48 protein-coding genes and 1 other RNA gene (2 of these 49 running past the window's edge) are annotated in these 56,245 nt (G+C 71.0%); 13 read left to right on the top strand and 36 right to left on the bottom strand.

Annotated elements, in window-relative coordinates; genetic code table 11:
- On the top strand, positions 1-109 hold the end of the coding sequence (locus AC06E6_RS01030) for a GNAT family N-acetyltransferase (protein ID WP_313230562.1). 356 nt of this gene lie to the left of the window's left edge; the window shows 109 of its 465 coding nt (coding positions 357-465); the start codon falls outside the window, past its left edge; it ends in the stop codon at positions 107-109.
- 6 nt (positions 110-115) lie between these two features.
- Here AC06E6_RS01030 and AC06E6_RS01025 read toward each other — a convergent pair whose 3' ends face one another.
- Entirely contained in the window at positions 116-670 is a 555-nt protein-coding gene (locus AC06E6_RS01025; RefSeq protein ID WP_161613808.1) for a DUF3228 family protein, read from the bottom strand.
- Positions 671-1,212: 542 nt separating this feature from the next.
- Here AC06E6_RS01025 and AC06E6_RS01020 point away from each other — a divergent pair.
- The 3 genes from AC06E6_RS01020 (at position 1,213) to AC06E6_RS01010 (ending at position 3,524) form a co-directional block, all read left to right on the top strand.
- Complete coding sequence (locus AC06E6_RS01020; protein ID WP_478059974.1) at positions 1,213-1,971, top strand: COG4705 family protein; 759 nt, start codon at positions 1,213-1,215, stop codon at positions 1,969-1,971.
- A 95-nt stretch (positions 1,972-2,066) separates the two neighbouring features.
- Entirely contained in the window at positions 2,067-2,897 is an 831-nt protein-coding gene (gene metF / locus AC06E6_RS01015) for a methylenetetrahydrofolate reductase [NAD(P)H] (protein WP_104939590.1), read from the top strand.
- 51 nt (positions 2,898-2,948) lie between these two features.
- Complete coding sequence (locus AC06E6_RS01010; RefSeq protein WP_478059972.1) at positions 2,949-3,524, top strand: DUF4124 domain-containing protein; 576 nt, start codon at positions 2,949-2,951, stop codon at positions 3,522-3,524.
- Here AC06E6_RS01010 and AC06E6_RS01005 read toward each other — a convergent pair.
- The 3 genes from AC06E6_RS01005 to AC06E6_RS00995 all read right to left on the bottom strand — a co-directional run bounded on the left by AC06E6_RS01005 (position 3,514) and on the right by AC06E6_RS00995 (position 8,862).
- Positions 3,514-4,467 carry a Nudix family hydrolase gene (locus AC06E6_RS01005; RefSeq protein WP_293765217.1) on the bottom strand — a complete coding sequence of 318 codons (954 nt, stop codon included), beginning with the start codon at positions 4,465-4,467 and terminating at the stop codon, positions 3,514-3,516. The genes AC06E6_RS01010 and AC06E6_RS01005 overlap by 11 nt on opposite strands.
- A 575-nt stretch (positions 4,468-5,042) precedes the next feature.
- The gene (gene secA, locus AC06E6_RS01000; RefSeq protein ID WP_312345543.1) at positions 5,043-7,754 is read right to left on the bottom strand and encodes a preprotein translocase subunit SecA; all 2,712 of its coding nucleotides are present in this window, start codon (positions 7,752-7,754) and stop codon (positions 5,043-5,045) included.
- Between the two features lie 157 nt (positions 7,755-7,911).
- A complete protein-coding gene (locus AC06E6_RS00995) occupies positions 7,912-8,862 on the bottom strand; it encodes a M23 family metallopeptidase (protein WP_104939593.1) in 951 nt (316 codons plus the stop codon).
- A gap of 12 nt (positions 8,863-8,874) precedes the next feature.
- On the opposite strand from AC06E6_RS00995, the gene AC06E6_RS00990 reads away from it, so the two are divergent.
- Entirely contained in the window at positions 8,875-9,312 is a 438-nt protein-coding gene (locus tag AC06E6_RS00990; RefSeq protein ID WP_104939594.1) for a DciA family protein, read from the top strand.
- Positions 9,313-9,492: 180 nt separating this feature from the next.
- Here AC06E6_RS00990 and lpxC read toward each other — a convergent pair whose 3' ends face one another.
- From lpxC to mraZ, 14 genes are all read right to left on the bottom strand, one after another.
- Positions 9,493-10,404: a UDP-3-O-acyl-N-acetylglucosamine deacetylase gene (lpxC, locus tag AC06E6_RS00985; RefSeq protein WP_161613802.1), complete on the bottom strand. Its 912-nt coding sequence runs from the start codon at positions 10,402-10,404 to the stop codon at positions 9,493-9,495.
- A 266-nt stretch (positions 10,405-10,670) separates the two neighbouring features.
- Positions 10,671-11,900, bottom strand: coding sequence for a cell division protein FtsZ (ftsZ, locus tag AC06E6_RS00980; protein WP_104939595.1), 1,230 nt, complete (start codon positions 11,898-11,900; stop codon positions 10,671-10,673).
- 175 nt (positions 11,901-12,075) lie between these two features.
- Positions 12,076-13,311 (bottom strand): cell division protein FtsA, encoded by a 1,236-nt coding sequence (ftsA, locus tag AC06E6_RS00975; protein WP_054667596.1) that lies wholly within the window; start codon positions 13,309-13,311, stop codon positions 12,076-12,078.
- Complete coding sequence (locus AC06E6_RS00970) at positions 13,308-14,036, bottom strand: cell division protein FtsQ/DivIB (RefSeq protein ID WP_104939596.1); 729 nt, start codon at positions 14,034-14,036, stop codon at positions 13,308-13,310. Before AC06E6_RS00970 ends, ftsA begins: the two co-directional genes overlap by 4 nt.
- Positions 14,037-14,136: 100 nt before the next feature.
- Entirely contained in the window at positions 14,137-15,573 is a 1,437-nt protein-coding gene (gene murC, locus AC06E6_RS00965; RefSeq protein ID WP_104939597.1) for a UDP-N-acetylmuramate--L-alanine ligase, read from the bottom strand.
- A 43-nt stretch (positions 15,574-15,616) separates the two neighbouring features.
- The gene (murG, locus tag AC06E6_RS00960) at positions 15,617-16,744 is read right to left on the bottom strand and encodes an undecaprenyldiphospho-muramoylpentapeptide beta-N-acetylglucosaminyltransferase (protein WP_478059967.1); all 1,128 of its coding nucleotides are present in this window, start codon (positions 16,742-16,744) and stop codon (positions 15,617-15,619) included.
- Positions 16,744-18,051, bottom strand: coding sequence for a putative lipid II flippase FtsW (gene ftsW, locus AC06E6_RS00955; RefSeq protein ID WP_104939599.1), 1,308 nt, complete (start codon positions 18,049-18,051; stop codon positions 16,744-16,746). The genes murG and ftsW overlap by 1 nt, the downstream gene beginning before the upstream one ends.
- The gene (gene mraY, locus AC06E6_RS00950; protein WP_104939600.1) at positions 18,051-19,136 is read right to left on the bottom strand and encodes a phospho-N-acetylmuramoyl-pentapeptide-transferase; all 1,086 of its coding nucleotides are present in this window, start codon (positions 19,134-19,136) and stop codon (positions 18,051-18,053) included. Before mraY ends, ftsW begins: the two co-directional genes overlap by 1 nt.
- Positions 19,126-20,508 carry a UDP-N-acetylmuramoyl-tripeptide--D-alanyl-D-alanine ligase gene (locus AC06E6_RS00945; protein ID WP_478059964.1) on the bottom strand — a complete coding sequence of 461 codons (1,383 nt, stop codon included), beginning with the start codon at positions 20,506-20,508 and terminating at the stop codon, positions 19,126-19,128. Before AC06E6_RS00945 ends, mraY begins: the two co-directional genes overlap by 11 nt.
- Positions 20,505-22,049, bottom strand: coding sequence for a UDP-N-acetylmuramoyl-L-alanyl-D-glutamate--2,6-diaminopimelate ligase (locus AC06E6_RS00940; protein ID WP_478059962.1), 1,545 nt, complete (start codon positions 22,047-22,049; stop codon positions 20,505-20,507). Before AC06E6_RS00940 ends, AC06E6_RS00945 begins: the two co-directional genes overlap by 4 nt.
- On the bottom strand, positions 22,046-23,905 hold the full coding sequence (locus AC06E6_RS00935; protein ID WP_313248133.1) for a peptidoglycan D,D-transpeptidase FtsI family protein: 1,860 nt from the start codon (positions 23,903-23,905) through the stop codon (positions 22,046-22,048). The genes AC06E6_RS00940 and AC06E6_RS00935 overlap by 4 nt, the downstream gene beginning before the upstream one ends.
- Before the next feature lie 115 nt (positions 23,906-24,020).
- Positions 24,021-24,284: a cell division protein FtsL gene (gene ftsL / locus AC06E6_RS00930; RefSeq protein ID WP_054667605.1), complete on the bottom strand. Its 264-nt coding sequence runs from the start codon at positions 24,282-24,284 to the stop codon at positions 24,021-24,023.
- Entirely contained in the window at positions 24,281-25,267 is a 987-nt protein-coding gene (gene rsmH, locus AC06E6_RS00925; protein ID WP_104939604.1) for a 16S rRNA (cytosine(1402)-N(4))-methyltransferase RsmH, read from the bottom strand. The genes ftsL and rsmH overlap by 4 nt, the downstream gene beginning before the upstream one ends.
- Before the next feature lie 14 nt (positions 25,268-25,281).
- Positions 25,282-25,770: a division/cell wall cluster transcriptional repressor MraZ gene (gene mraZ, locus AC06E6_RS00920; RefSeq protein WP_104939605.1), complete on the bottom strand. Its 489-nt coding sequence runs from the start codon at positions 25,768-25,770 to the stop codon at positions 25,282-25,284.
- A 288-nt stretch (positions 25,771-26,058) separates the two neighbouring features.
- Between mraZ and AC06E6_RS00915 the strand changes: the two genes are divergently transcribed.
- On the top strand, positions 26,059-26,823 hold the full coding sequence (locus AC06E6_RS00915; protein ID WP_478059959.1) for an NRDE family protein: 765 nt from the start codon (positions 26,059-26,061) through the stop codon (positions 26,821-26,823).
- 660 nt (positions 26,824-27,483) lie between these two features.
- Here the strand turns inward: AC06E6_RS00915 and rnpB are convergent.
- Positions 27,484-27,835, bottom strand: an RNA gene (gene rnpB / locus AC06E6_RS00910) — RNase P RNA component class A.
- Positions 27,836-27,996: 161 nt separating this feature from the next.
- On the bottom strand, positions 27,997-28,821 hold the full coding sequence (rsmI, locus tag AC06E6_RS00905; RefSeq protein WP_478059957.1) for a 16S rRNA (cytidine(1402)-2'-O)-methyltransferase: 825 nt from the start codon (positions 28,819-28,821) through the stop codon (positions 27,997-27,999).
- Positions 28,822-28,902: 81 nt separating this feature from the next.
- Here rsmI and AC06E6_RS00900 point away from each other — a divergent pair, with 81 nt between their 5' ends.
- The 5 genes from AC06E6_RS00900 to AC06E6_RS00880 are packed head-to-tail and all read left to right on the top strand — an operon-like array spanning position 28,903 to position 33,232.
- Positions 28,903-30,630, top strand: a complete 1,728-nt coding sequence (locus AC06E6_RS00900; protein WP_240213255.1) for a penicillin-binding protein activator — start codon at positions 28,903-28,905, stop codon at positions 30,628-30,630.
- The gene (locus AC06E6_RS00895) at positions 30,620-30,994 is read left to right on the top strand and encodes a YraN family protein (protein ID WP_104939608.1); all 375 of its coding nucleotides are present in this window, start codon (positions 30,620-30,622) and stop codon (positions 30,992-30,994) included. The genes AC06E6_RS00900 and AC06E6_RS00895 overlap by 11 nt, the downstream gene beginning before the upstream one ends.
- Positions 30,994-31,536: a metal-dependent hydrolase gene (locus AC06E6_RS00890; protein WP_478059955.1), complete on the top strand. Its 543-nt coding sequence runs from the start codon at positions 30,994-30,996 to the stop codon at positions 31,534-31,536. Before AC06E6_RS00895 ends, AC06E6_RS00890 begins: the two co-directional genes overlap by 1 nt.
- A complete protein-coding gene (locus tag AC06E6_RS00885; protein ID WP_478059953.1) occupies positions 31,533-32,912 on the top strand; it encodes an FAD-binding oxidoreductase in 1,380 nt (459 codons plus the stop codon). The genes AC06E6_RS00890 and AC06E6_RS00885 overlap by 4 nt, the downstream gene beginning before the upstream one ends.
- A 26-nt stretch (positions 32,913-32,938) precedes the next feature.
- A complete protein-coding gene (locus AC06E6_RS00880) occupies positions 32,939-33,232 on the top strand; it encodes a nuclear transport factor 2 family protein (protein WP_478059952.1) in 294 nt (97 codons plus the stop codon).
- Positions 33,233-33,350: 118 nt separating this feature from the next.
- On the opposite strand, the gene thiL is transcribed toward AC06E6_RS00880, so the two are convergent.
- The 11 genes from thiL to AC06E6_RS00825 all read right to left on the bottom strand — a co-directional run bounded on the left by thiL (position 33,351) and on the right by AC06E6_RS00825 (position 42,994).
- Positions 33,351-34,325, bottom strand: a complete 975-nt coding sequence (gene thiL / locus AC06E6_RS00875; RefSeq protein WP_478059951.1) for a thiamine-phosphate kinase — start codon at positions 34,323-34,325, stop codon at positions 33,351-33,353.
- Between the two features lie 96 nt (positions 34,326-34,421).
- Entirely contained in the window at positions 34,422-34,901 is a 480-nt protein-coding gene (gene nusB, locus AC06E6_RS00870; protein ID WP_104939612.1) for a transcription antitermination factor NusB, read from the bottom strand.
- Positions 34,898-35,365, bottom strand: a complete 468-nt coding sequence (ribH, locus tag AC06E6_RS00865) for a 6,7-dimethyl-8-ribityllumazine synthase (protein ID WP_054667615.1) — start codon at positions 35,363-35,365, stop codon at positions 34,898-34,900. Before ribH ends, nusB begins: the two co-directional genes overlap by 4 nt.
- Before the next feature lie 100 nt (positions 35,366-35,465).
- Complete coding sequence (ribB, locus tag AC06E6_RS00860; protein WP_293765246.1) at positions 35,466-36,566, bottom strand: 3,4-dihydroxy-2-butanone-4-phosphate synthase; 1,101 nt, start codon at positions 36,564-36,566, stop codon at positions 35,466-35,468.
- Positions 36,563-37,195, bottom strand: coding sequence for a riboflavin synthase (locus AC06E6_RS00855; protein ID WP_478059949.1), 633 nt, complete (start codon positions 37,193-37,195; stop codon positions 36,563-36,565). The genes ribB and AC06E6_RS00855 overlap by 4 nt, the downstream gene beginning before the upstream one ends.
- A 1,135-nt stretch (positions 37,196-38,330) precedes the next feature.
- Positions 38,331-39,425, bottom strand: a complete 1,095-nt coding sequence (gene ribD / locus AC06E6_RS00850) for a bifunctional diaminohydroxyphosphoribosylaminopyrimidine deaminase/5-amino-6-(5-phosphoribosylamino)uracil reductase RibD (RefSeq protein WP_478059947.1) — start codon at positions 39,423-39,425, stop codon at positions 38,331-38,333.
- The gene (locus AC06E6_RS00845) at positions 39,418-39,936 is read right to left on the bottom strand and encodes a GNAT family N-acetyltransferase (RefSeq protein WP_104939616.1); all 519 of its coding nucleotides are present in this window, start codon (positions 39,934-39,936) and stop codon (positions 39,418-39,420) included. The genes ribD and AC06E6_RS00845 overlap by 8 nt, the downstream gene beginning before the upstream one ends.
- Positions 39,933-40,460 (bottom strand): transcriptional regulator NrdR, encoded by a 528-nt coding sequence (nrdR, locus tag AC06E6_RS00840; protein WP_478059945.1) that lies wholly within the window; start codon positions 40,458-40,460, stop codon positions 39,933-39,935. The genes AC06E6_RS00845 and nrdR overlap by 4 nt, the downstream gene beginning before the upstream one ends.
- 72 nt (positions 40,461-40,532) lie before the next feature.
- Positions 40,533-41,051: a hypothetical protein gene (locus AC06E6_RS00835; protein WP_478059943.1), complete on the bottom strand. Its 519-nt coding sequence runs from the start codon at positions 41,049-41,051 to the stop codon at positions 40,533-40,535.
- Positions 41,052-41,127: 76 nt separating this feature from the next.
- On the bottom strand, positions 41,128-42,381 hold the full coding sequence (gene glyA, locus AC06E6_RS00830) for a serine hydroxymethyltransferase (protein ID WP_293765254.1): 1,254 nt from the start codon (positions 42,379-42,381) through the stop codon (positions 41,128-41,130).
- A 133-nt stretch (positions 42,382-42,514) separates the two neighbouring features.
- Entirely contained in the window at positions 42,515-42,994 is a 480-nt protein-coding gene (locus AC06E6_RS00825) for an RcnB family protein (RefSeq protein WP_478059941.1), read from the bottom strand.
- Between the two features lie 216 nt (positions 42,995-43,210).
- Here AC06E6_RS00825 and ettA point away from each other — a divergent pair, with 216 nt between their 5' ends.
- Both ettA and AC06E6_RS00815 read left to right on the top strand, forming a co-directional pair.
- The gene (gene ettA, locus AC06E6_RS00820) at positions 43,211-44,875 is read left to right on the top strand and encodes an energy-dependent translational throttle protein EttA (protein ID WP_104939620.1); all 1,665 of its coding nucleotides are present in this window, start codon (positions 43,211-43,213) and stop codon (positions 44,873-44,875) included.
- A gap of 202 nt (positions 44,876-45,077) precedes the next feature.
- Complete coding sequence (locus AC06E6_RS00815) at positions 45,078-46,394, top strand: NCS2 family permease (protein WP_104939621.1); 1,317 nt, start codon at positions 45,078-45,080, stop codon at positions 46,392-46,394.
- Positions 46,395-46,433: 39 nt separating this feature from the next.
- On the opposite strand, the gene AC06E6_RS00810 is transcribed toward AC06E6_RS00815, so the two are convergent.
- The 5 genes from AC06E6_RS00810 to bcsA form a co-directional block, all read right to left on the bottom strand.
- Entirely contained in the window at positions 46,434-47,219 is a 786-nt protein-coding gene (locus AC06E6_RS00810) for a DUF3667 domain-containing protein (RefSeq protein ID WP_478059939.1), read from the bottom strand.
- 73 nt (positions 47,220-47,292) lie between these two features.
- A complete protein-coding gene (bcsZ, locus tag AC06E6_RS00805) occupies positions 47,293-48,426 on the bottom strand; it encodes a cellulose synthase complex periplasmic endoglucanase BcsZ (RefSeq protein WP_478059937.1) in 1,134 nt (377 codons plus the stop codon).
- A complete protein-coding gene (gene bcsC / locus AC06E6_RS00800) occupies positions 48,410-51,979 on the bottom strand; it encodes a cellulose synthase complex outer membrane protein BcsC (protein ID WP_478059935.1) in 3,570 nt (1,189 codons plus the stop codon). The genes bcsZ and bcsC overlap by 17 nt, the downstream gene beginning before the upstream one ends.
- Positions 51,976-54,333: a cellulose biosynthesis cyclic di-GMP-binding regulatory protein BcsB gene (gene bcsB, locus AC06E6_RS00795; RefSeq protein ID WP_478059934.1), complete on the bottom strand. Its 2,358-nt coding sequence runs from the start codon at positions 54,331-54,333 to the stop codon at positions 51,976-51,978. Before bcsB ends, bcsC begins: the two co-directional genes overlap by 4 nt.
- Positions 54,330-56,245, bottom strand: the 3' portion of a protein-coding gene (gene bcsA, locus AC06E6_RS00790; protein WP_478059933.1) for a UDP-forming cellulose synthase catalytic subunit. Its footprint extends 718 nt past the window's final position; only the last 1,916 of its 2,634 coding nucleotides appear in the window; the start codon falls outside the window, past its right edge; it ends in the stop codon at positions 54,330-54,332. The genes bcsB and bcsA overlap by 4 nt, the downstream gene beginning before the upstream one ends.

Raw genomic sequence — 56,245 nt, 5'->3', positions numbered from 1 at the left:
GGTTGACCGCGACTTCTTCCTGCGCAACTACGACGAAGCGATCGTCGAGGACGGCATCCAGCATCGCGACATGCTGCGCCTGGCGCTCGACTACCGCCCGGCGTACTGAGCGCGCTCAGCGCCAGTTCGCGTTCGCCTCCCAGAACTCGACCGCACGCCGGTACGCCTCGCGGTCGATGGGCACGCCCGAGCCGCCCTCTTCCACGCCCAGCGCATTGCGCATCATGGTGATCGGCGCCATCGGGATTTCCGCCGGCTCGGCGGTGTACAGGCAGCCGACCACGCCCCAGTCGGCGTCGATCGGCGCGCCTTCCTTGGCCAGCTGTTCGCGGCTGTAGAGGATGACGACCAGGTACTCGGCCACCGGCGGCTCCACGCCCTCGAACCAGCGCACCAGCACCGGCAGTTCCTCGCGCGTGCGCGCCTCGTAGGCCGAGCGCAGCAGGTGGCGGTTGGCGTCGGTGACCGGCACCGTCAGGCAGCGGGTGGAGGTCCAGTTGCGGTGCACGTGCAGCTTGCAGAACGGCGCGTAACCGTCGAGCACCTGCAGCGGCGGATGCGTATTGAGATGGCGCTCGAACTGCTCGGGCGTGCAGTCGCGGATCGTGTTCGGGCGCGGCGTGCGCGGGAACAGGCGGGTACGGGCGAAGGGGGTGAGGAAGATCGACATGGCCGGGACGTTCGGAAAACCCGGCCATTGTCGGCCATCGCGCCACGGCCGCGCACGCCGGCGCACGCACGGGTGCGGGATGCGCGCGCTGATCCACGCAGGGCGCACGCCCCCGCGAGCGCGGACGCCATCCCGATCAGGCCCACGCGCGCCCGGGTTGCGACGGAAGGCGGCGGACGCCGTGGTGGGCACTGGCGCACTGCATGCCGGCGATCGGTGGGAGCCGGAGGACGCCGCGTTCCACCGTCCGCGCGGGCCATGGCAGGCAGCAACGTGGACCGCGCTGCGCGGGCGGGGTTCCCCGGCACGGCCCACCCTTTGCCTGGCTGGGGTTGCCGGCCGCGCCAGGCGGCACATTGGCGCACCGCGCGCGCCGGCCCGGTCGATGCCGTCCGCGATGACGGCGGGGGCCGCCCGCGCCGCCGATGACCGCGGCAATCCAACCGGCTGCGCGTCGCCGCACGGCAGGAAGGAGCTTCCGACAAGCCTCCGACTCCGGCCCGCGCATCGTCGCATTGCCGCCTTCCCACCGGACCACCGCCATGCACAGCCACGCCGCTCCGGGCGACAGCAAGGTTCCCGAGGTCACCCTCGCCTTCTGGGTCACCAAGATCCTCGCCACCACGCTGGGCGAGGTGGGCGGCGACGCGGTCACGATGTCGATGGGCCTGGGCTATCTGGCCGGCACCGTGCTGTTCGCCACGGTGTTCGCCATCGCCGTGGCCGTGCAGATCCGCGCCAGCGGCTTCCGTCCCTGGCTGTACTGGGCGGCGATCATCGCCAGCACCACGGTCGGCACCATCCTGGCCGACTATGTGGACCGCTCGCTCGGCATCGGTTACAGCGGCGGCAGCAGCGTGCTGCTGGCATTGCTGCTGGGCACCCTGTTCTGCTGGCAGCGCAGTACCGGCAGCGTCTCGGTGGCCGACATCGGCTCGCGCCGCAGCGAGTTGTTCTACTGGCTGACCATCACTTTCTCGCAGACCCTGGGCACCGCGCTGGGCGACTGGGCGGCCGATACCCAGGGCCTGGGCTATGCCGGCGGCATGCTCCTGTTCGGTGGCCTGCTGGCGCTGGTCGCGGCGCTGCACCTGGCGACCCGCCTGCCCAGGACCCTGCTGTTCTGGGCCGCCTTCATCCTCACCCGGCCACTGGGCGCGGTGGTCGGCGACTTCCTCGACAAACCGCTCGACCACGGCGGGCTCGCGCTGAGCCGCTATGCCGCCTCGCTGGTGCTGCTGGCGGCAATCGTGGCCTGCATTGCGCTGCTGCCGCAGCGCGCCGCGCGCCGGGCCCACTGAACCGCGCGCACGAGCGCCCGGTGACAACAGAAACAATTGCACATCCATCTTGATGGAGAGATATAATTCCAGCCAGACCCACTCACCGCCCCGCCATGACCGCGCTCAGCTTCGAGTTCTACCCGCCCAAGACCGATGACCAGCGCGCGCAGCTGGACCGCACCGCGAGCAGGCTCAAGGTGCATGCCCCCGAGTACGTGTCCTGCACCTTCGGCGCCGGCGGCTCGACCCTGAGCTATACCTCCGAGACGGTGCGCCACCTCAACCAGCACCATGGCCTGCAGGCGGCGCCGCACCTGTCCTGCGTGGGCGGCACCCGCGAGGAGATCCGCGAGCTGCTCAAGCTGTACCGCGCCATCGGCGTGCGCCGCATCGTCGCCCTGCGCGGCGACCTGCCCTCGGGCATGGGCTTTCCCGGCGACCTGCGCTACGCCTCGGAACTGATCGCGTTCATCCGCGCCGAGCACGGCGACGCGTTCCGCATCGAGGTCGGCGCCTATCCGGAAACCCACCCGCAGGCCAGCGACGCGCTGGCTGACCTGCGCCATTTCAAGGCCAAGATCGACGCCGGCGCCGATGCCGCCATCACCCAGTACTTCTACAACGCCGACGCGTACTTCCAGTTCGTCGATGCCACCCGCAGGCTGGGCGTGGACGTGCCGATCATTCCCGGGGTGATGCCGATCTCCAACTTCAGCCAGCTGCGGCGTTTCTCCGAGCAGTGCGGTGCGGAGATCCCGCGCTGGATCGCCAAGCGCATGCAGGCCTACGGCGACGATGTCGATTCGGTGCGCGCGTTCGGCGCCGACGTGGTGGCGGCACTGTGCGAACGGCTGATCGCCGGCGGCGCGCCGGCGCTGCACTTCTACACGCTCAACCTGGCCAGGCCGACCAACGCGGTGCTGCAGCGGCTCGGCCGCGGCTGACCCGCCAGCGGCTGCACACCCCGTCACGCGTGGCCGGGTTAGGCTTGGCCAATGCGCGCGCTGCCACTCCTGCTGCTCCCTGCCGCCCTGTGGGCGGGTGCCGCGCAGGCGCAGCAGGTCAACCGCTGCACCGACCCGCAGGGGCGCACGGTGTACGGCGACAGGCCGTGCGAGGCGATGGGCGCGCGCGCGCGGCTGCTGCCCGAGGCGCGGCCCGCCGGCGCCAGCGGCCTGTACCGCGACAGCTGCGCACGCCGGCTCAGCGAGGTGGTGGCGCAGATCCGCGCGGCGGTGGACGCACGCGACCCGAACCGCCTGTCCGGCATCTATGCCTGGGGCGGGCTGTCCAGCGCCGAGGCCACGCGGGTGATGGACCGCCTGGACGGCATCGTGCAGCGTCCGCTGGTCGACATCGCACCAGTGTTCCCGCGGGACCCGGAGCTGCTGCCGGAAGGCGAAGGCGGCGCGGCCGCCGCCGACGCCCCGCCCATGTTCGCCGAGGTGCCGGCGCGGCGCCCGCGACCGGTCGCGCTGCGCCTGGAACAGACCCTCGCCGGGGGCACCACGCCTTCGCGCACGCTGCTGAAACTGCGCCGGCAGTACAACTGTTTCTGGATCAGCCTGTAACCGGCTGCGGCCACAGCGCGCGGATCGCGGCCACGCCCTGTGCGCCATGCCGGCGCGCGGTGCCGATGTCCGCGGCGGCCAGGCCGCCGATGGCGTAGATCGGCAGCGACACCTGCTCGCGCAGCTGTTCGAATGCCGCCCACCCCAACGGGGCCGCCCCCGGGTGGCTGGCGGTGGCCTGCACCGGGCCGAGCACGGCGAAATCGCAGCCCAGGCGCTGCGCGGCCTGCAGCTGCGCCAGATCGTGGCAGGAGGCCCCGACCAGCAGGCTTTCCGGCAGCGGCCGTTGCTGCAGCTGCTGCAGCTGTTCGCTGCCCAGGTGCACGCCCACGCCCAGTTCCCGGGCCAGCGCGATGTCGCGGTTGAGCAGCAGCTCGGCGTGGCGGCCGACGCGGTCCACCGCGTCGCGGGCCAGCGCCGCGCGGTCGCCGGCCTGCGGTGTGCGCAGCTGCAGCCGGCGGATGCCGGCGTCCACCGCGGCCTGCACGCCCTGCAGCCAGGCATCGCCACCGGCCGAGGGCTCCGGCGTGACCAGGTAACGATCGGCCTGGCGCAGCGCGGCCACCACCGGCAGGTCCGCCGGCGGCATCGAGTAGCGCCCGAGCCGGTCGGGCGCCACCCAGGTGATGGCCTGCCCCTCGCGCCCGCGGGCGTTGCCCTTCCAGCGCTGCACCTGCCGCACTTCCAGGCGCAGGCGCTTGTCCGGGTAGAGCTGCGGCACGTCCATCAGCCAGTCGCCGACCTCGGCCTCGATGCCCAGCTCCTCGTGCAGTTCGCGCGCCAGCGCCTGCTCGGAGGTCTCGCCCGGCTCGCGCTTGCCTCCGGGGAATTCCCACAGCCCGGCCATGTCGCTGGTGCCGTTGCGGCGGTTGAGCAGGATGCGGCCACGCGCGTCGGTGATGACGGCGGCCACGACATGGATCGAGCGCAGGGAGGAAGTCATGCGCCGAGCATGCCGAAAACCCCGAGCCGGGCGCAATCGCCTGCCTGCGTACCTTTACGGCCTGGGCGTCTGTCGACAAGGCCCGGTGTGGGGCGATCCCCGCGCCGGCGTTCCAGGGGTGCACGGCCGTGTCGATTGGCTACCAGCAGCCATCGGGATCGCGCCTGCAGGCGGCTCCCTGGGTCGGCGACGCTACCGCGCGAAGCGCGACCGGCGACGCCGGCCCGAAGAGCGGGCCGCATGCCGGGGCCGGCCGGGGCGCGGGGGGTGAGGGTGGCCTGCCTGTGCTGCAGCGCACGCCAGGCCAGGCGGACGCCCGGTGCGCTGCACCGGTCCGGGGAAGCAGAAAAGAGCGGGGGGCATGCTTTGCGGCGCAACGTGGCGCAACCGCGCGCAGCGATGGCGTGTCGCGGCCAATGGCCGGCACTACCGAATCCGTCCGAGGGAAAGCCCCCTTGGTAAGGGGGCGCGGCGACAGCCGCGGGGATCGGGAGAAAGGAACGTGGGGCCCCAAGTCCGCACGGCGGACTTGGGGGTGTAGCCCGCAAAGCGGGCTACACCCCGGTCAGCTCAACTCAGTTGAGCTGACCGTGGCAGTGCTTGTACTTCTTGCCGCTGCCACAGGGGCACGGATCGTTGCGCCCGACCTTGGGCTCGGCGAGCGCGGCCTGCACGTCGGCCGCTTCCTCGTCGGCGCTGTAGCCGCCGTTGTCCTGGTGCTGGAACTGCGACATCTGCAGGCGCGCTTCGGCCTGCTGGCGCTCCAGCGCCTCCATCGCCGCCACTTCCTCCTCGCTGCGGATGCGCACGCGCGAGAGCAGCTGGATCACCTCGCGCTTGACGTTCTCCAGCATCTCGGAGAACAGCTCGAAGGCTTCCTTCTTGTATTCCTGCTTGGGCTGCTTCTGCGCGTAGCCGCGCAGGTAGATGCCCTGGCGCAGGTAGTCCATGCGCGCCAGGTGCTCCTTCCAGCTCTGGTCGAGCACGGTCAGCATCACGTGCTTCTCCAGCGCGCGCATGGTTTCGGCACCGACCGCCGCTTCCTTCTGCTCGAAGTGCTGCTCGATGTGGGCGGCCACGGCCTGGGCGATGCCCTCGGCGTCCAGTTCCTCATGCTGCTTGAACAGCCCCACCAGGTCCATCTGCACGCCCAGGTCCGACTCCAGCGTGGCCTGCAGGCCCGGCAGGTCCCACTGCTCGTCCACCGAATTCGGCGGCACGAAGCGGGCCACCAGGTCATAGATCACGTCGCCGCGGATGCCGTCGATGTTGTCCTTGACCGACTCGGCGTCGAGCAGCTCGTCGCGCTGGGCGTAAATCACCTTGCGCTGGTCGTTGTTGACGTCGTCGAAGTCCAGCAGGTTCTTGCGGATGTCGAAATTGTGCGCCTCGACCTTGCGCTGCGCCTTCTCGATCTGGCGGCTGACCAGGCGGTCCTCGATGACGTCGTCTTCCTTCATGCCCATCAGGCGCATGGCCTTCTGCACCCAGTCGGACGCGAAGATGCGCATCAGGTTGTCTTCCAGCGACAGGTAGAAGCGCGAGGAACCCGGGTCGCCCTGGCGGCCGGAGCGGCCACGCAGCTGGTTGTCGATGCGACGCGATTCATGCCGCTCGGTGCCGACGATGTGCAGGCCGCCGGCGGCCTTGACCGCGTCGTGGCGTTCCTGCCAGGCGGCCTTGACCGCGGCCTTCTGCTCGGCGCTGGCGTCCTCGCCCAGCTCCTGCAGCTCGGTCTCCAGCGAACCGCCGAGCACGATGTCGGTGCCGCGGCCGGCCATGTTGGTGGCGATGGTCACCGAGCCCGGGCGGCCGGCGTTGGCGACGATGGTCGCTTCGCGGTCGTGCTGCTTGGCGTTGAGCACTTCGTGCTTCACGCCCGCCTTGCGCAGGTGCTCGGACAGCATCTCCGAGGTTTCGATCGAGGTGGTGCCGACCAGCACCGGCTGGCCGCGCTTGGCGCATTCCTCGATGTCGGCCAGCACCGCGTTGAACTTGCCCTTGCGGTTGAGGAACACCTGGTCCGGGTGGTCCTTGCGGATGGTCGGCTTGTTGGTCGGGATCACCACCACTTCCAGGCCGTAGATGCTCTGGAACTCGTAGGCTTCGGTGTCGGCCGTACCGGTCATGCCGGACAGCTTCTTGTACATGCGGAACAGGTTCTGGAAGGTGATGCTGGCCAGCGTCTGGTTCTCGCGCTGTACCGGCACCCCTTCCTTGGCTTCCACCGCCTGGTGCAGGCCGTCGGACCAGCGGCGGCCGGCCAGGGTGCGGCCGGTGAACTCGTCGACGATCACCACCTCGCCGTCGCGCACGATGTAGTCCACGTCGCGCTGGTAGATCGCGTGCGCGCGCAGCGCGGCATTGAGGTGGTGGACCACCGTCAGGTTCTGCGCGGCGTACAGGCCGCCGTCGTTGTCGGCGTCGATGATGCCGGCCTGCCGCAGCAGTTCCTCGGCATGCTCCATGCCCGCTTCGGACAGGTGCACCTGCTTGCCCTTCTCGTCGACCCAGTAGTCGCCCTCGCCCTCTTCGGTCTCCTGCTTGACCAGCTGCGGCACCACGCGATTGACGCGGATGTACAGCTCCGGGGAATCGTCGGCCGGGCCGGAGATGATCAGCGGGGTGCGCGCTTCGTCGATCAGGATCGAGTCGACTTCGTCGACGATCGCGTAGTGCAGGCCGCGCTGGTAGCGGTCGGCGCGGGTCAGCGCCATGTTGTCGCGCAGGTAGTCGAAGCCGAACTCGTTGTTGGTGCCGTAGGTGATGTCGGCGGCGTAGGCCTCGCGCTTGTCGCCATGCGGCATGCCCGGGTAGACCACGCCCACGCTCAGCCCCAGCCAGTTGTACAGCCTGCCCATCTGCGCGGCGTCGCGGCGGGCCAGGTAGTCGTTGACGGTGACCACGTGCACGCCCTTGCCTTCCAGGGCGTTGAGGTAGACCGGCAGGGTGGCGACCAGGGTCTTGCCTTCACCGGTGCGCATTTCGGCGATCTTGCCCAGGTGCAGCACCATGCCGCCGATCAGCTGCACGTCGTAGTGGCGCATGCCCAGCACCCGCAGCGAGGCCTCGCGGCAGACCGCGAAGGCTTCCGGCAGCACCTTGTCCAGCGCTTCGCCGGCGGCGATGCGCTCGCGGAATTCGGGGGTCTTGGCCTTCAGCTGGTCGTCGGAAAGCTTCTGGATTTCCGGCTCCAAGGCATTGATCTTGGCGACGATACGGTTGAGCTGGCGGAGCTGGCGCTCGTTGCGGCTGCCAAAAACGCGGGTAAGCAGGCTGTTGATCATTGAAGGAACCGGTTTGAATGGAATGCCGTGCGCGGACCCCACCCCAAGCGGGACCAGCCGGGCACAAACGAAACAGGGCGCAATGCGCCCTGTCGATGGCAACGCCTATTGTAGCTTGGGGCGGGCGCCTGGCGATTCAAGCGCCCGCAGGCGCCCCTCAGCCACGCCGGACGCGGCCCACCGGGGTGGTGCTGCCGTCGCCCAGGAACTTGCGCGGGTTGACCACGCGCCCGTCCTGCCACACCTCGAAGTGCACGTGCGCGCCGGTGGAACGCCCGGTGGAGCCGGCCTTGGCCACTTCCTGCCCGACCCGGACCAGATCGCCCTCGCGCACGCTCAGCCGCGAATTGTGCGCGTACAGGGTCTTGTAGCCATTGCCGTGGTCGACCTCGACCACGTTGCCGTAGCCGCCCTTGACCCCGGAGAAGCTGACCACGCCCTCGGCCACCGCGGTCACCGGGTCGCCGACGCGGGCGTGGAAGTCCATGCCCTTGTGGGTGGCGGCACCGCGGCCGAACGGATCGGCACGGGTGCCGAAGCCGGAGGTCACGTAGCTGTTGCGGATCGGCATGCGCGAAGGCACCGCGTTCTGCTCCAGCTGGTGGTCGAACAACAGCGATTCGAGCACCGACAACTGCCTGCCTGAAGCAGCAAAGCGCTGCTCCAGCACCTGTAAGTCGCTGTTGACCGCGCTCAGCGGGATGTCCTGCGCCGGGCCGGCATCGCCGTCACCCAGGCCGGGCGTCTCGTTGAAATCGAACTCACCGTCCTCGAGCTTGCCCATCTGGGTCAGGCGCTCGCCCAGCGCGTTCAGGCGCGTGGCCTGGGCCTGCAGCTCGCCCAGCCGCGCCGCCAGCGCGTTGACCTGGGTCTGCGCGTCGGCCTGCACCTTGGCAAGTTCGCGCTCCTGGCGTTCGACCTGCGCGCGCAACGCCGCGTCACCGGCCGCGCCGACGCCCAAGGTGAGGCCCACGCCGACCAGGCAACCCAGGCCCATCACGCTGCCCAGCAGGGCCTTTGGCCTATCCTCGAAAAACACCTGCAGGCGCGCCAACGGCGTTTTTGCCTGCTGCCCCCGTGTTTTGATTACGATCTTTTTGAATGCCATCGAAGAATTCTTATGTCTGAGCCGAAATCCAGCGTTCGTTCCCGCAGCGCGCCCAAGCAGGCGCTGGAAGCGGTGATGGCGGACAAAACCGGGAACCCGTTGCGGCGAGCCCTGTGGCTCGATGCGCTGGACCGGCAGTTGCGCCCCCATCTGCCGCCTGCGCTGGGCAACCGTTGCCGGCTGGCCAATGTGGACGGCGAACACCTCGTTTTTCTCGTCGAATCGCCGGTCTGGCACGCCAAGGTCAGGCTTGCCGAAAACCAGTTGCTCGACGCGGCCCGATCCATCGGGCTGAAGGCCACCCGGGTGACCGTCAAGACTGCCACCGCGCCTGCACCCTCCCCGGTGCGAAACGACCAGCGCAGTACTCACGCAGTAACGGCCGCCACGCACAAAGGCCTGCGCGACGCCCTGGCTTGTCTGGCGGATGTGAAGGGCACCCGTTCCTGAATGCGGGTGGCGTTCCTCCACCGCAGGCGGGCATCCCGAAGAACCCCCGCACCAAGCCGGCAGGAATCCTAGCCGCGACTTGCAGTGGAGGCGTTAGTGTTTTGTTAATTAATGGTTAAATTCAGGCCGAAACGGCGCCTGGATTCACATTTTGTCCACGCCTGTCGGCGTGCCGCCCATTCAGGCGTAGGCTACCGCCCCGTACACGATCGGGTCGGCGGCGGCCGGCGAATCGAAGCACGCCCACTCCCACGCACTGGCATCGGCCAGCAGGGCACGGACCAGCTTGTTGTTGAGCGCGTGGCCGGATTTGTAGCCTTCGTAGGCGCCCAGCACCGGCCCCCCGGCCAGGTACAGGTCACCGACCGCATCGAGGATCTTGTGGCGCACGAACTCGTCGGCATAGCGCAGGCCGTCGTCGTTGAGCACGCGGAACTCGTCCAGCACGATGGCGTTGTCCATCGAGCCGCCCAGCCCCAGGTTGCGCTCGCGCATGTACTCCAGGTCGCGCATGAAGCCGAAGGTGCGCGCGCGGGAGATTTCCTTGATGTAGGCGGCGGTGGAGAAGTCGATCTCCACCCGCGACTGCCGTGCCGGGATCATCGGGTGGTCGAACTGGATGGTGAAGCCCAGCCGGTAGCCCTCGTGCGGTTCGAAGCGGGCGATCTTGTCGCCGTCGCGCACTTCCACGGTCTTGAGGATGCGCAGGAAACGCTTGGGCGCCGCCTGCTCGACGATGCCGGCCGACTGCAGCAGGAACACGAACGGGCCCGAGGAACCGTCCATGATCGGCAGCTCGGCCGAGGACAGCTCGACGATGGCATTGTCCACGCCCAGCCCGGCCATGGCCGACATCAGGTGCTCGACGGTCTGGATCTTGGCGCCTTCGCAGGTCAGGCCGGTGCACAGGGTCACTTCGGTGACCAGGTCCGCGCGCGCCGGCACTTCCACCACCGGGTCCAGGTCCACGCGGCGGAACACGATGCCATGATCGACCGGTGCCGGGCGCAGGGTCATGTAGACCTTGTCGCCGCTGTGCAGGCCGACGCCGGTGGCGCGGATCGTGTTCTTGAGAGTGCGCTGCTGGATCATCGGGGTACGTTCTGGAGGGACCGCCCGGAGCGCGGCCATAACCAAACAAGAATAACACGCATCAACATCCGTCCCTGGCGCGTGGCCGGCACGCCTCCTCCGGGGAGGCGAAGCTGCCGCCGGGCCGATCCTGGCCCGGCAGCAACGGACATGGATGCTGCCACCGGGGAGGACAACCCCGGCGTCCACGACAACTCACCGCCTGCCGGCCATGCCGCCCGCCGCAGGCGTCCCGTCGGGGACGCCCGGCGCTGGCGACCGGCCGGTCAGTCGGCCTGGCGGCGGAGGAACGCCGGGATGTCCAGGTAGTCGCTCGGCAGTTCCGCCGCGGCCGGTGCGGCCGCCGGGGCCGACGCGGCCACGGTGTCCGAACTCGGGCGACGCAGGCCCATGCCCAGCGAGCTGCCCACGGCCTTGGCCACGGCATCGGCCGGGCTTTCGTAGTCGCCGCCGAACTCGGCCTGGCCGGTGGTGGCATTGCGCACCAGCTTGATCGGCGCACGCTCGCCCGGGCGCTGCGCGCTCTTGGCCACGGCGCGGTTCAGGCCGGTGGCGACCACGGTCACCCGCACTTCGTCCTGCATGTCCGGGTCGAGCACGGTGCCGACCACCACGGTGGCGTCTTCCGAGGCGAAGCCGTCGATGGTGCGGCCGATCTCGTCGAACTCGCTCATGGTGAAGTCCGGGCCGGCGGTGATGTTGACCAGGATGCCGTTGGCGCCGGCCAGGTTCACGTCGTCCAGCAGCGGGTTCTGGATGGCGGCCTCGGCGGCGGCCTGGGCGCGGTCGTCGCCGCGGGCGGTGCCGGTGCCCATCATCGCCAGGCCCATTTCCGACATCACGGTGCGCACGTCTGCGAAGTCGACGTTGATCAGGCCCGGGCGCACGATCAGGTCGGCGATGCCCTGCACCGCGCCCTGCAGCACGTCGTTGGCGGCGCGGAAGGCCTGCACCATGGTGGCGTTGCGGCCGAGCACGGTGATCAGCTTCTCGTTGGGGATGGTGATCAGCGAGTCGACGTGCTGGCTCAGTTCCTCGATGCCCTTGAGCGCGACCTGCATGCGGCGGCGGCCCTCGAACGGGAACGGCTTGGTGACCACGGCCACGGTCAGGATGCCCATTTCCTTGGCCAGCTGCGCCACCACCGGCGCGGCGCCGGTGCCGGTGCCACCGCCCATGCCGGCGGTGATGAACACCATGTCCGCGCCCTGCAGCGCGTCCATGATGCGCTCGCGGTCTTCCAGCGCGGCCTGGCGGCCGACTTCCGGGTTGGCGCCGGCGCCCAGGCCCTTGGTGACGTTGGTGCCGAGCTGCAGCTGCAGCTTGGCGCCGCAGTTCTTGATCGCCTGCGAATCGGTGTTGGCGGTGATGAACTCGACGCCGTCCACGCTGGAGTTGACCATGTGCGCCACGGCGTTGCCGCCGCCACCGCCCACGCCCACCACCTTGATCACCGCATTGGGTGCCATCTTCTCGATCAGTTCGAAATGTGCCATGTCCATGTCCTCGTTATAACCGCTTCCGTTGGCGTGGCCCCGCAGGCATCCTGACCTTGGTCACCGCGCCGCCATTGCGGCAGTTGTCGTTGGAATCCCGCGTGGCCTGCGCCATTGCGGGGTACCGCCCTGCTTCAATCACCGGCCAGCGGCCGGCGTTACCGCCCGTTCCGCGTCAGAACTCGCCGCGGAACCAGTTCTTCAATTTGTTGAACAGCGTGCCGGCGCGCCCGGTGGGCAGCGACGGACGCCGCGGGTGTTCGATCTGGCTGCCCATCAGCAGCAGGCCCACGCCGGTGGCGTGCACCGGGTTGCCGACCACCTCGCCGAGCCCGGTGACGTGCTGCGGGATGCCCACGCGCACCGGCATCTGCAGCATTTCCTCGGCCAGTTCGACCACCCCTTCCATCTTCGAGGCGCCGCCGGTGAGCACCATGCCGGCGCGCACCATTTCCTCGAAGCCCGAGCGGCGCAGTTCGGCCTGCACCATCTCGAAGATCTCCTCGTAACGGCCCTGCACCGCCTGCGCCAGCGAGGCGCGCGGCATGCGCCGCGGCGGGCGGTCGCCGACAGACGGCACCTGGATGCTCTCCTCGGCGGTGGCCAGCTGCGCCAGCGCGCAGGCGTAGCGCACCTTGATCTGCTCGGCCTCCGGGGTCGGCGTGCGCAGCATGTGCGCGATGTCGTTGGTGACGTGGTCGCCGGCGATCGGCAGCGAGGCGGTGTGGCAGATCGCGCCCTGCACGAACACCGCGATGTCGGTGGTGCCGGCGCCGATGTCCACCATCACCACGCCGAGCTCGCGCTCGTCGGCGGTCAGCACCGCCACGCTGGAGGCCAGCGAGGACAGCACCAGGTCGTCCACCTGCAGGCCGCAGCGCTGCACGCACTTGCTGATGTTGGCCGCGGCAGACTGCGCGCAGACCACCAGGTGCGCGTGCACCTCCAGGCGCACGCCGGTCATGCCGACCGGGTTGCGGATGCCTTCCTGCGAGTCGTCCAGCACGTATTCGCGCGGGATCGCATGCAGGATCTTCTGGTCGGCCGGGATCGCCACCGCCTTGGCCGCCTCCAGCACCCGGTCCAGGTCGCCCCAGGTCACCTCGCCCTCGCGGATCGGGGTGATGCCCTGCGAATTGCGGCACTGCACGTGGTTGCCGGAGATCGACGCGTAGACCGAGCGGATCTCGCAGCCGGCCATCAGTTCGGCCTCCTCGATCGCGCGCTGGATCGACTGCACCGTGGATTCGATGTCGACCACCACGCCGCGCTTGAGCCCGCGCGATTCGTGCGAACCGATGCCGATCACCTCGATCGGGCTGCCCGGCGAATACTCGCCCACCAGTGCCACCACCTTGGAGGTGCCGATGTCGAGGCCGACGATCAGTGATTTGTCACCCTTGCGATTCATGTCCTGTCCTGCGTCTGCTTTGCTGCCGGCGGCGGAGTTCCCCAGCTCAGCGTGAAACCGTTGGTGTAGCGGAGGTCGGCGCGCACGATCGGCACCTGGGTGCGGGTGAACTGGGGCAGCACGCGCACGAAGCGGCCCAGCCGCGAGCGCGCATCGTCGCGGCCGACGATGACTTCGGTGCCGTTGTCCAGCGCCAGCGACCAGCTGCCGCGCGCGTCCATCGCCACCCGCCGCACGTCGATGCCCACCGGTGCGAACAGCGCGCGCGAGTCGTTGTAGAGCTCGACCACCTCGGCGGTCTTGCTGTCCGGGCCATCGAGCTCGGGCAACGGCGCGTTCTCCAACCCGTGCGGGGTGGCGAACAGCCGCCCCTGTTCGGACAGCAGCCGGTCCTTGCCCCAGCGCGCGAACGGCTTGTGTTCGACCACGCTCACCTCGAGCACGTCGGGCCACTGCTTGCGCACCTGCGCGCTCTCCACCCAAGGCAGCCGCTCCACCGCGTGCTGCGCATCCTGCAGCTTGACCGCGAAGTAGCCGGCGCGGGCATACGGCAACAGCGCCTTGCGCAGCTCCTCGCCGGGCACGCGCTTGAACTCGCCGTGCACGCGCAGCCGGGTCAACGGCCAGCGCTCGGCGCCGACCCAGCCGTTGAGCACCGCGACCACCGGCAGCGCCACCAGGGCGATGGCCAGCAGCCAGGCGAGGATGCGCAGCAACGCACTCATGCGCGCCCCCCGCCGGTCCTGGCGGTTCCGCGCGACGGCACCGCGCCGCGGCCGTTGCCGGCCGCGAGCGGGGTGCGCATCAGCGGAAGCAGGCAGGGCTTCATTCGTCCCGCGCCTCCTGGAAACCGCCGCTGGCGATCTGCTGGGCGACGTGGCCGATGTCGCCGGCGCCCATCATCAGCAGCAGATCGCCGTCGCGCAGCACGTCCGGCAGCACCGACACCAGGTCATGGGCATGCCCGACCACCACCGGCTCGCTGCGGCCGCGGGCGCGGATGGCGCGGGCCAGCGACTTCGAATCGGCACCCGGGATCGGCGCCTCGCCGGCCGGGTAAACCTCGCTCAGCACCAGCGCATCGACTTCCGACAGCACCGCGGCGAACGCGTCGAACTGGTCGCGGGTACGGCTGTAGCGGTGCGGCTGGAACGCCACCACCAGCCGCTGCGCGGGCCAGCCACCACGGGCGGCGGCGAACACCGCGGCCAGCTCGCGCGGGTGGTGGCCGTAATCGTCGATCAACCGCACCCGGGCGCCCTTGGCGGTGGTGACCACGCCCAGGTCGTTGAAGCGGCGGCCCACGCCCTCGAACTTCTCCAGCGCGGCGGCGATCGTTTCCGGCGCCACCCCCAGCTGCCAGCCGATGGCGGCGGCGGCCAGCGCGTTGAGCACGTTGTGGCGGCCCGGCAGCGCCAGCGTCACCGGCACGCTGCTGCCTTCGGGCAGGCGCAGGGTGAAGCGCATGCGCGCGCCGTCCTGCACCACGTCCTCGGCGCGCACGTCGGCATTGCCGCTCATGCCGTAGGTCATGACGTGGCGCGGGGTCTGCGTGGCCAGTGCGGCCACCTCCGGGTCGTCGATGCACAGCACCGCCAGCCCGTAGAACGGCAGCCGCTGCAGGAACTCGGCGAACGCCGCCTGCACCCGCGCGAAGTCGTTGCCGTAGTTCTCCAGGTGGTCGGCGTCGATGTTGGTGATCACCGCCACCAGCGGATTCAGCCGCAGGAAGCTGCCGTCGCTCTCGTCGGCTTCGGCCACCAGCCATTGCCCGCCGCCGAGCTTGGCGTTGGCGCCGGCGGCCAGCAGCTGCCCGCCGATCACGAAGGTCGGGTCCAGCCCGCCTTCGCTGAGCACCGCGGCGGTCAGCGAGGTGGTGGTGGTCTTGCCGTGGGTGCCGGCTACGGCGATGCCGCGGCGGAAGCGCATCAGCTCGGCCAGCATCGCCGCGCGCGGCATGATCGGAATGCGCTGGCTGCGCGCCTCCATCAGTTCCGGGTTGTCTTCGCGGATGGCGCTGGAGACCACCACGCAGTCGGTGCCGAGCACGTTGGCGGCGGAGTGTCCGCGCATCACCCGCGCGCCCAGCCGCGCCAGGCGGCGGGTGGCGGCATTGTCGGCATTGTCCGAGCCGGAGACTTCATAGCCCAGGGTCAGCATCACCTCGGCGATGCCGCTCATGCCGGTGCCGCCGATGCCGACGAAATGCACCCGCGGGAACGCCCGGACCAGGTCGGTGGTGTCGTGGAGGCGGCGGATCATGCGCGGCCTCCGGCGAGGCGGGCGCGGGTGCGCGGTGCCGTGTTCATGCTGCTTCCTCGAGGATGATGTCGGCGATGCGTTCGGCCGCATCGGCCTTGGCCAGCGCACGCGCGGCCTGGGCCATCTGCATGCGTCGGGCGGGAGTGGCGGCGAGCGCGCGCAGCACGCCCTCCAGGTGGGTGGCCAGCGCGTCGTCCTGCTTCAGCAGTTCGGCGGCGCCGCGCTCGACCAGGTATTCGGCGTTGCGGGTCTGGTGGTCGTCGACCGCCGCGGCGAACGGCACCAGCACGCTGCCGACGCCCACCGCGCACAGTTCGGCCAGGGTCGACGCGCCGGAACGGCACACCACCAGGTCGGCCCAGGCATAGGCCGCGGCCATGTCCTGGATGAAGGCATCGACGCGGCCGTCGACGCCGGCATCGCGGTAGGACCGGCGCGCCTCGTCGAGCAGCTTTTCACCGCACTGGTGCCAGACCTCGATGGCGACGCTGCCGACCAGCGCGGCCAGCGCTTTGGGCACCGCGTTGTTGAGCGCGCGCGCGCCCTGGCTGCCGCCCAGCACCAGCACCCGCATCGGGCCGCTGCGGCCGGCCAGGCGCTGCTCCGGCGCCGGCAGCGCGGCGATCTCGGCGCGCACCGGGTTGCCGACGACCTCTTCGCCGCTGGCGAAGCTGCCGGGGAAGCCGGTCAGCAGGCGCCGCGCGAAGCGCGACAGGATGCGGTTGGTCATGCCCGGCGCGCGGTTCTGTTCGTGCACCAGCAACGGCAGCCCGTGCAGGCGCGCCGCCATGCCGCCGGGCCCGGAGGCGAAGCCGCCGAACGCCACGACCGCGCGCGGGTTGCGCTCGCGCAGGATGAAGCCGGCGGCGCGGATCGCGCGCAGCACCCGCAGCGGCGCCGCCAGCAGCGCCAGCTTGCCCTTGCCGCGCAGGCCGGAGATCGCCAGCGTGTCGATGGCGATGCCGTGCTGCGGCACCAGCCGGGTTTCCATCGCGCCCTCGGCGCCGAGCCAGGTCACCGGGATGCCACGCTCGCGCAGCACCCGCGCCACGGCCAGCCCCGGGAAGATGTGCCCACCGGTGCCGCCGGCCATGATCAGCACCGGCCGCGGGGTGCCTTGCGCTGGCGTCGCCGCCTGCGGCTGCGAAGGATGCTGCGAGGGTTGCGTCATCACGCGATCCTCCCGAAGGTCGGTTCGACCCGCTGCTGCATGCGGCTGGTGCCGCGCGCGGCACCGGCCTGCATGGCCGCGGCGATCGCGCTGGCGGTGGCCGGCTCGGCCGGCTGCGCGGCGGCGTCCGCCGGCACGTCGGCCACGTCGGCGTCATCGCGCACTTCCTGGCGGCGCACCGCGCGGTTGTATTCCCACGACACGCGCAGCAGCACGCCGACCGCCACGCAGGTCATCATCACGCTGGAACCGCCGGAGGAGATCAGCGGCAGGGTCAGGCCCTTGGTCGGCAGCATGCCCAGGTTCACGCCGATCGACACGAAGGTCTGCAGGCCGATCCACAGGCCCACGCCGAAGGCGATGTAGCCGGAGAAGTGGCGGCGCATCTCGATGCAGCGCATGCCCAGCCAGAACGCACGGCCGACCAGCAGCGCGTACAGCGCGATGATCGTGCACACGCCGGCGAAGCCCAGCTCCTCGGCGATCACTGAGAAGATGAAGTCGGTATGCGACTCGGGCAGGTAGTTGAGCTTCTGGATGGACGCGCCCAGGCCCACCCCGGTCCATTCGCCGCGGCCGATCGCCATCAGCGCGTTGGACAGCTGGTAGCCCGAACCCAGCTGGTCTTCCCACGGGTCCATGAACGAGGTCACGCGGCGCATGCGGTACGGCTCGAAGATCACCAGCAGCACCAGCGCCGGCAGCATCAGCAGCACCGGCAGCACGATGCGCTTGAGCTGCGCGCCGCCCAGCACCAGCATGCAGGTGGTGATGCCCAGCAGCAGCATCGACGAACCGAAGTCCGGCTGCAGCAGCAGCAGCACCACCAGCACGCCGACCACGCCCACCGGCTTGAGCATCGCCTGCCAGGTGGCGTTGACCTCGTCGCGGAAGCGCACCAGGTAGCTGGACAGCCAGATGATGTACAGCACCTTGACCGCCTCGACCGTCTGGAACTTGGACACGCCCAGGTTGATCCAGCGGCGCGCGCCGTTGACGGTGCTGCCCAGGCCGGGCACGAACACCACCACCAGCAGCGCGAAGCAGCCCAGCAGCAGCAGGTGGTTGTACTTCTCGACGTCGCGCAGCTCCACCCGCATGGCCACCGCCGCCAGCGCCACGCCGATGCCGATGAACACCAGGTGCCGGGTCAGGTAGTAGAACGGGCTCTGGGTGAGCGCGATGGAGCTGGAGGCGACCATCACGATGCCCAGCGACGCCAGCGCCACGGCCGCGCCCAGCAGCCACTTGTCGTAGTGGCCGCCGATCGCTTCGAGCCGGGTTGCCTGGCGCGCGGTATCGTCCATCAGCGCACCTTCAGCGTCGCCAGTCCGATCAGCACCAGCACCACCGAGATGATCCAGAAGCGCACGATCACCCGGGGCTCGGGCCAGCCCTTGAGTTCGAAGTGGTGGTGGATCGGCGCCATCCGGAACACGCGCTTGCCGGTCAGCTTGAAGCTGGCCACCTGGATCATCACCGACAGCGTCTCGATCACGAACACGCCGCCCATCACCACCAGCACCAGCTCCTGGCGCACGATCACCGCGATGGTGCCCAGCACCGCGCCCAGCGCCAGCGCGCCGACGTCACCCATGAACACCATGGCCGGGTAGGTGTTGAACCACAGGAAGCCGAGCCCGGCGCCGGCGATCGCCGCGCAGATGATGACCAGCTCGCCGGCCCCGGGGATCTGCGGGATCTGCAGGTAGCTGGAGAACACCGCGTTGCCCGAGGCGTAGGCGAACACGCCCAGCGCGCAGGCGACCAGCACGGTCGGCATGATCGCCAGCCCGTCCAGGCCGTCGGTCAGGTTGACCGCGTTGGAGAAGCCGACGATCCAGAAGTAGGCGATGGCGACGAAGCTGATCCCAGCCAGCGGCAGCGCGATGGCCTTGAACATCGGGATGTACAGGGTCAGCGCCGCCGGCACGTCGGCGGTATGGAACAGGAACAGGCCGGCGCCGAGGCCGAAGATCGACTGCAGCAGGTATTTCCAGCGCGACTTCAGGCCGTTGGGGTCGCGCCTGGCGATCTTGATCCAGTCGTCGTACCAGCCGATGGCGCCGAAGCACAGCATCACCGCCATCACCAGCCACACGTAGCGGTTGCGCAGGTCGCCCCACAGCAGCACCGACAGCAGCACCGACAGCAGGATCAGGCCGCCGCCCATGGTCGGGGTACCGGCCTTGGAGAAGTGCGACTGCGGGCCGTCCTTGCGGATCGGCTGCCCGCCCTTGAGCTGCGCCAGGCGGCGGATCGCCGCCGGCCCCAGCCACAGCGACAGTCCGAGTGCGGTCAGCGCGGCGAGGATGCCGCGGAAGGTGAGGTAGTTGAACAACCGGAACAGGTCGTCCAGCTGCTGCAGCCAACGGGCCAGTTCAAGCAACATGCGGTGTGTCCTCGCCACGCTTGAGCAGCGCGGTCACGATCTTGTCCATGGCGCTGCCGCGCGAGCCCTTGACCAGGCACCGCACGCCAGCATGAAGGTCGGTTTCCAGCGCCGCGGCGAGCGCGGCGTGGCTGTCGAAATGGCGCCCGCCCTCGCCGAACGCGGCGGCGGCGGCGGCGCTCAGCGGCCCCAGCGCATACAGCCGCTTGAGCCCGGCTGCGCGCGCGCGGCGGCCGGCCTGCGCATGCAGCGCCTCGGCATCGGGGCCGAGCTCGCGCATGTCGCCCAGCACCAGCCAGGCGTCTTCCTTGCCCGCGGCCAGCGCGGCGATCGCCGCGGCCAGCGAACCCGGGTTGGCGTTGTAGCTGTCGTCGACCAGCACCGCGCCGCCGGGCAGCACATGCGCGACCTGGCGGCCGGCCACCGGGCGCGCCTGCGCCAGGCCCTCGGCCACCCGCGGCAGGGCGATGCCGGCGGCCAGCGCCAGCGATGCGGCGGCCAGCGCATTGAGCACGTTGTGCCGGCCCGGCAGCTGCAGCGCCACCTCGGTCTCGCCCTGCGGCGCGTGCAGGCGGAAACGCGAACCGGCTTCGGCCAGCACGATGGCGCTGGCGGTGACGTCGGCGCTGGCTTCCAGGCCGAAGCGGAGCACGCGATGGGCGCCGGCACGCTCGGCGAAGAACGGGGCGAACGCGTCGTCGGCGTTGACCACGGCCACCCCGCCTTCGCGCAGGTCGTCATAGACCGCCGCCTTGGTGTTGGCGATCTCCAGCAGGCTGCCCATGCGCTCCAGGTGCGCGGGCGCGACGTTGTTGACCAGCGCCACGTCCGGCGCGGCGATGGCGGTCAGGTAGGCGATGTCGCCCGGCTTGCCGGTGCCCATCTCGTAGATCGCGAAATCGGCGTCTTCCGGCGCGTCGATCACCGCCAGCGGCATGCCGATCTCGTTGTTGCGGTTGCCCGGGGTGGCGTAGACCTGGCGGCCCTCGACCATCGCCACGTGTTGCAGGATGGCCAGCAGCAGGGTCTTGACGCTGGTCTTGCCGTTGCTGCCGGTGATGGCGAACACGCGGGTGGCGCGGTCGCGCTGCATCGCGGTGGCGATCCGGGCCAGCGCGCGTTCGGCGTCGGCGACCACCACCTGCGGCACGTCCAGCGGCAGCAGGCGCTCGACCAGCAGTGCGCTGGCGCCGTTGTCCACGGCGCTGGCGGCGAAATCGTGGCCGTCGAAGCGCTCGCCGCGCAGGGCCAGGTACAGGCTGCCCGGCGCCAGCGTGCGGCTGTCGTTGCCGATGGCGTCGATGCTCGCATCCTCGCCATGCAGTTCGCCGCCGGCCCAGTGCGCGATCAGCGACAACGGGGTGCGCTTCATCGGGCACCTCCCGCGGTCTGGCCGTCGTTGGAGCCGTGCGTGGCACGCACGCCCTGGCGGCGGTTGGCCAGCGCGCGCGAGGCGACGTCGGTGTCGTCGAATGGATGCTTGATGCCTGCGATCTCCTGGTAGGGCTCGTGCCCCTTGCCGGCGACCAGCACGATGTCGCCGGGGCCAGCCTGGGCGATGGCCGCGCCGATGGCGCGCGCACGGTCGCGCTGTACGTGTATTTCGGTGGGCCGGCGCGCCGCTTCGGCGTGCGCGGCGAAGCCGGCCATGATGTCGGCGACGATGCCGTCGCCATCCTCGCCGCGCGGGTTGTCGTCGGTGACGAACACCACGTCGGCATGGGCCTGGGCGATGGCCGCCATCTGCGGACGCTTGCCGGTATCGCGCTCGCCACCGCAGCCGAACACGCACAGCAGGCGGCCGTCGAGGTGGCCGTGCAGGCTGCGCAGCGCCTGCTCCAGCGCGTCGGGGGTGTGCGCGTAATCGATGACCACGGTCGGCTCGCCCTGCCCGCCGAGGCGGTTCATGCGGCCGCGGATCGGCTGCAGCCGGCCGAGCACGCCGGCGATGGTCGCCGCCGGCTGGCCCAGCGCGTGCAGCGCGCCGGCCACCGCCAGCAGGTTGTCGACGTTGAAGCGGCCCAGCAGCGGCGAGCGCAGCGGGTGGCGCTCGCCGCCGATCACCAGGTCGAAGCCGATGCCCTGCCCGTCCAGCACCAGGGCCTCGGCACGGACCGTGGCGCCGGCCTGCCCGGTCGAGCTCACGCCGATGGCGCGCACGCCACTGGCGAGCGTGCCGACCAGTTCGCGGCCGAACGCGTCATCCAGGTTGACGACCGCCGCCTTCAGCCCGTCGCGGTGGAACAGCCGCGCCTTGGCCGCGCCGTAGCTGGCCATGTCGCCGTGGTAGTCCAGATGGTCGCGGGTGAGATTGGTGAACACCGCCACGTCGTAATGCACGGCATCGACGCGGCCCTGGTCCAGCGCATGCGAGCTGACTTCCATCGCCACCGCCTGCGCGCCCTGGTCGCGCAGCCGCGCCAGTACTTCATGCATCTGCAGCACCAGCGGCGTGGTGAAGCCGGTCGGCACCACGTCGCCATACAGGCCGACGCCGAGCGTGCCGATGCTGCCGCTGCGGATGCCTAGCAGGTGCCAGGCCTGCGACAGCAGCTGCACGGTCGAGGTCTTGCCGTTGGTGCCGGTCACGCCGACCATGGTCATCGCGCGCGAGGGGTGGCCGTGGAACTGGTCGGCCATCGCGCCCATGCGCCGGCGCAGGCCGGGCACGGCGATGGCATCGGCCGGTGCCGGCAGTTCCGCCGGCGCCGGCGGGTCGAACAGGATGGCGCTGGCGCCGGCGGCCCGGGCCTGCTCGACGAAGCCCAGCCCATGCGCGCCGAAACCGGCGATGGCGACGAAGGCATCGCCGGGGCGCACCTGGCGCGAGTCCAGCACCAGCCCGCCGATCTGCGGATCACGGGCCAGGGCCAGGTCGGGCAGCAGCTGCGAAAGCGGCATCGTGCGGCTCACTGGCGCACCTCCGGCGTGACCGGCTGCGGCGCGGTGGCGGTGGGAATGGCGGCGTTGAACTCGGCGTCGATATTGGGCTCGGCCGGGTCCTGCGGCACCGGCAGCGTGGCCGGGTTGTGGAGCGGGTTGCCGCCGACCTTGCCCGCGGCCTGCGCCGCCAGCCACGACTGGATGTCGTCCGGCGGCACGTCCATCAGCCGCAGGGTGCCCTCCATCACGTGGTGGAACACCGGCGCGGATACCAGGCCGCCGTACTGCAGCCTGCCGCGCGGGTCGTTGACCACGATCACCGCGGCGAAGCGCGGGTTGGTGGCCGGCACCACGCCGGCGAACAGCAGGTTGTAGTGGCCGCGTTCGTAGCCGTTGGGGCCGTTCTTGCGCGCGGTACCGGTCTTGCCGGCAACGTGGTAACCCAGGATCGCCGCCTGCTTGGCACCGCCCTGGGTCACCACCGTCTCCATCATCCGCACCACTTCCTGCGCGACCGCCGGTTCGATCACCTGGCGCGCTTCGTTGTGCTGGCCCTTGACGAAGGTCGGCTGGATCACGCGGCCGCCGTTGGCCAGCGCCGAGTAGGCCTGCGCGATCTGCAGCGGCGTCACCGACAGGCCGTAGCCGTAGGACATGGTGGTCTTGGTGGTGCCGTACCAGCCCGGGCTGCCCGGCGACGGCACCACGCCGGCCGATTCGCCCGGGAAGCCGCTGTGCGGCGCCACGCCGTAACCGAAGGCGCGCACCGCGTCGTAGAAGGTCTGGTCCGGCAGCCGCGCCACGATCTTGGCCGCGCCGATGTTGGAGCTGCGGGTGATCACCCCGGTGACGTTGAGCACGCCGTTGTTGCGCGGCACGTCGCGGATCGTATAGCGCCCCAGCGACAGATAGCCGGGGTTGGTGTCGATGATGGTGTCCGGGGTGACCACGCGGTGCTGCAGCGCGGTGGCGATGGTCAGCGGCTTCATCGTCGAACCCGGCTCGACCAGGTCGGTCACGGCGCGGTTGCGGCGCGCATCCGGGGTCGCCCCGCTGACCGAGTTCGGGTTGTAGGTCGGCAGGTTGGCCATGGCCAGGATCTCGCCGGTGGCCACGTCCATGATCACGATGGAACCGCCGGCGGCTTCATTGGCGGTGACCGCGTTGCGCAGCTCGCGCATGGCCAGGAACTGGATGCGCCGGTCGATGCTGAGGGTCAGGTCCTTGCCGGGCTCGGCGGCGCGCACCAGGTCGATGCTCTCCACGATCGCGCCCTTGCGGTCGCGGATCACCTTCTTGGCGCCGGGCTTGCCGCGCAGCCATTCGTCGAACGCCAGCTCCAGCCCTTCCTGGCCGTGGTCGTCGATGTTGGTGAAGCCCAGCACGTGGGCCATCGCCTCGCCCTGCGGGTAATAGCGGCGGAACTCGCGCTGCGCGAACACGCCGGGAATCTTCAGCGCGACGATCTGCTCGGCCACGTCCGGGTTCATGCGCCGGCGCAGGTACATGAACTCCTTGTCGGCCTTCTGCGTGAGCTTGGCGGTCAGCTCGTCCACCGGCAGCGACAGCGCCTGCGCCAGCTCGGGGATGCGTCCGGGCGCGCGCAGCAGCTCCTGCGGATTGACCCAGATCGAGGCGACCGGGGTGGACACCGCCACCGGCTCGCCGTTGCGGTCGGTGATCATGCCGCGCGAGGTGGCGATGGGCACTTCGCGCAGGTAACGCGCTTCGCCCTGGCGCTGGTAGAAATCGCTGTTGACCAGCTGCACGTAAGCGGCGCGGCCGACCAGGGTCACCGCACACAGGCCCAGGCCCGCGCCGACCATCAGCATGCGGCTGCGCAGGTTGAACTGGCTGCGGTTGCGGTTGCGGCGGGGGGCGTTCATCGCGCACCCCTGGCCGCCATGGACGGCGGGAATGCCGGTTCTGCAGGGGCACAAACCAGCCCTGCGCCACCCTGCGGGCGGCGTCGCCATGCGCAACGGGTGTCCTGGCGCGTGCTCATGGCCGCACCACCACGATGTCGCCGGCTTCCGGGAACTTCATGCCCAGGCGCCCGCGCGCTTCCTGGTCCACGCGGGTGGCCTGGGCCAGGGTGGCCTGCTCCAGCTGCAGGCGGCCGAATTCGATATTGAGTTCGTCGCGCGCGTGCTCCAGCCGCGACAGCTCCACGAACAGCTGGCGGTGGCGGTGGCGCATGAACACCACGCCGATCGCCGAGGCGATCGTGCAGGCCAGCAGTACCACCAGCAGCAGCCGGCTCATGCGGCGCCCCCGGCGGTGGCCGGCGCGCGCTTTTCCGCCACCCGCAGCACCGCGCTGCGCGCGCGCGGGTTGGCCGCCAGCTCGTCGTCCCCGGCCTTGATGGCGCCGCCGACCAGGTCCAGGGTCGGCACGAACGCCTGCACTTCCGGCAGCCGGCGGTTGCTCGGCGGCGCCTTGGCGTGGCGGTTCATGAACTGCTTGACGATGCGGTCTTCCAGCGAATGGAAGCTGATCACCGCCAGCCGGCCACCGGGCTTGAGCCGCGCCAGCGCCGCGTCCAGCCCGGCCTCCAGGTCGGCCAGCTCGCGGTTGATGTGGATGCGGATGGCCTGGAAGCTGCGCGTGGCCGGGTGGATCTTGTCCTTGCCGCGCGGCATCACCGACGCGATCAGCTCGGCCAGCTCGGCGGTGCGCGAGAACGGCTGCCTGGCGCTGCGGTACTGGACGATGGCGCGGGCGATGCGGCGGCTCTGCCGCTCCTCGCCGTAGGTCCACAGCACGTCGGCGATCTCGCGCTCCTCGGCGCGGTTGAGCCACTGCGCCGCGCTTTCGCCCGCGTCCGGGTCCATGCGCATGTCCAGCGGACCGTCCTTGCCGAAACTGAAACCGCGCTCGGCCACGTCCAGCTGCGGCGAAGACACGCCCAGGTCGAACAGCACGCCATCCAGGCCGGCAGCGGTCTCGCTCCAGCCCAGCAGGTCGGCGAAGCTGCCGCGATGGATCGCCACGCGCGGGTCCGGCGCGAAATCACGCTCGGCCACGGCGATGGCTTCCGGATCCTTGTCCATCACCAGCAGGCGGCCATGCGCGCCGAGCTGGCGCAGCACGCCGCCGGCGTGACCGCCACGGCCGAACGTGCCGTCCAGATAGGTACCGTCCTCGATCACCCTCAGGCCCTGCAGGACCTGGGTGTACAGCACCGGCAGGTGAGCCGCCGGCGGCTGCGACACCGGAGGGTGACCGGCCTGCGCTTGACCGCGCACCCGGGCACCCCGGCTCACAACTTCAGATCGAGCAGCCCATCGCCCAGATCCTCGTCAGACAACGTCTGCTGGATCAGTGCGCGATGCGCTTGCTCGCTCCATAGTTCGAACTTGTCGCCCATGCCCATCAGCACCGCCTTCTTCTCGATGCCGACCGCGTTGCGGTGGCTCGACGGCAGGCTGATGCGGCCATTGCCATCCAGTTCCAGATGGGCGGCCGAGCCGACAAGTTTCTGCTGCAGGGTGCGCACCACGCGCTGGGTGTTGGGCTTGGCCATCACGTCGTCGCGCACCCGCTCCCACTCCTGCTCGGCGTACAGCCACAGGCACCCGGCTTCGAACGGGTTGTAGGTCAGCACCAGGCGGTTGCCGCTGGCACGCGCGACCAGGTCGCGGTAGGCGGTGGGCACCGCCATGCGTCCCTTGTCGTCAACCGTGATGGCCGTCTCGCCTTGAAACACGCCGTCTCTACCTTCAGTGCCTGATGTCGCCTGGGCGGTCATTGAACCACGGAAAACCACAAAAAACCCGGTTTTCCCTCGGATGACCACCTTAGCAGCGGGCGAAGGCTTGTCAACAACTTTTAGCGGGCAAAATCGTCATTCGCATCAAGGGCTTGCGCCGATCTTTAGAGACTTGTTCAAACTTTATCCACAAGTTGCTGTTTCGTCTCAAATTTTGAGATTTCAAGGAAATTCAGGCGTGTGGAAGCCGCGTGAAAACGCTGCCCGGGCAGGCCCACCATTCAGCGCGCCGTGGCCGCGACCCGCGCAGGCAGGCACACTGGCGCCATGTGCCTGGTCGCGCTCGCCTGGAAATCCCACCCCCGCTGGCGCCTGTTCATGGCAGGCAACCGCGACGAGTTCCACGCCCGCCCGAGCGCGGCCCTGGCGCGCTGGCCGGCGCCGCACGAGGACGTGGTCGCCGGCCGCGACCTGCGCTCGGGCGGCACCTGGATGGGCATCGGCGGCAACGGCCGCGTGGCGGTGATCACCAATGTGCGCGACCCGGGCGCCGCCAGCGGCGGACCGTCGCGCGGCGCCCTGGTGGCCGACTACCTGGCCGGCGCCGGCCCCTCCGCGGCCGGGCAGGTCGAGCGGCTGGCAGCCCGGGCCGGCGACTACGCACCGTTCAACCTGCTGCTGGCCGACCCCGACGGCTGCCACTACCTGGGCAACCACCCGCCGGCACGGCAGGCCCTGGCACCGGGCGTGCACGGCATGTCCAACGGCGCGCTCGACGCGCCGTGGCCGAAAACCCGGCGCCTGGCGGCCGCGCTGGAGGACTGGCTGGGACGGGACGACCCGCCGCTGGACGACCTGTGGGCCGCGCTCGCCGACGAATGGCGCCCGGACGACGCCGAACTGCCGGCGACCGGCATCGCCCTGCCGCTGGAGCGCCTGCTGTCGGCCGCCTTCATCCGCGGCCAGGACTACGGCACCCGCGCCAGCACCGTGATCGCCATCGACCACGACGGCCACGGCTTCATCGCCGAACGCCGCTTCGGCCCGCAAGGCGTGTTCCTGGGCCACAGCCGGCTGGATATCGCGCCCTGACCACACCGCGGCACGCGTATCGCCCCACGCACCCACCCCGATGCGAAGCGGGCAAGCCACGCCACCGAAGCAGCGCCACCCATCACGGCCAGCGCAAGAATCAGACCACTTCAACACCTGCCCGACGCGACGCGAAGCGAGCGAAGCCATGCCACCGGAGCAGCAGCTCCACACCACGACCAGCGCAAGGACCAGCCCGCTTCTACACCTGCCAGACGCGATGCGAAGCGAGCAAAGCCATGCCGCCGGCGCAGCGGCTCCAGACCACGACCAGCGCAAGGACCAGCCCGCTCCTACACCTGCCCGACGCGACGCGACGCGAGCATAGCCATGCCACCGGCGCAGCGGCTCCACACCACGACCACCGCAAGAATCAGACCGCTCCTACGCCTGCCAGACGCGATGCGAAGCGAGCAAAGCCATGCATCCGCAGCAGCAACTCCGCACCACGACCAGCGCGAGGATCAGGCCGCTCTTACGCCGGCCGAACGCGATGCGAAGCGAGCAAAGCCATGCAACCGGAGCCACAGCCCCCTTTAGTAAAGGGGGCGCGCCGACAGGCGCGGGGTTGTGGAGGGCAAAGGGCCCGGGGCCCACAGTTTTGTACCGCCTCCGCGGTACAAAACTGTGGGGCTTTTCCCGCCCAGCAGGCGGGAAAAGCGGCGGAGCCGGCCTGTAAGCCGGGTTCTGTCGTGGACAGTCATTCTTCTAGGCGCCACGTCACCGTGACGCTCGAGCAACCTACCCGGACCCGACGCGGGCCACGCCATTAGGTCCCTATTTGGTCTTGCTCCAGGTGGGGTTTGCCGTGCCGGTCCGTTGCCGGACTCGCGGTGCGCTCTTACCGCACCATTTCACCCTTACCGGCCTCCCGAAGGAGACGTAGGCGGTATCTTTCTGTTGCACTTTCCGTCGGCTCGCGCCGCCCAGGCGTTACCTGGCACCTTGCCCTGTGGAGCCCGGACTTTCCTCGGCGTTCCCGAAGGAACGACGCGACTGTCCGGCCGACTCCGCCGCGCGCATTGTACGTGCTGGCGGCGGCGCTGCGGGCATTACCGCGAAAGTCCGCCGGACAGACTTCAGGTTCCGGCATGCGCGGCCTGTCGCCGCGGCGGCTGCCCCGGCCCCGGGCAGCAGGCGGCGCCCCACCCGCGCCCGCGCCAGGGCGCGGCCTCAACCGCCGTACAGCAGCTTGCGCGGCGCGCCGCTCAGTTCGGCGGCGAGCTTGGCCGCGGTGGACGGCGGCAGGTGTTCCTTGAGCCGGGCATGCAGCCGGCGGCCTTCGGCGATCTTCGCCGCTTCGTCGTCGGCCGCGCCCTGCACCATCACCACGAACTCGCCCTTGCGCTGGTTGTCGTCGGCGTCGACCGCCGCGCGCAGTTGCGCCAGGGTGCCATCGAGCACGGTTTCGAACAGCTTGGTCAGTTCGCGCGCGACCACCGCCGGGCGTTCATCGCCGAACGCGGCGGCCATGTCGGCCAGCGACTCGGCGATGCGGTGCGAGGATTCGTAGAACACCAGGGTGCCGGTTTCACCGGCCAGGCGCTGCAGGCGTTCGCGGCGGGCCGCGGCCTTGGCCGGCAGGAAGCCCTCGAACACGAACCGGTCGCTGGGCAGGCCGGCCACGCTCAAGGCGGCGATCGCCGCGCAGGCGCCGGGCACCGGGCTGACCTTCACCCCGGCCGCACGCGCCGCGCGCACCAGGCGGAAGCCGGGGTCGCTGACCAGCGGGGTGCCGGCGTCGCTCACCACCGCCATCGATTCACCGCCGAGCAGGCGCGCCACCACGCGCTCGGCCATCGCTTCCTCGTTGTGGTCGTGCAGCGCCACCAGCGGCCGGCTGATGCCGAAGTGCGAGAGCAGCTGACCGGTATGGCGCGTGTCCTCGGCGCAGATCGCGGCCACCGACCGCAGTACCTCCTGCGCGCGCGGACTCAGGTCGGCGAGGTTGCCGATCGGGGTGGCGACAACGTACAGGGTGGCGGGGGTGGCGGGCATCATCGGCTTTTCCATGGGCAAGGGTAGAATCCTACCGTGTCACCCACCCGGCGCCGCCGCGTGCCGTTGAACGGACCCCGAATGAACAAGCCCGCCGCACGGATCACCGCCCTGTCCCTGTCGCTGCTGCTGTTGGCCGCTTGCGCCACCACCGGCCCGGCACCGACCACCTCGCCGGGGCAGCAGGCCGCCATCGCCCTGCTCGAACAGGGCAAACCGCGCGAAGCCGCGCAGCAGCTGGAAGCCGAAGCCGCGCTGGTCCGCGGCGCCGCAAAGGCGCAGTTGCTGGCTGATGCCGCGTTCGCCTGGCACGAGGCCAACGACGATGCGCGCGCGCGCATGCTGCTGCCGCAGGTGCAGGCGCGCCAGCTGAGCGGCGCCAGCCGCCAGCGCCATGCCCTGCTGGGCGCGGAACTGGCGCTGGCCGACAAGCAGCCGGCCGCCGCACTGCAGGCGCTGGGCACGCAGCAGCCCGACCTGTTGCCGGCGGCGCAGCAGGCGCGCTGGCACCTGGCCCGCGGCCAGGCACTGGAAGCCAACGGCGACGCCTTCGCCGCGGCCGCAGCCCGCGCCCGTGCCGGCGTGCTGCTGGCCGGTGCCGCGCGTACCGACAACCAGCGCGCCATCACCCGCCTGCTGGCCGGGCTGGACGACGCCACCCTGGCCAGCCGCAGCGCCGCGCTGGCGGCCGGCGACCCGCTCTACAACCATGCAGGGCGCGCGCTGATCGGCCGCGGCCTGCCGCTGCCGCGTCCGTTCGAGCGCGATGCCGCGTGGCAGCTGGATACCAGCAAGCGCCCGCCGGCCGACGCCGACGGCTATCGCCCGCCGTTGAAGATGGCGGTGCTGCTGCCGCTGTCCGGCACCCTGGCCACGGCCGCCGCGCCGGTGCGCGATGGCCTGCTGGCCGGTTACTACGGCGAGTACCGGCGCCGCCCGCAGGTCGATTTCATCGACACCCGCGGCACCCCGGCCGGCGCCATCGCCGCCTACGACAAGGCGGTGGCCGGCGGCGCCGATTTCGTGGTCGGCCCGCTCGGCCGCGACGAGGTCGACGCACTGTTCGGCCGCGAGCCGCTGCAGGTGCCGCTGCTGGCGCTCAACCGTGGCAAGGACAGCCCGCCCGCGGGCAGCGCCGGTTTTTCGCTGGCACCGGAGGACGACGGCATCATGGCCGCCGAATACCTGTTGGCGCGCGAGCGCGGCAAGGTGCTGGTGATCGGCAGCAACGACGACAACGGCCGCCGCGCCACCGCCGCCTTCGGCGAGCGCTTTGCCGAGCGCGGCGGCAAGGTGGTCGCCAGCCTCACCGTCGGCGACGCCCCCGGCGACATCGGCGCGCGCCTGCGCCAGGCCGGCGCGGTGGACGCGGTGTTCCTGGCGGTCAAGGGCCCGCAGGCACGGGCGCTGGCACCGCAGCTGGCGCTGGCCGGCATCGGTGGCGCCACCCGCGTGGGCACCTCGCAGCTGGTGTCGGGCACCGGCAAGGCCGAGGAGGACATGGCGCTGGACGGCATCGCGTTCCCCAGCGAAGCATGGACGGTACGTGGCGCGGCGGGCCTGCCCGCGGCCAGCGAGCTGGCCGCCACCCTGCCGACCGCGCGTGGTGCCGCCGCGCGCCTGTTCGCTTTCGGGTTCGACGCCTGGAAGATCTCCGCCTACCTGGAAAAGCTGGCCAACAGCACCCAGGGCGGCCTGGCCGGCGCCACCGGCACCCTGCACCTGGACGGCTTCGGCAACGTGCTGCGCACCCCGGCGTGGTCCACCTTCAGCGCCGGCCAGCCGGTGCCGATCGGTGATGGCCGCTGACCAGGCCGCACGCGGCGCCGCGGTGGAAGCCGCCGCGCGCCGCCACCTGGAGCAGGCCGGCCTGCGCTGGCTCGCCGGCAACGTCCGCTACCGCGGTGGCGAACTCGACCTGGTGATGGCGGACCCGGCCACCGGCGGCATCGTCTTCGTGGAAGTGCGCTACCGCCGCAGCCGCGCGTTCGGCGGCGGCGCCGCCTCGGTGGATGCCGGCAAGCGCCGGCGCCTGCTGCTGGCCGCACAGCTGTACCTGGGCGCGCACCCCGCCCACGCGCAGGCACCGTGCCGCTTCGACGTGGTCGAAGCCAGTGGCGAGCCGCCGCAGCTGCACTGGCTGCGCGACGCCTTCCGCGCCGACGACAGCTGATGCCCAGCGTGTTCAGCCATGCCGCCGTGCCGCTGGCCCTGTACTGCGCCAGCCGGCGCGGCCGCATCTCCGCGCGGCTGCTCTGCGCCGGCATCGTCGCCGCGGTGCTGCCCGATGCCGACGTGCTGGCGTTTGCCCTGCATATTCCTTATGCCGATGCCTTCGGCCATCGTGGCGCCAGCCATTCGCTGCTGTTCTGCGCGGTGCTGGCGGCGCTGGCACTGGCCCTGCACCGGCCGCTGCGCGCGGGGCCGGCGCAGGCGGCTGGCTTCGTCTTCGCCTGCGCGCTGTCGCACCCGCTGCTCGACGCGCTCACTTCCGGCGGCCTCGGCGTCGCGCTGGGGTGGCCGTGGAGCGACGCGCGCCTGTTCGCCCCGTGGCGGCCGATCCGCGTTTCGCCCTTCGCCAATGGCTTCTTCAGCGCACGCGGCCTGCACACCGTGCTGTCCGAACTGCGCTGGGTGTGGCTGCCGCTGGCGCTGGCGGTACTCGGCTGGCGCCTGATCCACTCCCGTTCCCCTGCCGGTTCCCGCACCCCATGACCGCCCTGCCCGCCGCATTCGACCAGACGCTCGCCGACCTGCTCGGCGCGCACTGGCGCACCGACCCCGCCGCCCTGGCCGCGCACGCACAGGACAATTCCTGGCGGCACGCGCTGCCGCTGGGCGTGGCGCTGCCGGAGGACCGCGCGCAGGTGCAGGCCATCGTGCGGGCGTGCCGCGCGCACGGCGTGCCGCTGGTCGGGCGCGGCGCCGGCACCGGCACCACCGGCGCCGCGGTGCCGGTCGCAGGCGGCATCGTGCTGTCGTTCGCGCGCATGAACCGCATCCTCGCGCTGCGCCCCGGCGACCGCTGCGCCGTGGTCGAGCCAGGCGTGCTCAACGGCGAGCTGCAGCAGGCGCTGATGCCGCATGGCCTGTTCTGGCCGCCGGACCCGTCCAGCTTCGAGAGCTGCAGCATCGGCGGCAACCTGGCCACCAATGCCGGCGGCCCGCGCGCGGTGAAGTACGGCACCACCCGCGACAACGTGCTCGGGCTGGTGGCGGTGACCGGCGCCGGCGAACTGATCGAATGCGGCGGCCCGTGGACCAAGGACGCCACCGGCTACGACCTCACCCACCTGCTGGTCGGCAGCGAGGGCACGCTGGCGCTGATCGTCGAAGCCACGCTCAGGCTGGCGCCGCGGCCACGCGCGCAGGCCGGGCTGCGCGTGCTCTACCGCGACGCGTCCAGCGCCGCGGCGGCGGTGTCGCGGGTGATGGCACAGCCGGCCACCCCGACCACGCTGGAGTTCATGGACGCGCGCAGCCTGGAACTGCTGCGCGGCAACGGCGCGCAGGTGCCCGATGCCGGCGCGATGCTGCTGATCGACGCCGACGGCGATGACGACACCCTGCCCAACAGCCTGCACGCGCTGGCCCAGGCGGCCGAGGGCGAGGGCCTGCTGGCGCTGGACGTGGCGATGGACGGCAGCGCGCGCGAGCGGCTGTGGGCGGCGCGGCGCGCATTGTCGCCAGCGCTGAAGAGCATCGCGCCGGGCAAGATCAACGAGGACGTGGTGGTGCCCGTCTCGCGCATCCCCGAACTGGTGGCCGGGGTGCAGGCGCTGTCGGCGCGCTTCGCGCTGCCCATCGTCACCTTCGGCCATGCCGGCAACGGCAACCTGCACGTGAACATCCTCTACCACCCCGATGACCCCGGCGAGAACGCGCGCGCGCACGCCGCGCTGCCGGAGGTGTTCGCACTGGCGCTCGGGCTGGGGGGCACCCTGTCCGGCGAGCACGGCATCGGCCTGGCCAAGCGCGATTTCATGGCGCAGGCCTTTACCCCGGCCACGCTGGCGGCGATGCGCGCGATCAAGCAGGCGCTGGACCCGGACGGCATCCTCAATCCGGGCAAGGTACTGCCCCCCGCGTAGGCCCGTCGCCACCACTACGCGGGGCAATGGACCCTGGACATCGCCCCCCGCAGTCCGCCGCGCGCCGGGCCGCGGCATGCAACGCCCACGACGTCGACGCCTGGCAGGCGCGGGTCCACGAAGAAGCGGTGTTCACCGCGCCCTGCGGTCGCCAATTACTCCCGGAAACCGGCCGCATGCGGCGCGGCAAGGCGGCCATCCGCGCCTGCTGGAACACAGGGCTGGTGCGCATCCCGCCCTATGCGTCCAGGCCGATGCGGTATCCGCCGGCGTCGATGCCCGGGTCATCGCCTGCACCTGCAAGGCGTTCGAGTGAATGAGGTGCCGCACGTTTCAGGCGGGCGGCTGATCCAGAGCCATGGCACCTGCCCGCCCGGCACACCCCGACCCGTGCGCGCCGAGCAGCACCGCTGCGCACGTGCCGGCGCGGCGCGCGACCTACGCCGTGAAATGGCGATAGCCCGCGGCACGCTCGCCGCCGGCATCGCCCTCGCAGCGGACGCCGCGCCCCCCGGCGATCACGCCGATGCGCGTCAACGGCAGCGCCAGCGTCGATGACAGCGCATGCAGCGCCTGGCGCCGTTCCGGCGCGGCGGTGAAGCACAGTTCGTAGTCGTCGCCGCCGCGCAGCGCGCAGTCGCGCGCGTCATCGGTCCCCAGCGCGTCGCACAGGGCGGACGACAATGGCAGTGCGTCGGCCTGCACCACCGCGGCCACGCCGCTGCGCGAGGCGATGTGGCCGAGGTCGGCGAGCAGGCCATCGGAGACGTCGGCCGCCGCATGCGCCAGTCCACGCAGCGCCAGCCCCAGCGGCAGCCGCGGCATCGGCCGCTGCAGCCGCTGGCGCAGGCGTTCGCAATCGGCGTCGGCCGCGGCGACGCGCACGTCCAGCCGGCCCTGCTGCCACAGCCGCAGCGCGCCGGCGGCGTCGCCCGGGTGGCCGCTGATCCAGATGTCGTCGCCCACCCGCGCACCGTCACGGCGCAGTGCCTGCGCGGCCGGCAACTGCCCAATCGCGGTGATCGAGATCGACAACGGCCCGCGCGTGGTGTCGCCGCCGACCACGGCGATGCCGCTGGCATCGGCCAGTGCGAACAGCCCATCGGCGAAGGCATCCAGCCAGTCGCCCTCGGCCTGCGGCAGGGACAGCGACAACGTGCACCAGGCCGGCGTGGCGCCCATCGCCGCCAGGTCGGACAGATTGGTCGCCAGCGCCTTCCAGCCGATGTCGGCCGGCGCGCTCTCGGCCGGGAAGTGCACGCCGGCATTGAGGGTGTCGGCGGTGACCGCCAGCTGCTGCCCCGACGCCGGCTGCAGCAGCGCCGCGTCGTCGCCGATGCCCAGCACGATGTCGGCGCGCGCCCGGGTGCGGCGCGCGATGCGTTCGATCAGGGCGAACTCGTCAAGGCTCATGGGCAGGCATTCCTGGAACGAAAACGCCGGCGCCGCTGCGGCCGGCCCCGGCGTCGTGCTGGAAGCGGCCGGCGCACCCGCGCACCGGCAGCGGCGTTACTGGCCCGATTCGACCTTGCGCCATTCCACGGCGGCGCGGTCGAGCACGCCATTGACGTAGGTGTGGCCATGCTCGGAGCCGAAACGCTTGGCGGTCTCGATGGCCTCGTTGATCACCACCCGGTACGGCACGTCGACGCGGTGGCGCAGCTCGTAGGCGGCCACGCGCAGCACCGCGCGTTCGATCGCGTCGACCTCTTCGACCGGGCGGTCCACGAACGGCGCCAGCGCCTCGTCCAGCTCGCGGCGGTGGTCGAGCACCCCGCGCAGCAGGTTCTCGAAGTAGGCCAGGTCGGCCACTTCATGCGCCTGCTCGTGGGCGAACTGGGCCAGCAGCGACTCGGCGTTGCCGCCGGAGATCTGCCACGCGTAGATCGCCTGCAGCGCACGCCGGCGCGCGCGCGAACGCAGCACCGGGTCGACGCCGTCGCGGCGGAAGGGCTTGCCGGCAGGCTTGCCGTGGTTCTTGTTGCTCATGGCAGCTGCTCCAGAAGATTGACCATTTCCAACGCCGCCAGTGCGGCTTCTTCGCCCTTGTTGCCGTGGCTGCCGCCGGCGCGGGCCTCGGCATCCTCCACCCGTTCGACCGCCAGCACGCCATTGAGTACCGGCACGCCGAAATCCAGCTGCGCGCGCATCAGGCCCTCGGCGCAGCGGTCGGCCACGTGCTCGTAGTGGCGGGTGTCGCCGCGGATCACGCAGCCCAGGGTGATGATGGCCGCATGCCGGCCGGCGGCGGCCAGGCGGGTGGCGACCAGCGGGATCTCCCAGGCGCCGGGCACGCGTACCACGTCGATGGCGTCCTCGCCGATGCCGTTGCCGGCCAGGCTCTGCCGCGCGCCGGCCACCAGCACGTCGGTGATGCGCGCGTTCCAGCGGCTGGCGATGATGACGAAACGGGCCGATCCGGCCGGGCGGAGGTCGCCTTCGTAGTGGCTCATGGGGCGGTGCGATGCAAAAGGTGGGTCAGTTTACCGTGTAGGTGCGGGGCGTGCCCCGCACACGACGGCCGCGGGGCGGGACCAGGCCGCCCCGCGGCGCTCAGGGCTGCAGGGTCTCGACGATCTCCAGGCCATACCCGGCCAGGCCGATCTGCCGGCGCGGGGTACCGAGCACGCGCAGCTTGCCCAGGCCCAGGTCGGCCAGGATCTGCGCGCCGGCACCGTTGCGACGCCACTGGCCCACATCCTTGTCCTTGCCGGCCGGGCGCACTTCCGGCTCGCGCCGCAGGCGCGCCAGCAGCGCGTCGGAATCGCGCGGCGCCGACAGCACCACCATCACCCCGTGGCCTTCGCCGGCGATGGCGCGCAGCGCGTCGGTGGCGGCCACGCCGAAATCGTCGCGGCGCCAGTGCAGCAGATCGGCCAGCGGGTTCTCGACCTGCACCCGCACCAGGGTCGGGGTGTCCTTGTGCGGCTGGCCCTTGACCAGCGCGAAATGCAGGTCGTGGGCGATGCGGTCGCGGTAGGTGACCAGGGTGAAGGCGCCGAACTCGGTGTCGATCTCGCGCGCGTCCACGCGTTCGACGGTGTGCTCGGTGGCCAGGCGGTAGGCGATCAGGTCGGCGATCGAGCCCATCTTCAGCCCGTGCTCGCGCGCGAACACCTCCAGCTCGGGGCGCCGCGCCATGGTGCCGTCGGGGTTGAGGATTTCCACCAGCACGCCGGCCGGCTCCAGCCCGGCCAGCATCGCCAGGTCGACCCCGGCCTCGGTGTGGCCGGCGCGGGTCAGCACGCCGCCGGGCTGGGCGATCAGCGGGAAGATGTGGCCGGGCTGGTGCAGGTCCGACGGCCGCGCATCGGGCCTGACCGCGGTGCGGATGGTGTGGGCGCGGTCGGCGGCGGAGATGCCGGTGGTCACGCCCTCGGCGGCCTCGATGCTGACCGTGAAGTTGGTCTGGAACTGCGCGGTGTTGGCGCGCACCATCGGCGCCAGCCCGAGCTGGCCGGCGCGCTCGCGGGTCAGCGGCAGGCACACCAGGCCACGGCCGTGGGTGACCATGAAATTGATGTCCGACGGCTTGACCAGCTCGGCGGCCATGATCAGGTCGCCTTCGTTCTCGCGGTCCTCGTCGTCGACGATCACCACCATGCGGCCGGCGCGGATCTCTTCCAGCAGTTCGGGGACGGGGGCGAAGTTCATGCGCTGGCTCCCTGGCCTTGCGGATGCCGGCCGTCGGCCGGCATTCCGATCAGTTTTTCCACATAGCGCGCTACCAGGTCGATTTCCAGATTGACGACGTCACCGACGCCGGTGTGGGCGAAACGGGTATGGGCGACGGTGTGCGGAATCAGCGCCACCTCGAAACCGGCGTCGTCGGCCTCGTTGACGGTGAGGCTGACGCCATCGACGCAGATCGAGCCCTTCTTCGCGATGTATTTCAGCAGGGGTGCGGGCGCGGCGAAGCGCCAGCGCTGCGCGCGGGCGTCGTCATGGATCGACAGTACCGTACCGATGCCATCGACGTGGCCGCTGACCAGGTGGCCGCCGAGGCGGTCGCTCGGGCGCATGGCGCGCTCCAGGTTCAACGCCGCGCCGACCGCGAGCCGGCCGAGCGTGGTCAGGCCCAGGGTCTCGGTGGAGGCATCGGCCTGGAACGAGTTGGCGTCGAATGCGATCACGGTCAGGCACACGCCGTTGACCGCGATGCTCTCGCCCAGCCGCACCTGCTCGAACGGCAGGCTGCCGACCTCGAAGGTAAAGCGGACGTCGCCGCCGACGGGCTCATGCGCGGCCAGGCGGCCGACGCCTTCGATGATGCCGGTGAACATCAGCGCACCCCCATGGCCAGCGGCCGGGAGAGCGGATGGAGGATGGAGAGGGTTTTCATGAACGTTTCCCGCGGTTGGAGAGCGAAAAACGCCGCAAGGCATACAGGCACACGCACGGCGGGGCCGCGCGCGGGCCGTCTTCTTTCATCCGGACTCTAGGCGGCACCGCATTCGCGGCATCGCCAACCGTCGGCTCCGGCATCGGACCGGATCTGCTGACCCTCGGCCGCTGGAACCCGCATGGTGCGGATTCCCGCGAGCGGACTCGCGTGCCGGCCTCGGCGCTCGCGGGCTCGTGCGCGCTCCCCTCGGGGAACCGCGCACCTACCGCCGGTGGGGAATTACACCCCGCCCTGAAGACGTTCGTGGTTGCCGGCGAACCGGCCGGCGCATTGTACCAGCCCGCCCGCAGCGGACCTGTCCGGCAGATGGATGGCAGTGTTGCAGCGGCAGCGCACCCCCGTAGGTGCCGGGCTTGCCCGGCACGGCTTTCCGCGAACCGTGGCGGGAGCGTGCGGGGCGAGCCCCGCACCTACGGGATGGCGGGGTGCAGCAGCAGGTCCTTGCCGACCCTGTGCGGGGCGGGCTCCGCACCTACCTCCAGCGGCCGCGCACTTTCGCCCGCACGTGCGCTCCTGCACCTCGCGGCGACAGCGCGCCTCCGTAGGTGCCGGGCTTGCCCGGCACGGCTTTCCGCGAATCGTGGCGGGAGCGTGCGGGGCGAGCCCCGCACCTACGGGGTGGCGGGGTGCAGCGGCAGGTCCTTGCCGACCCTGTGCGGGGCGGGCTCCGCACCTACCTCCAGCGGCCGCACATCCTCGCCCGCACATGCACTCCTGCACGTTGCGGCGGCATCGCATCTCCGTAGGTGCCGGGCTTGCCCGGCACGGCTTTTAGCGAACCGTGGCGGGAGCGTGCGGGGCGAGCCCCGCACCTACGGGATGGCGGGGTGCAGCCGCAGGTCCTTGCCAACCCTGTGCGGGGCGAGCCCCGCACCTACCTCCAGCGACCGCACGCCCTGCCCCGCACGTGCGCTCCTGCACGTTGCGGCGGCTGCCCACCTCCGTAGGTGCCGGGCTTGCCCGGCACGGCTTTCCGCGAACCGTGGCGGGAGCGTGCGGGGCGAGCCCCGCACCTACGGGGTGGCGGGGTGCAGCAGCAGGCGCAGGTCCTTGCCGACCATGCGCAGGTCGCCCACCTGCAGCGGCCGTGCCTGCGCCATCGTGTCGATGCCCAGCCCGGCCAGCAACGGACGCGCGCCCTCGCCCATCAGCAACGGCGCCAGGTACAGCAGCAGCTCGTCGACCAGGCCCGCGCGCAGCAACGCCCCGCACAGGGTCGGGCCGGCTTCGACGTGGGCCTCGTTGATGCCGCGCGCGGCCAGCAGCGCCATGACCGCGGCCAGGTCGAAGCGGCCGTCGGCCAGCAACGGCGCGGCGGCGAACTCGGCGCCCTGCAGCGCCGGCGCCGGCAACGCCGGATCGTGCAGGTACAGCGTGGGCGCGCCGCCGTCACGTACCCGCGCGCAGGCCAGCGTGCGCAGCCGCGCGTCGAGCACCACCCGCAGCGGCGGCAGGAACTCGCCGGCCTCCGGGCGCGCGGTCAGCGCCGGGTCGTCGGCCAGCACCGTCGCCGCGCCGGTCAGGATCGCCCCGGCACGCGCACGCCAGCGCTGCACGTCGGCGCGTGCCGCCTCGCCGGTGATCCACTTGGATTCGCCGCCGGCCATGGCGGTGCGCCCGTCCAGGCTGGCGGCCAGCTTCACCCGCACCAGTGGCCGGGCGCGCTCGATGCGCGACAGGAAGCCACGGTTCAACGCGCGCGCCTGCCCGGCCATCAACCCGACCGCCACCTCGATCCCGGCCTGGCGCAACAGCGCGAAGCCGCCGCCATCGACATCCGGGAACGGATCGCCCATCGCCGCGACCACCCGCGCCACGCCCGCCTCGATCAGCGCCAGGGCGCACGGCGGCGTGCGCCCGTAGTGCGCACACGGCTCCAGGGTGACGTAGGCGGTGGCGCCGCGCGCGCGCGCGCCGGCCGCGCGCAGCGCGAACACCTCGGCATGCGGGCCGCCGGCACGCTGGTGGAAGCCCTCGCCGACGACCGCGTCGCCGTGGGCGATGACGCAGCCGACCATCGGATTGGGCCGGGTGGTCCATGCCCCGCGTTCGGCCAGGCGCAGCGCGCGCGCCATCATCTGGTGATCGGTGGCGGTGAACTCATGCATGGGAAACCTCATCGGAAACAGGTGGCGTACCGCCTCGGGGCGGCGCCGGATCGATCCGCATCACGGTGACCGCCAGTGGCCCGAGCTGCAGCCGGGTATGTGGTGCCCAGCCCAGTGCGTGGTACCACGGCACCATCGCCGCCTCGCAGTAAAGATACAGGCGCGGCACGCCCAGCTGCGCGGCCTGCGCCACGCAGTGCCGGACCAGCCGCGCGCCAACGCCGCGGCCACGCGCATCGGGCCGCACGTACAGCGACGCCAGCCACGGCGACCAGCCACGGATCTGCTCGTGGTCGTCATGCAGCAGGCTCACCGAGCCCAGCCAGCCGGCGTCGTCCTCGGCCACCCAGGTACAGGGAATGGTGTCGTCGCGCTGCATGCGCAGCTCGGCCTCGGCCTGTTCGACGGTCCACGCCGGCAGCAGCGTGCCGAAGGCCTGCACATGCGCCCGCGCCAACGCCGGCAGCCACCCGGGCCGCGCCTGCAGACCGACGATGCGCACCGGCGTCAGCGCGATGCCTTGCGCTCGCGGCGTGCGGCGGTGGCGACGTCCAGCAGCGACAGCTGCTCGTCGCCGGCCGGGTGGTCGCGCTCGAGCTTCTCGATCTCGTCGCGGAAGTCGGCCACGTCCTCGAAGCTGCGGTAGACCGAGGCGAAGCGCACGTAGCCGACATGGTCGAGCTTGCGCAGTTCGTCCATCACGAACTCACCGACGCGGATCGACGGTACCTCGCGCTCGCCGCTCATGCGCAGCTGGTGCACCACCGCGCGCACCGCCGCCTCGATCCGCTCCTCCGCCACCGGCCGCTTCTGCAGCGCGCGGTCGAAGCCGACCCGCAGCTTGCGCGCATCGAACGCCTCGCGCCCGCCATCGCTCTTGACGATGACCGGCAGCTTCAGCTCGATGGTCTCCAGCGTGGAAAAGCGCTCGCCGCAGGCTTCGCAGCCGCGCCGGCGGCGGATGGTCGCCCCATCCTCGGAAACGCGCGAGTCGATCACGCGGGTATCGGTGTGCTGGCAGAAGGGACAGTGCATGGGCTGGAACCAGTGGAGAGGATCAGGACGCGAACACAGGTTACCCGCGATCCGGGCGCAGCGTCCGATGCGTCAACGCTCGCCGTTACCCTGAAACATCGCGTTCCGGTAGCGGGAAACCACCATCGCCACACTGGTGATCGGCTGCGCATTCACCGTCGCCGGCCGGTATCTGGCGCGCATCAGCAGGCGCTTGGTGACGACGTCATAGCCTTCGTCGGTCGCGCAGACCGGCACCACATCCAGCGCTTTTCCCGTGCTGTCCACCAGCACCGCGGTGACTACCAGCCCAGGTTGCGGCGGCAACCCACGGGTCAGCGCCGGATTGGACTGGACGGCGAGCACCCGCGCCGCCTCATGCGCCTGCGGAGAGGCCGGTTCGGGCTGCACAGGCCAGGCATCACCGAACACCTGGCCCAGGGTCCTGCCCGGCACGCGCTCCAGATCACCCTGCTTGCAGGTGATCGGAAGATCGCGGTTGGCATTGAGCGAATGATCCCGCCGCGATGTCAGCTCGGCCTCCTCCGCGCACACCTGCAGCGACACCATGCAGAACAACAGGGCAAGACCACCACACAGCACTCGCTTCATTCTTCCTCCTGGAACGGCCAGCTTGCCGAAGACCCCATGGCGGGAGCGTGCCATGGGGTGTCCTCCCTGTCCCCTGTCAGCCGTAGACCGGGAACTGCCTGCACTGCAGGGTCACGTTCTCGCGCACGCCGGCGATGACGTTGTCGTCGTTCGGGTTGTCCAGCACGTCGGCGATCCAGTTGGCCAGTGCCACGCAGTCCGGCTCCTTGTAGCCGCGGGTGGTGATGGCCGGGGTACCCAGGCGCAGGCCCGATGTGACGAACGGCGAACGCGGGTCGTTCGGCACCGAATTCTTGTTGACGGTGATGTGGGCCTTGCCCAGCGCCGCTTCCGCGTCCTTGCCGGACACGTCCTTGCCGATCATGTCCACCAGCATCAGGTGGTTCTGGGTGCCGCCGGAGACGATCTTGTAGCCGCGCGAAATCAGCGTTTCGGCCATCGCCTGGGCGTTCTTCACCACCTGCTGCTGGTAGGCCTTGAACGCCGGCTCCAATGCTTCCTTGAAGGCCACCGCCTTGGCCGCGATGACGTGCATCAGCGGGCCGCCCTGGATGCCCGGGAACACGATCGACTGCAGCTTCTTCTCGATCTCCTCGCCGGCGCCCTTGGCGATGATGATGCCCCCGCGCGGGCCGCGCAGGGTCTTGTGGGTGGTCGAAGTGACCACGTGGGCGTGCTCGATCGGGTTCGGGTAGACGCCGGCGGCGACCAGGCCGGCCACGTGCGCCATGTCCACGAACAGGTAGGCGCCGACCTTGTCGGCGATGGCGCGGAAGCGCGCCCAGTCGACGATCTGCGAATAGGCCGAGAACCCGGCCACGACCATCTTCGGCTTGTGTTCCAGCGCCAGCCGCTCGACTTCGTCGTAGTCGATCAGGCCCTGCTCGTTCACCCCGTACTGGACGGCGTTGAACAGCTTGCCCGAGGCGTTGACCTTGGCGCCGTGGGTCAGGTGGCCGCCATGGGCCAGGCTCATGCCGAGGATGGTGTCGCCCGGCTGCAGCAGCGCGAAGTACACGGCCTGGTTGGCCTGCGAGCCGCTGTGCGGCTGCACGTTGGCGTAGTCGGCGCCGAACAGCTGCTTGAGCCGGTCGATGGCCAGCTTCTCGGCGATGTCCACGTACTCGCAGCCGCCGTAGTAACGCTTGCCCGGGTAACCCTCGGCGTACTTGTTGGTCAGCTGGCTGCCCTGGGCTTCCATCACCATCGGGCTGGCGTAGTTCTCGCTGGCGATCAGCTCGACATGGTCTTCCTGGCGCTGGCACTCGGCGGCGATGGCCTTGGCCAACTCGGGGTCGTAGGACTCGATACGGGCGTCACGCGGGAACATCTCGGCTCCTGGGAGGGTGGGCGGGGAGAGCGCCGATTGTAGCGCTTCCCCGGCCCCGCACCGGCCGCCGCCCGCGCCGCGCCCGAAAAGCAAGGGCGCCCCGGGGGCACCCTGCCGTCACGCGACCGCCGCCTCAGTGGTTGAACACGATGTCGGCGATGATGCCGGTGGCGATGGCCACCATCAGCAGGTTGCCGCGGTCGTCGCGGATCCAGCGGTGGCCGTGCGGCGGCCGGCGCAGGTGGTAACGGTCGTAGTCGTTGACCACGTAGACCGGGCCGCCGTAGTAGTTGTTGTAGCGGTAGCCGCGCTCGAACCCGTAGGGGCGGTAGACCACGCGCGGCGGCGGGGCGTAGTAGCGGCGGTCGTTGTGGCGGGCGTCGCGGTAGCCCTCGCGGTAGCCGGCGTTGTAGTGGCGGCGGTCGTCACGCCAGTCGCGGCGGTCCTCGCGCCACTCGCGGCGGTCATGACCGTGGCCGCGGCCGCGGTCGTCCCAGCCGTGGCGGCCGCGATCGTGGTCGCGGTCGCGGTCGCCGGCGGCGAAGGCCGGGGCCGTGGCGCCGAAGGCCAGCAGGGTGGTCATCGCGGCGACTGCAAGTCGGTGCATCTTCATGGTGGCCCTCGCGGTGTTGATGGACGCATTCCATCATGCTCACGCGATCTGAACGGTTTCCGGCTGGAAACGGTTACCGATACCGCCATTCATGGTCCGGCCAGCCGTGCCGCGGCCGCCGGTGCGGGGCGGCTTCCCGCTATAATCGCCCATTCCCTTTTGCCTCGGGCTCGTCCGCCTTGCGGACCGGGCGCGGGCGTGCGCTACGGAGACGTCATGTCCTCGCAATACATCTACACCATGAACCGCGTCAGCAAGGTGGTCCCGCCCAAGCGGCAGATCATCAAGGACATCTCGCTGTCGTTCTTCCCGGGCGCCAAGATCGGCCTGTTGGGCCTGAACGGCGCCGGCAAGTCCACCGTGCTCAAGATCATGGCCGGCGTGGACACCGATTTCGAGGGCGAGGCCCGCCCGCAGCCCGGCATCAAGGTCGGTTACCTGGCCCAGGAGCCGGAGCTGAACCCGGAGCACACCGTGCGCCAGGCCGTGGAAGAAGGCGTGGGCGACGTGCTGCAGGCGCAGGCCGCACTGGAAGCCGTGTATGCGGCCTACGCCGAGGAAGGCGCCGATTTCGACGCGCTGGCCAAGGAGCAGGAGCGCCTGGAGGCGATCCTCGCCGCCGGTGACGCGCACACCGTCGAACAGCAGCTGGACGTGGCCGCCGATGCGCTGCGGCTGCCGCCGTGGGACGCGGTGATCGGCAAGCTGTCCGGCGGCGAGAAACGCCGCGTCGCGCTGTGCCGGCTGCTGCTGCAGAAGCCGGACATGCTGCTGCTCGACGAACCGACCAACCACCTGGACGCCGAGTCGGTGGAGTGGCTGGAGCAGTTCCTGCACCGCTACACCGGCACCGTGGTGGCCGTCACCCATGACCGCTACTTCCTGGACAACGCCGCCGAGTGGATCCTGGAACTGGACCGCGGCCGCGGCATCCCGTGGAAGGGCAACTACACCCAGTGGCTGGAGCAGAAGGAAGAGCGGCTCAAGCAGGAAGAGAACCAGGAAAAGGCCCGCCAGAAGGCGATCGCCAAGGAACTGGAGTGGTCGCGGCAGAACGCCAAGGGTGGCCGCTCCAAGGGCAAGGCGCGCCTGGCCCGCCTGGAAGAGCTGCAGTCGGTCGACTACCAGAAGCGCAACGAGACCAACGAGATCTTCATTCCGCCGGGCGAGCGCCTGGGCAACTCGGTGATGGAGTTCAGGAACGTCTCCAAGAAGTTCGGCGACCGCCTGCTGATCGACAACCTGTCGATGATCATCCCGCCGGGCGCCATCGTCGGCATCATCGGCCCCAACGGCGCCGGCAAGTCGACCCTGTTCAAGATGATCACCGGGCAGGAGAAGCCGGATTCGGGCGAGATCGTGATCGGCCCGACGGTGCAGCTGTCCTACGTGGACCAGAGCCGCGAGAAGCTGGAAGGCAACCACACCGTCTTCCAGGAGATCTCCGGCGGGCTGGACATCCTCAACATCAACGGCGTCGAGATCCAGTCGCGCGCCTACATCGGCCGCTTCAACTTCAAGGGCCAGGACCAGCAGAAGATGGTCGGCTCGCTGTCCGGTGGTGAACGCGGCCGCCTGCACATGGCCAAGACCCTGCTGCAGGGTGGCAACGTGCTGCTGCTCGACGAACCGTCCAACGACCTGGACATCGAAACCCTGCGCGCGCTGGAAGACGCGCTGCTGGAGTTCCCGGGCAACACGTTCGTCATTTCGCACGACCGCTGGTTCCTGGACCGCATCGCCACCCACATCATCGCCTTCGAGGGCGATTCGCACGTGGAGTTCTTCCAGGGCAACTACCGCGAGTACGAAGAGGACAAGAAGCGCCGCCTCGGCGACGACGCCGGTCCCAAGCGCCTGCGGTTCAAGGCACTGAAGTAAGCAGCACCCGGACGGCCGCAGCGATGCGGCCGTCCGCTTTCCAGCCCCCGCCCCGCCCGGACGTGGGTGCCGGCCGGCACGGCGCGTGGCGACGCCCCCGTCATGGCCGCGACCGCAGGATGTCGTGGCGACCGCCCCCGGCGCTGCCCCCTTCACCCCAAGGGCAGCGCGTCCTCCCCCACCCGGCAGCCCGGATTCCCCCATGCGCCTCCTCGACCGCCTGTTCAAGCTCCGCCAGCACGGCACCGACGTCCGCACCGAAGTGCTGGCCGGGCTGACCACCTTCCTGACGATGTCCTACATCGTGTTCGTCAACCCCGACATCCTCGGCACCACCGGCATGGACCCGGGCGCGGTGTTCGTGGCCACCTGCCTGGCCGCGGCGATCGGCTCGACGGTGATGGCGCTGGCGGCCAACTTCCCGGTCGGCATGGCGCCGGGCATGGGCCTCAACGCGTTCTTCGCCTTCACCGTGGTCGGCGCGGCCGGGCTGCCGTGGCAGCAGGCGCTGGCGGCGGTGTTCATTTCCGGGCTGGTGTTCCTGGTGCTGTCGCTGAGCGGCATCCGCGCGTGGCTGGTGGCCGGTATCCCCGCCTCGCTGCGCGCGTCCATCGTCGCCGGCATCGGCCTGTTCCTGGCGATCATCGCGCTGCAGAAGTCCAACGTGATCGTCGCCAACCAGGACACCATGCTGGCGCTGGGCCCGCTGAACACCGTGCCGCCGCTGCTGGCGCTGGGCGGCTTCCTGCTGATCGCCGTGCTCGAGGCGCGGCGCGTGCGCGGCGCCATCCTGATCGGCATCCTCGCGGTCACCGCCGCCGGCTGGCTGGCCGGCGACGTGCAGTACCAGGGCCTGGTATCGCTGCCGCCGAGCCTGGCGCCGACCTTCCTGCAGCTGGACCTGCCCGGGCTGCTGCACCACGACGGCGGCGCGCCGCTGGCGGTGCTGCTGCAGGTGGTGCTGGTGTTCGTGCTGGTGGAGGTGTTCGACGCCACCGGCACGCTGTACGGCGTGGTTGGCCGCGCCGGCCTGCTCGACCTGGCCGATGGCAGGAAGCGCTTCGGCCGCGCGCTGCTGGCCGACAGCAGCGCGATCGTCGCCGGTTCGCTGCTGGGCACCAGTTCCACCACCGCCTTCGCCGAGAGCGCCTCCGGGGTGCAGGCCGGTGGCCGCACCGGGTTGACCGCGCTGGTGGTGGCGGCGCTGTTCCTGGCCGCGCTGCTGTTCTCGCCGCTGGCGGGCATGGTGCCGGCCTATGCGACCGCGCCGGCGCTGCTGTTCGTGGCCGGGCTGATGCTGCGCGAGCTGGTCAACGTCGAATGGGGCGACCTCACCGAATCGGTGCCGGCGGCACTGTGCGCGCTGGCCATGCCCTTCACCTACTCCATCGCCAACGGCCTGGCGTTCGGCTTCATCGCCTATGCCGTGCTCAAGGCCGGCACCGGCCGCTGGCGCGAGGCGCGGCCGGCGTTGTGGCTGGTGGCGGGGCTGTTCGTGCTGCGCTTCGCGCTGGAGTGAAACCGGCACCCGCCGGTTCGCGGCCAGCGCGGCGGCCGCTCACGACGCCAGCATCAGCATGAAGATGGCCATGGCCACGGCCACGGAACTCAGTACCGAGAACACGCCGTAGCCCAGCAGGGCGCGCCATATCGTCGACCAGGCCGGGCGCCCCTCGAAGAACTGCAGCAACGAGTACACCGCGTAGGCGACGCCGGCCAGCCCCACCCATACCTGGGTACTCGGGATCCAGCGCTCGAACGGGATCAGCACGCTCCAGACCACGAAGACCTGCACCGTCAGCAAGGCGGTGATGACCAGCCATTCGGGATAGTTCAGGCGTCCATAGCGGCCGAACACCAGCCGCAGCACCCAGGCTTCGATCGGCAGCAGCGCCAGCGTGAAGGCGGCGAAATGCGCGTCGATCCAGCCGGCGACCGCCTTGCTCGCGGCAACGTACCGCGCCACCAGCGCCGCGGCACCCGGCTCGAGCCCCTGCGCCATGCCCGCGGGCGCATCCGTGTCCATCACCGTGCCGCCGGCGAACAGCCGGCTGAGCAGCACCACCGCCGCCGCGGTCACCATGACCAGCAGCAGCGGCTTGACGTGGTTGCCGCGGCGCCCGTCGATGTAGTCGCGCATCAACCTGCCCGGGCGCAGCATCAGTTCCCTGAGCGAATACAGGATGCCGCGGTCCATGTGCAGCACGCTGTGCTCCAGCTCGTGGCCGAGGAAATGCCAGTCGATGCGGTGGACCGGCGTGGGCTGGCCGCAGCCGGGGCAGAACTTCTGCTCCGGGCCGGTGACCGCGCGTGCGCAGTTGATGCAGTGGTCGTTGTCGTGCATCCCCATGCCTGCGCCTGTTGGAAGGGACGCATTCTAGCCAGAACGCAGCCGGCGGTTGGCGGCGGCGGCCGCCTCAGCGCCAGCGCGGCTGCAACTGCCCGTCGGCGCCGAAACGGTAACGTCCCTCGGCCCAGCCGTCGCCGAACAGGGTCAGCATCTGCGCATAGTAGGCGGGCGCGTCGCCGCGCTGCCGGTCGGGGGTGGGCAGGCTGGCCTGCAGCGACTGCGCCAACCCGCGTTCGCCCTGCGCCAGCAGGTACGGCACCAGCGCGGCGCGGAACCCATAGCCGCCTTCGCCGCTGCCCACGCCGCTGCGGGTGTCGACCTTCTCCCACATCGGGGCGCCGTCGCGCAGCCGTCGCAGCGGTCCGGCCAGCGCCTGCAGCTGCGCCCGGAACAGGCGGTCGCGCGGCGACAGCAGGCCCGCCCACAGGTAGCAGCGGATGGCGTCGTAGCTGCCGCTGGCGCCCCGCACCGGGTCGGCCACGAAGGCGCCGTCGCGCCATGCCGCCCAGTCCGGGGCGAAGCCGTGCGGCGCGGTCTGCCGCAGCAGCTCCAGGGTATTGCCGGCCAGCGCGGACCATGGGCCGTCGCGGTCCACCGCGGCAAAGCGGCGCAGCAGCGGCAGTGGCAGGTAGCTGGGATTGACCCGGGTGGCGCCGTCCTCGACGAAGCCCTGCGGGCCCGGCAGCAGCATCGGCCCCAACCCGGGCAGGTCGACGATTTCGCTGGCGCGCACCTGCGCCAGCATGTCCTGGCCGATGCGCTGCAGCGCCGGGCGATGCCACAGCCGGCCAGCCTCGAGCAGCACATAGGCCAGCCACAGGTCCGAGTCGGCGGCGGGGTTGGCGTCGAGCACGCCCCAGCCGCCCTTGGGATCGCGCCCCCACAGCCAGGCCGGCAGGCGCTTGCCCATGTCGCCGGCGGCAAGGTTGTCCACCGTCCACGCCAGGACCCGGTCGAACAGCGCCTGGTCGTTGTCCACCAGCGTGAAGAACAGTGCGTAGGACTGGCCTTCGGAGGTGCTGCGCAGGTCGTACTGGCTGCGGTCGATCATGCGCCCGTCGGCGCTCAGGCTGCTGTCCACCAGCACCTGCCAGCGCGGCCAGCCGGTGGCCGCGGCGGCGGCCGGCACCAGGCCCAGCAACGGTACGGCCGCCAGCGCCTGCAACAGCGCGCGGCGCGCGGGGTCAGCGGAGTTCGCCATAGGGCACCAGCGGTGTGACCGGCAGCGGCAGGTTGCCCTGCCAGGGCTTGAGGGTATAGCGCAGATACAGCTGGAACGTGTTCGGCGAGTAGTCCTGGCTGCGCTGCACGGTGCCGGCGGCGCCGAGCACCAGATGGTCGCCGAGCCGGCGTTCCAGCGCCAGGTACAGGCGGTGGCCGGTCCCGGTGCTGCTGGCATCGGCGCTGTACAGCCCGGCCGGGTCCAGGGTGAGCGGGCCGTACAACGGCTGCAGCTGGGCCAGCAGCCGGTCGACCAGCGAGGCCTGCGGGAAGCGGCTGATCGAACGGCTGCGCGCGCGCGAAACGCTCAGCGAGGCATCCACCCGCAGCGACCAGTCGTCGTTGCGCCAGGCCAGGCTCGCCGGCACGCTCAGCGACGCGTACTGCTGCGGGCTGTAATAGCCGCCCTGCCCCAGCGAATAGCCGCCCAGGTCGCGCGCATAGCGCCAGTACATGCCGGTCAGGCCGACATCCACCCGCAGGTCGGGGCGCTGCACCAGCTTGTGGTACCAGCCGGCCATCGCGCGCGCGCGGTCGTTGTCCATGACGTTGCGGCCGGTCAGGCGATGCCAGCTCCAGTTCGACCACATGCCGTTGCGACCGCCCTGGTCGTAGCCGAGGCTGAAGGTCACGCCGTTGGCGGTCACCCCGCCCCAGGCGATGCCGCTGCGCGGATCCACCGCGCCGGCCTGCGACAGCAGCGAGTTGGTCATCGGCCGCCGCGACAGCGTCGCGCCCCAGCCGAAGCGGCCATGGTCGCCGTTGACGGTGGCGCCGCCGAGCCAGTTGCCGACCACGTAGCCGGCGGGCGTGTGGCCGATGTCGAAACGCCAGCGGTCGTCGTGCGTGCGCCAGCCCAGGGCCAGGCCCGCACCGGAGTTCATGCGCTGGTGCAGGCGGGTGTCGCAGCCCGGTGCCTGCAGCCGGCTGCCGTCCGCGCGCAGCAGGTACAGCTGGCAGCTGCCGAAGTCCTGGTCGTGGAAACCATTGGCGTCGGTTTCGAAACGGCGCGCGTCCAGCCGCACCTGTTCCAGCCGCGCCCAGCCCAGCCCGCCGGCGAACGGCGCGTCGAGGTGGACGATGCGGGTGTCTCGCGCGAGCCTGGAGATGCCCGGGGTGCCGTCGCTGCGGCGGCCCGCGTCCTGCATCAGCGTCAACGTCGGGTTCTGCTCCAGGTACAGGCTTTCCACGTCGCCGCGCAGGCTGCGCCGCAGCCAGTCGTCGCCGGCGGTCTCGCGGCTGGCGCGGGTCAGCGCGCGGTCGTCGCGCGGCTGTGCCTGCCCTGGCGCGATCAGGCCGTTGTCGGCCATCGCACGCGCATACATGTCCAGCGCCTGCTGCGGGTCGCGGCCGCGCAGCAGCCGCGCGGCATCGCGCCAGGACTGCGGGTCGGGGCCGTCGGCGGCCGCCAGCACCCCGCGCAGGACGTCCAGCGCCCGGGCGTCGTCGCCCAGCGCGGACCAGATCGCGGCGAGCTGCCGCTGCTGGCCGATGTCGCCGGGCGCCAGCACCGGCGGCGACGCCATGCGCGCGCGCGCGGCCGCCAGGTCGCCGCGGTCGATCAGTGCCTGCACGCTGCCCAGCTGCGCATCGGCGTTGCCGGGCTGCGCCTGCAGCACCTGCGCGTAAAGCTGCAGTGCCTGGCCGCTGTCGCCGCGCAGCCGCGCCCAGTCGGCCAGCATCAGCACGATGTCCGCGTCCTGCGGCAACTGCCGCAACAGCGCGACGGCCTCGTCCTCGCGACCGGCCGCGCGCAGTTCCCAGGCGCGTGCGGTGGCCTGCTGCCGGCGCAGGCGCGTGGCCAGCGCATGCATGTCGTCGTCCCACTGCGCGGCGGGAAGCGCGTCCAGCGCGGCCAGCGCCGCGGGGATGCGATCAGAACCGGACAGGTACAGTGCCTGCGCGTAGCGCGCCGCCGGCGTGCTGCCGGCCCTGGCGGCCATGTCGGCGATCACCGCGTCGGCCTCGTCGACCGCACCGCCGGCGCGCAGCGCGTTGGCCTGCGAGTAGGCCAGCCACGGGTCGTCGGGCTGTTCGCGGCGCAGCTCGCGGCCCAGCGCGATGGCCTCGGCCATGTCGCCCGCGGCCAGCGCACGCTCGCGCCGCTCGCGCAGCCGCGCCAGCTGCAGCGCACGCAGCTCATCGGCATACAGCGCGCGCTGGGTCGCCGGAAGGCTGGCGATGTAGGCCTCCATCCGTTGTGGATCGGTGCGACCGTAGAACTGCACCAGTTTGCGCACCACGTTGGCGTCGTTCGGCGCGATGCGCCGTGCGGCCTGCAGTTCGCGGCTGGCCGCGTCGTCGTCGCCGCGCGCCACCGCCACGTCCACCAGCCCGAGCTGGGCGTTGATCTCGCGCGGCTGCTGGCGGCGCGCCTGCGCGTACAGGGACTGCGCGCGATCCAGCTCGCCGGCTTCCAGCGCGGCATCGGCCTGCTCCATCACCAGCCAGTAGCGGGTGCTGGCGATCAGGTCGCGCCACTTGTCGCTGTTGCTGGTATCGGCCTGCAGCTGCTGCGCCTTCTGGAACTGCGCCAGCGCCGGTTCGCGCTGGCCCTGGCGCATCAGCGCCAGCCCCAGCCCGCCGTGGAAGTCGGGCTCGTCCGGGAAGCCGGCCAGGGCCTGGCGGAACGCGGCCTCGGCCTCCGCGTTGCGGCCGGCGTCGAGCAGCTGCGTGCCGCGCAGCCCGGCCAGCCAGGCCGGGTTGCCCACCCGCCTGCGCTGTTCGTCGTAGAGCCTGCGCGCGTCCTCCAGGTGCACCCAGCCGGGATAGCGGGCGATGAAGGATTGCAGCCGGCGTACGTTGGTGGCATCGGCCTGGCGCGCGGACAGGTAATCCCATTCGGCGTCGGCGGCATAGGTGAGCGCTTCGGGGTTGTTGCCCATGCGCTGCAGCGCGGCCAGCGCCTCGCCGTCGCGACCGGCGGCGAACAGCAGCTGCGCCAGCGTCTGCAGCAGCGCGGTGTTGCCGGGATAGGCCTCGTCGAGCGCCGCCAGGCGGCGGATCGCCAGCGGCCGGCCGGCCGCTTCGGCGCCGCGCAGGCGCCAGTATTCCAGGCCCAGCTGCATGCCCGGCGGGTCATCGTTGAACAACCGGCGGTAGATCGCCAGCGCCTCGGCGTTGCGTCCGCCGGTGGCGAGCATGCGCGCCTCCTGCAACTGCGCTTGCAGGTCGCCACGATACGCCGACCACAGGCGTTCGCCGGCCGCCAGCTCGCGGCTGCCGGCGCCCACCTGGCGCAGCCGCGCCAGGGTCGCGGTGGCGTCGTCGATCTTCTGCTGCGACAACTGCACTTCCAGGATCGCCAGCATGGTGGCGCGGTCGTCCGGCGCCAGCAGGCGCAGCCGCGCCAGGGCGTCCTCGATCAGCCGCTGGCGCCCGGTGGCCTCGCCGATGCGCACCTGCTGCAGCAGCCATTGCCGCTGCGAGGCCAGGCTGCCTCCCGGGGTGGGCGGCAGCGCCTGCGCGCCCGCCTGGCCAACCGCGGCCAGGCCGACCAGCAGCGCCAGCGGCAGCGGAAGCCGGCGGCTCATCCTTGGTCCGCCGCTTCCAGCCGGCGCCGCGACACCCAGCGCAGCGCGCGCCACAGCAGGAACGCCACCATCAGCACCACCACCGTGGCCAGCACCGCCAGCAGCACCGGATGGTCGGCCAGGTGGTACCAGAGCAGCAGCCACCAGGGCAGCGAGCCGACGTAGTAGTGCTCGCCGACGAACTGGCTGTGGATGCCGGAACTGCGCAGGATCGATACCGAACCGGCAATGGCCTCGCGCTTGCCGATGTCGCTGAGCGCGTCGTCGAGCAATGCGTAGTCCGCGTCCTTGCTGGCGGCCAGCGAGACGATGCTGCGCTGGGCGTGGTGCGGCGACTGCAGGCCGATGATGGCGGCGAACGGCGCGTCGGCGGTGACGCCGACACGGTTGATCGCCGCATCGCTGCCGCTGCTGCCCAGGCGCGCCTCGATCACCGCTTCCTGCGGCGAGCCCACCCGGCCATTGCGCAGCGTGGTGCGCTGGTTGTCGATCATCAGCGACAGCTGGTCGCTGCCGCGCAGTTCCTGCGGCAGTTCGCCCAGCATCAGCACGTCGGCGTCCAGCCGCGCGGCCTGCTTCCAGTCATCGCTCACGCGCAGGCCATAGGCCGGATAGCCGCTCTGCACGCCCAGCCCGCCGACCAGGTTCAACAGCAGCCCGACCTGCGCCGGGTTGGCGCGCGGCGGCATCAGCACCACCGTCTCGGACAGGTCGGCCATGCGCGTGAACGGGAAGCCGCTGAGCGCGAACGCGGCCAGGTCCGGCAGGCCCATGTAGTGGTGGAAGCCGGAGAAATCGATGGTCGAATCCTCCTCGATCGCGGCCTGCAGGTTGGGCGGCAGCACCGTCTGGCAATGGTCGCGCTGGGCGCTGCCCATGACGCTGGCGAAGTTGAAATCGAAGCGCAGCTGGTTGCGGTCGCCGATCTTCAGCGCCGGGATCAGCAGCTTGCCGTCGCCGGCGCCGGCATCGCCGCTGAGCACCGGTAGCCGGATTTCCTCCAGGCCCTGCTTGCCGGACCGGCGGATCAGCGGGAAGCTGGAAATGAACTGGTCGTTGATGCCCACGCTCAGGCGCGACTCGTCGCTGCTGAACGGCGGCGTATAGCGGTAGCGCAGGTTGAGCGGGATGCCCTGGTTGCGCCAGATGAACAGGTCCGGCGGCAGGTTGAGGTTGAGCACGATCGGCTGCGGCGCGATGCCGCTGGCGCGCAGCTGCTGCGGGTAGTCGAGCAGCTCGCCGAAGCGCACGGCGCGGTCGGTGCGCACCCAGTTCGGCGCGTCGTAGGGCTTGCGCGGCGCCAGCGGCTTGACCTCGTCCACCTGCACGCGGGTCCCACGGAACAGCACGTTGCCGGCGGCGATGGCCGACACCGCGGTCTGCAGGTCCGCGTCATTGCGGCCCAGCACCAGCAGCAGCTTGCGCTGCGGGTCATCCGGCAGCGACCGCAGTTCGATCACCGGCCCCTGCACCGGCGCATGGTCGGCGATCACCGAAGGGAACCGCCCGTTCACCGCCATCACCACCGCGTGGCCCTGCGCCGGCAGCCGGTCGAAACTGACCGGGAACCGCGCCTGCCGCCACCAGCCGGCCATGCTGCCGAAGTACGACGCCATCAGCGCGGCCGCGCGCTGCTGCGCCACCGACGGCGACCCGGCGAACACCACCGGCAGTTCCAGCCGCGCGCTGTCGCGCGGATCGAAGAACGGCAGCGGGAAGTTGGCCAGGTCGTCCTGCATCGCCAGCGGCTGGCCGCCCAGGCGCAGGGTGCTGTTGCTGGACAGGTTGACCCACAGCGAGCTGTGGGTCGGCTCCTCGCAGATGTCGGTGTAGTGGCCGACGAACTCCAGCCGCACCTGGTTGAAGTCGGCGATCAGCCGCGCGTCCAGTGGCACCTTGGCCTGCACCGGCCGGCCGAGCTGGTCGTTGCCGATCGGCACCACGTCCATCAGCGCGTCGTTGAGATAGACCCGCAGGTGCGACAGCGTCGGCAGCAGCGACGGCGACGGGGTGAAGGCCAGGTCGAGTTCGGCCACGCGCACCAGGCGGTCGCGGCGCACCTGGAACTCGAAGGTGGTGGTGTTGCGGATGCCGGACAGCAGCGTGTCCTGGCGGCGGCCAAGCTGGGCCAGGGTGCTGGCGCGCTGCCACGGCCAGGTGGCGCCGGCCCAGACCGGCCCCGTTGCGGCCGCAGCCGATGGCGGCGGCGTGATCGCGGCGGCGCCGGGGGCTGGCGTGGCATCGGTGGCCGGGGCGGCGGCCGCCGTTGCCGCCTGCGACGCACTGGAACCATTGGCGACCGGCAGCGCCAACAGCGGCAGCAGCAACCAGCGCAGCGAAGTGGAAATGCTCATGGACGAAGCCCCGGGTCAGCGGCTGGGTCAGCCGGGTAGGAAGGAAGCGGACGTTGCGGCGCGAAACTGGCCACCCAGCGCATCGCGCAGCGGCTCCAGTGCATCGGCCGGTCGAGATCGATCGGCGCGAAATCGCCGATCCGGCGGTAGCCCTGCCAGCCGAGCTTGATCACGCTCCACAGGCTGCGCGGCAGGCTCATCGGCTGATAGCCGGCGTGCCAGTCCAGCCAGGCATCGGCGCGGGCGAAGGTGCACTGCACGAACTCCACCCGCTGCGATTCGTCGTCGAACCGCAGCAGCAGGCCCAGGCGCGCGCCGACGCTGCGCTGGACCACCGCGGCGAACGCGAACTCGCGGCGGCCGCGGCCGAGCAGCAGGGTCACCGCGGTGCCGGCGGCGAGTTCCTGCGCGGGCGCGCGCGCCAGCTCCAGGCCGACACCGTCGTTGGAATAGTCGTGCATGACCCCGCGCAGGGTGCGCCCGTCGGGCAGGCGCAGCGCCATCGGCAGGCGCTGGCTGACGCGATGGGTACGGCGCACCTGCTGCACTTCGGCGGCCACCGCCAGCGCGCCGCCGACGATGAGCAGGTTGTACAACACCCACAGCGAACTGACGATCACCGTGCCGCGCTCGTCGGCCGGGCCGTGCAGGAAGCGCCACACCGCGAAACCGAGCCCGGCGACGTTGAGCAGCGCCAGCACCAGGTAGGGCTGGGCCACCTTCCAGTCGAAGCGGTCGCCGGCCTGGGTGCCGCCCTTCTCGGTGACGTTGAACTTGCCCTTGGCCGGGCTGAACAGCGCCACCGTGGTCGGCCGCGCGATGTACCAGGCCAGCACGGTCTCGTAGACCTCGCCCCAGAACGGCCGGCGCCACTGCCCCTGGATCCGCGAGTTGGTGAGGTTGGCATGCGCCATGTGCGGCAGCACGAACAGCAGGATCGCCACCGCCGGCGCGTAGATGATGTAGACGTGCAGCAGCAGGAACGCCAGCGGTGCGGTCAGGAACACCAGCCGCGGGATGCCGGCCAGGAAGTGCAGCATCGCGTTGGCGTAGCAGAAGCGCTGGAACAGGCTCAGGCCCTTGCCCAGCAGCGGGTTGTCGATGCGGAAGATCTGCACCATGCCGCGCGCCCAGCGGATGCGCTGGTTGACGTGGGCGCCGAGGCTGTCGGTGGCCAGGCCCGCGGCCTGCGGAATGCGCAGGTAGGCCGAGTTCCAGCCGTTGCGGTGCAGGCGCAGCGCGGTGTGCGCATCCTCGGTGACGGTCTCGGTGGCGAAGCCGCCGATATCGTCGATCGCCGCGCGCCGCAGCACCGCGCACGAACCGCAGAAGAACGCCGCGTTCCACAGGTCGTTGCCGTCCTGCACCAGGCCGTAGAACAGCTCGCCCTCGTTGGGGTCGCGGCGGAACACGCGCAGGTTGCGCTCGAACGGGTCCGGCGAGAAGAAGTGGTGCGGGGTCTGTACCAGCGCCAGCTTCGCATCGCGCAGGAACCAGCCGGTGGTGACCTGCAGGAACGAACGCACCGGCAGGTGGTCGCAGTCGAAGATCGCCACCAGCTCACCGTCGAGCTGGGTCAGCGCATGGTTGAGGTTGCCGGCCTTGGCGTGGCGGTTGTCGCTGCGGGTGATGTAGTTGACCCCGGCCTGCGCGGCGAACGCGCGGAACTCCGGGCGCCTGCCGTCATCGAGCAGGTGGATGCGCAGCTTGTCCGCCGGCCAGTCCAGGCCCAGCGCCGCATTCACGGTGTGCCGCACCAGCGACAGTTCCTCGTTGTAGGTGGGGATCAGCACGTCCACGGTCGGCCAGTCGCGCGGATCGGCCGGCAGCGCCGAAGGCTTGCGCTGCAGCGGCCACGCCACCTGCACGTAGCCCAGCATCAGCACCAGCCACGAATAGGTCTCGGCCGCGA

Source organism: Stenotrophomonas sp. Steno-Z10-HUANG (assembly GCF_056393075.1).
The sequence above is the reverse complement of the archived record's forward strand: the minus strand, read 5'-3'. Positions and strand labels throughout refer to the sequence as shown.

Bases quoted from the DNA above. Each gene is read 5' to 3' on its own strand.
- AC06E6_RS01025 (WP_161613808.1), bottom strand. From the start codon at position 670: ATGTCGATCTTCCTCACCCCCTTCGCCCGTACCCGCCTGTTCCCGCGC.
- AC06E6_RS01020 (WP_478059974.1), top strand. From the start codon at position 1,213: ATGCACAGCCACGCCGCTCCGGGCGACAGCAAGGTTCCCGAGGTCACC.
- metF (WP_104939590.1), top strand. From the start codon at position 2,067: ATGACCGCGCTCAGCTTCGAGTTCTACCCGCCCAAGACCGATGACCAG.
- AC06E6_RS01010 (WP_478059972.1), top strand. From the start codon at position 2,949: ATGCGCGCGCTGCCACTCCTGCTGCTCCCTGCCGCCCTGTGGGCGGGT.
- AC06E6_RS01005 (WP_293765217.1), bottom strand. From the start codon at position 4,467: ATGACTTCCTCCCTGCGCTCGATCCATGTCGTGGCCGCCGTCATCACC.
- secA (WP_312345543.1), bottom strand. From the start codon at position 7,754: ATGATCAACAGCCTGCTTACCCGCGTTTTTGGCAGCCGCAACGAGCGC.
- AC06E6_RS00995 (WP_104939593.1), bottom strand. From the start codon at position 8,862: ATGGCATTCAAAAAGATCGTAATCAAAACACGGGGGCAGCAGGCAAAA.
- AC06E6_RS00990 (WP_104939594.1), top strand. From the start codon at position 8,875: ATGTCTGAGCCGAAATCCAGCGTTCGTTCCCGCAGCGCGCCCAAGCAG.
- lpxC (WP_161613802.1), bottom strand. From the start codon at position 10,404: ATGATCCAGCAGCGCACTCTCAAGAACACGATCCGCGCCACCGGCGTC.
- ftsZ (WP_104939595.1), bottom strand. From the start codon at position 11,900: ATGGCACATTTCGAACTGATCGAGAAGATGGCACCCAATGCGGTGATC.
- ftsA (WP_054667596.1), bottom strand. From the start codon at position 13,311: ATGAATCGCAAGGGTGACAAATCACTGATCGTCGGCCTCGACATCGGC.
- AC06E6_RS00970 (WP_104939596.1), bottom strand. From the start codon at position 14,036: ATGAGTGCGTTGCTGCGCATCCTCGCCTGGCTGCTGGCCATCGCCCTG.
- murC (WP_104939597.1), bottom strand. From the start codon at position 15,573: ATGATCCGCCGCCTCCACGACACCACCGACCTGGTCCGGGCGTTCCCG.
- murG (WP_478059967.1), bottom strand. From the start codon at position 16,744: ATGACGCAACCCTCGCAGCATCCTTCGCAGCCGCAGGCGGCGACGCCA.
- ftsW (WP_104939599.1), bottom strand. From the start codon at position 18,051: ATGGACGATACCGCGCGCCAGGCAACCCGGCTCGAAGCGATCGGCGGC.
- mraY (WP_104939600.1), bottom strand. From the start codon at position 19,136: ATGTTGCTTGAACTGGCCCGTTGGCTGCAGCAGCTGGACGACCTGTTC.
- AC06E6_RS00945 (WP_478059964.1), bottom strand. From the start codon at position 20,508: ATGAAGCGCACCCCGTTGTCGCTGATCGCGCACTGGGCCGGCGGCGAA.
- AC06E6_RS00935 (WP_313248133.1), bottom strand. From the start codon at position 23,905: ATGAACGCCCCCCGCCGCAACCGCAACCGCAGCCAGTTCAACCTGCGC.
- ftsL (WP_054667605.1), bottom strand. From the start codon at position 24,284: ATGAGCCGGCTGCTGCTGGTGGTACTGCTGGCCTGCACGATCGCCTCG.
- mraZ (WP_104939605.1), bottom strand. From the start codon at position 25,770: ATGACCGCCCAGGCGACATCAGGCACTGAAGGTAGAGACGGCGTGTTT.
- AC06E6_RS00915 (WP_478059959.1), top strand. From the start codon at position 26,059: ATGTGCCTGGTCGCGCTCGCCTGGAAATCCCACCCCCGCTGGCGCCTG.
- rsmI (WP_478059957.1), bottom strand. From the start codon at position 28,821: ATGCCCGCCACCCCCGCCACCCTGTACGTTGTCGCCACCCCGATCGGC.
- AC06E6_RS00900 (WP_240213255.1), top strand. From the start codon at position 28,903: ATGAACAAGCCCGCCGCACGGATCACCGCCCTGTCCCTGTCGCTGCTG.
- AC06E6_RS00895 (WP_104939608.1), top strand. From the start codon at position 30,620: ATGGCCGCTGACCAGGCCGCACGCGGCGCCGCGGTGGAAGCCGCCGCG.
- AC06E6_RS00890 (WP_478059955.1), top strand. From the start codon at position 30,994: ATGCCCAGCGTGTTCAGCCATGCCGCCGTGCCGCTGGCCCTGTACTGC.
- AC06E6_RS00885 (WP_478059953.1), top strand. From the start codon at position 31,533: ATGACCGCCCTGCCCGCCGCATTCGACCAGACGCTCGCCGACCTGCTC.
- AC06E6_RS00880 (WP_478059952.1), top strand. From the start codon at position 32,939: ATGGACCCTGGACATCGCCCCCCGCAGTCCGCCGCGCGCCGGGCCGCG.
- thiL (WP_478059951.1), bottom strand. From the start codon at position 34,325: ATGAGCCTTGACGAGTTCGCCCTGATCGAACGCATCGCGCGCCGCACC.
- nusB (WP_104939612.1), bottom strand. From the start codon at position 34,901: ATGAGCAACAAGAACCACGGCAAGCCTGCCGGCAAGCCCTTCCGCCGC.
- ribH (WP_054667615.1), bottom strand. From the start codon at position 35,365: ATGAGCCACTACGAAGGCGACCTCCGCCCGGCCGGATCGGCCCGTTTC.
- ribB (WP_293765246.1), bottom strand. From the start codon at position 36,566: ATGAACTTCGCCCCCGTCCCCGAACTGCTGGAAGAGATCCGCGCCGGC.
- AC06E6_RS00855 (WP_478059949.1), bottom strand. From the start codon at position 37,195: ATGTTCACCGGCATCATCGAAGGCGTCGGCCGCCTGGCCGCGCATGAG.
- ribD (WP_478059947.1), bottom strand. From the start codon at position 39,425: ATGCATGAGTTCACCGCCACCGATCACCAGATGATGGCGCGCGCGCTG.
- nrdR (WP_478059945.1), bottom strand. From the start codon at position 40,460: ATGCACTGTCCCTTCTGCCAGCACACCGATACCCGCGTGATCGACTCG.
- AC06E6_RS00835 (WP_478059943.1), bottom strand. From the start codon at position 41,051: ATGAAGCGAGTGCTGTGTGGTGGTCTTGCCCTGTTGTTCTGCATGGTG.
- glyA (WP_293765254.1), bottom strand. From the start codon at position 42,381: ATGTTCCCGCGTGACGCCCGTATCGAGTCCTACGACCCCGAGTTGGCC.
- AC06E6_RS00825 (WP_478059941.1), bottom strand. From the start codon at position 42,994: ATGAAGATGCACCGACTTGCAGTCGCCGCGATGACCACCCTGCTGGCC.
- ettA (WP_104939620.1), top strand. From the start codon at position 43,211: ATGTCCTCGCAATACATCTACACCATGAACCGCGTCAGCAAGGTGGTC.
- AC06E6_RS00815 (WP_104939621.1), top strand. From the start codon at position 45,078: ATGCGCCTCCTCGACCGCCTGTTCAAGCTCCGCCAGCACGGCACCGAC.
- AC06E6_RS00810 (WP_478059939.1), bottom strand. From the start codon at position 47,219: ATGCACGACAACGACCACTGCATCAACTGCGCACGCGCGGTCACCGGC.
- bcsZ (WP_478059937.1), bottom strand. From the start codon at position 48,426: ATGGCGAACTCCGCTGACCCCGCGCGCCGCGCGCTGTTGCAGGCGCTG.
- bcsC (WP_478059935.1), bottom strand. From the start codon at position 51,979: ATGAGCCGCCGGCTTCCGCTGCCGCTGGCGCTGCTGGTCGGCCTGGCC.
- bcsB (WP_478059934.1), bottom strand. From the start codon at position 54,333: ATGAGCATTTCCACTTCGCTGCGCTGGTTGCTGCTGCCGCTGTTGGCG.